57 protein-coding genes and 1 pseudogene (2 of these 58 only partly in view) are annotated in these 56,697 nt (G+C 52.6%); 27 read left to right on the top strand and 31 right to left on the bottom strand.

Annotated elements, in window-relative coordinates:
* Together AC3I0A_RS28075 and AC3I0A_RS28070 are read right to left on the bottom strand one after the other, a co-directional pair.
* Positions 1 to 990, bottom strand: the 5' portion of a protein-coding gene (locus AC3I0A_RS28075; protein WP_053160499.1) for an acyl-CoA dehydrogenase family protein. 165 nt of this gene lie to the left of the window's left edge; 990 of the gene's 1,155 nt are visible here — the first part of the coding sequence; it begins with the start codon at positions 988 to 990; its stop codon lies beyond the left edge, outside the window.
* Between the two features lie 58 nt (positions 991 to 1,048).
* Entirely contained in the window at positions 1,049 to 1,915 is an 867-nt protein-coding gene (locus AC3I0A_RS28070; RefSeq protein ID WP_053160497.1) for an IclR family transcriptional regulator, read from the bottom strand.
* Positions 1,916 to 2,156: 241 nt separating this feature from the next.
* Between AC3I0A_RS28070 and AC3I0A_RS28065 the strand changes: the two genes are divergently transcribed.
* The 7 genes from AC3I0A_RS28065 (at position 2,157) to AC3I0A_RS28035 (ending at position 9,690) form a co-directional block, all read left to right on the top strand.
* Positions 2,157 to 2,942, top strand: a complete 786-nt coding sequence (locus AC3I0A_RS28065) for an enoyl-CoA hydratase (RefSeq protein WP_053160495.1) — start codon at positions 2,157 to 2,159, stop codon at positions 2,940 to 2,942.
* A 5-nt stretch (positions 2,943 to 2,947) separates the two neighbouring features.
* Positions 2,948 to 4,477, top strand: coding sequence for a 3-hydroxyacyl-CoA dehydrogenase (locus tag AC3I0A_RS28060; protein ID WP_053160493.1), 1,530 nt, complete (start codon positions 2,948 to 2,950; stop codon positions 4,475 to 4,477).
* Between the two features lie 31 nt (positions 4,478 to 4,508).
* Complete coding sequence (locus AC3I0A_RS28055; protein ID WP_103463326.1) at positions 4,509 to 5,711, top strand: 3-oxoadipyl-CoA thiolase; 1,203 nt, start codon at positions 4,509 to 4,511, stop codon at positions 5,709 to 5,711.
* Positions 5,712 to 5,732: 21 nt separating this feature from the next.
* Entirely contained in the window at positions 5,733 to 6,971 is a 1,239-nt protein-coding gene (locus AC3I0A_RS28050; RefSeq protein ID WP_103463327.1) for a CaiB/BaiF CoA transferase family protein, read from the top strand.
* Positions 6,972 to 7,016: 45 nt separating this feature from the next.
* A complete protein-coding gene (locus AC3I0A_RS28045; RefSeq protein ID WP_103463328.1) occupies positions 7,017 to 7,766 on the top strand; it encodes an electron transfer flavoprotein subunit beta/FixA family protein in 750 nt (249 codons plus the stop codon).
* The gene (locus tag AC3I0A_RS28040; protein WP_103463329.1) at positions 7,767 to 8,696 is read left to right on the top strand and encodes an electron transfer flavoprotein subunit alpha/FixB family protein; all 930 of its coding nucleotides are present in this window, start codon (positions 7,767 to 7,769) and stop codon (positions 8,694 to 8,696) included.
* 361 nt (positions 8,697 to 9,057) lie between these two features.
* Positions 9,058 to 9,690, top strand: a complete 633-nt coding sequence (locus AC3I0A_RS28035) for a TetR/AcrR family transcriptional regulator (RefSeq protein ID WP_103463330.1) — start codon at positions 9,058 to 9,060, stop codon at positions 9,688 to 9,690.
* 219 nt (positions 9,691 to 9,909) lie between these two features.
* Here the strand turns inward: AC3I0A_RS28035 and AC3I0A_RS28030 are convergent, their stop codons facing one another.
* Entirely contained in the window at positions 9,910 to 10,791 is an 882-nt protein-coding gene (locus AC3I0A_RS28030) for a LysR family transcriptional regulator (RefSeq protein WP_053160480.1), read from the bottom strand.
* Positions 10,792 to 10,944: 153 nt separating this feature from the next.
* Between AC3I0A_RS28030 and AC3I0A_RS28025 the strand changes: the two genes are divergently transcribed.
* From AC3I0A_RS28025 to AC3I0A_RS27995, 7 genes and pseudogenes are all read left to right on the top strand, one after another.
* Positions 10,945 to 11,961: an LLM class oxidoreductase gene (locus AC3I0A_RS28025; RefSeq protein WP_258036629.1), complete on the top strand. Its 1,017-nt coding sequence runs from the start codon at positions 10,945 to 10,947 to the stop codon at positions 11,959 to 11,961.
* The gene (locus AC3I0A_RS28020; protein WP_103463333.1) at positions 11,958 to 12,758 is read left to right on the top strand and encodes a TIM barrel protein; all 801 of its coding nucleotides are present in this window, start codon (positions 11,958 to 11,960) and stop codon (positions 12,756 to 12,758) included. Before AC3I0A_RS28025 ends, AC3I0A_RS28020 begins: the two co-directional genes overlap by 4 nt.
* 17 nt (positions 12,759 to 12,775) lie before the next feature.
* Positions 12,776 to 13,582 carry a sugar phosphate isomerase/epimerase family protein gene (locus AC3I0A_RS28015; RefSeq protein WP_053160476.1) on the top strand — a complete coding sequence of 269 codons (807 nt, stop codon included), beginning with the start codon at positions 12,776 to 12,778 and terminating at the stop codon, positions 13,580 to 13,582.
* A 39-nt stretch (positions 13,583 to 13,621) separates the two neighbouring features.
* A complete protein-coding gene (locus AC3I0A_RS28010; protein WP_103463334.1) occupies positions 13,622 to 14,605 on the top strand; it encodes an LLM class flavin-dependent oxidoreductase in 984 nt (327 codons plus the stop codon).
* Between the two features lie 528 nt (positions 14,606 to 15,133).
* Positions 15,134 to 15,567, top strand: a pseudogene (locus AC3I0A_RS28005) (GlcG/HbpS family heme-binding protein).
* A gap of 652 nt (positions 15,568 to 16,219) precedes the next feature.
* A complete protein-coding gene (gene frmR / locus AC3I0A_RS28000) occupies positions 16,220 to 16,495 on the top strand; it encodes a formaldehyde-responsive transcriptional repressor FrmR (protein ID WP_103463337.1) in 276 nt (91 codons plus the stop codon).
* Between the two features lie 69 nt (positions 16,496 to 16,564).
* A complete protein-coding gene (locus AC3I0A_RS27995) occupies positions 16,565 to 17,674 on the top strand; it encodes an S-(hydroxymethyl)glutathione dehydrogenase/class III alcohol dehydrogenase (RefSeq protein ID WP_103463338.1) in 1,110 nt (369 codons plus the stop codon).
* A 91-nt stretch (positions 17,675 to 17,765) separates the two neighbouring features.
* Here AC3I0A_RS27995 and AC3I0A_RS27990 read toward each other — a convergent pair whose 3' ends face one another.
* The 3 genes from AC3I0A_RS27990 to AC3I0A_RS27980 form a co-directional block, all read right to left on the bottom strand.
* Entirely contained in the window at positions 17,766 to 18,401 is a 636-nt protein-coding gene (locus tag AC3I0A_RS27990) for an alpha-ketoglutarate-dependent dioxygenase AlkB family protein (protein WP_181005344.1), read from the bottom strand.
* Between the two features lie 131 nt (positions 18,402 to 18,532).
* Complete coding sequence (locus AC3I0A_RS27985; RefSeq protein WP_053160463.1) at positions 18,533 to 18,979, bottom strand: hypothetical protein; 447 nt, start codon at positions 18,977 to 18,979, stop codon at positions 18,533 to 18,535.
* Positions 18,980 to 19,058: 79 nt separating this feature from the next.
* The gene (locus tag AC3I0A_RS27980) at positions 19,059 to 19,940 is read right to left on the bottom strand and encodes a LysR family transcriptional regulator (RefSeq protein WP_256220680.1); all 882 of its coding nucleotides are present in this window, start codon (positions 19,938 to 19,940) and stop codon (positions 19,059 to 19,061) included.
* 96 nt (positions 19,941 to 20,036) lie between these two features.
* Between AC3I0A_RS27980 and AC3I0A_RS27975 the strand changes: the two genes are divergently transcribed.
* A complete protein-coding gene (locus AC3I0A_RS27975) occupies positions 20,037 to 21,416 on the top strand; it encodes an MFS transporter (RefSeq protein ID WP_172681830.1) in 1,380 nt (459 codons plus the stop codon).
* A gap of 513 nt (positions 21,417 to 21,929) precedes the next feature.
* On the opposite strand, the gene AC3I0A_RS27970 is transcribed toward AC3I0A_RS27975, so the two are convergent.
* A complete protein-coding gene (locus AC3I0A_RS27970; protein ID WP_258036631.1) occupies positions 21,930 to 22,433 on the bottom strand; it encodes a cupin domain-containing protein in 504 nt (167 codons plus the stop codon).
* 316 nt (positions 22,434 to 22,749) lie between these two features.
* Here AC3I0A_RS27970 and AC3I0A_RS27965 point away from each other — a divergent pair, with 316 nt between their 5' ends.
* The 9 genes from AC3I0A_RS27965 (at position 22,750) to AC3I0A_RS27925 (ending at position 35,568) form a co-directional block, all read left to right on the top strand.
* The gene (locus AC3I0A_RS27965) at positions 22,750 to 23,694 is read left to right on the top strand and encodes a LysR family transcriptional regulator (protein ID WP_103463340.1); all 945 of its coding nucleotides are present in this window, start codon (positions 22,750 to 22,752) and stop codon (positions 23,692 to 23,694) included.
* Positions 23,695 to 24,015: 321 nt separating this feature from the next.
* Positions 24,016 to 25,305 carry an MFS transporter gene (locus tag AC3I0A_RS27960; protein ID WP_103463341.1) on the top strand — a complete coding sequence of 430 codons (1,290 nt, stop codon included), beginning with the start codon at positions 24,016 to 24,018 and terminating at the stop codon, positions 25,303 to 25,305.
* A gap of 4 nt (positions 25,306 to 25,309) precedes the next feature.
* A complete protein-coding gene (locus AC3I0A_RS27955) occupies positions 25,310 to 26,482 on the top strand; it encodes a M20 aminoacylase family protein (protein WP_103463342.1) in 1,173 nt (390 codons plus the stop codon).
* A 1,128-nt stretch (positions 26,483 to 27,610) separates the two neighbouring features.
* The gene (locus AC3I0A_RS27950) at positions 27,611 to 29,011 is read left to right on the top strand and encodes a benzaldehyde dehydrogenase (protein WP_489378828.1); all 1,401 of its coding nucleotides are present in this window, start codon (positions 27,611 to 27,613) and stop codon (positions 29,009 to 29,011) included.
* 18 nt (positions 29,012 to 29,029) lie between these two features.
* A complete protein-coding gene (locus tag AC3I0A_RS27945; RefSeq protein ID WP_489378771.1) occupies positions 29,030 to 30,124 on the top strand; it encodes an NAD(P)-dependent alcohol dehydrogenase in 1,095 nt (364 codons plus the stop codon).
* A gap of 143 nt (positions 30,125 to 30,267) precedes the next feature.
* The gene (gene istA, locus AC3I0A_RS27940) at positions 30,268 to 31,782 is read left to right on the top strand and encodes an IS21-like element ISPre4 family transposase (RefSeq protein ID WP_041771204.1); all 1,515 of its coding nucleotides are present in this window, start codon (positions 30,268 to 30,270) and stop codon (positions 31,780 to 31,782) included.
* 20 nt (positions 31,783 to 31,802) lie between these two features.
* Positions 31,803 to 32,558 (top strand): IS21-like element ISPre4 family helper ATPase IstB, encoded by a 756-nt coding sequence (gene istB / locus AC3I0A_RS27935; RefSeq protein WP_011077977.1) that lies wholly within the window; start codon positions 31,803 to 31,805, stop codon positions 32,556 to 32,558.
* Positions 32,559 to 32,798: 240 nt separating this feature from the next.
* Positions 32,799 to 33,689 carry a transporter gene (locus tag AC3I0A_RS27930; protein WP_489378770.1) on the top strand — a complete coding sequence of 297 codons (891 nt, stop codon included), beginning with the start codon at positions 32,799 to 32,801 and terminating at the stop codon, positions 33,687 to 33,689.
* Positions 33,690 to 33,777: 88 nt separating this feature from the next.
* Positions 33,778 to 35,568: a sigma-54-dependent Fis family transcriptional regulator gene (locus AC3I0A_RS27925; RefSeq protein ID WP_053160454.1), complete on the top strand. Its 1,791-nt coding sequence runs from the start codon at positions 33,778 to 33,780 to the stop codon at positions 35,566 to 35,568.
* Between the two features lie 219 nt (positions 35,569 to 35,787).
* Here the strand turns inward: AC3I0A_RS27925 and AC3I0A_RS27920 are convergent, their stop codons facing one another.
* From AC3I0A_RS27920 to AC3I0A_RS27890, 7 genes are all read right to left on the bottom strand, one after another.
* Positions 35,788 to 36,156, bottom strand: coding sequence for a histone-like nucleoid-structuring protein, MvaT/MvaU family (locus tag AC3I0A_RS27920; protein ID WP_489378827.1), 369 nt, complete (start codon positions 36,154 to 36,156; stop codon positions 35,788 to 35,790).
* Between the two features lie 380 nt (positions 36,157 to 36,536).
* Positions 36,537 to 36,923 (bottom strand): nuclear transport factor 2 family protein, encoded by a 387-nt coding sequence (locus tag AC3I0A_RS27915; RefSeq protein WP_489378769.1) that lies wholly within the window; start codon positions 36,921 to 36,923, stop codon positions 36,537 to 36,539.
* A gap of 38 nt (positions 36,924 to 36,961) precedes the next feature.
* The gene (locus AC3I0A_RS27910) at positions 36,962 to 37,513 is read right to left on the bottom strand and encodes a cytochrome b (protein WP_489378768.1); all 552 of its coding nucleotides are present in this window, start codon (positions 37,511 to 37,513) and stop codon (positions 36,962 to 36,964) included.
* A gap of 587 nt (positions 37,514 to 38,100) precedes the next feature.
* Entirely contained in the window at positions 38,101 to 38,379 is a 279-nt protein-coding gene (locus tag AC3I0A_RS27905) for a hypothetical protein (protein ID WP_053160445.1), read from the bottom strand.
* Positions 38,380 to 38,440: 61 nt separating this feature from the next.
* The gene (locus AC3I0A_RS27900; RefSeq protein ID WP_489378767.1) at positions 38,441 to 38,821 is read right to left on the bottom strand and encodes a hypothetical protein; all 381 of its coding nucleotides are present in this window, start codon (positions 38,819 to 38,821) and stop codon (positions 38,441 to 38,443) included.
* 89 nt (positions 38,822 to 38,910) lie between these two features.
* A complete protein-coding gene (locus AC3I0A_RS27895) occupies positions 38,911 to 39,357 on the bottom strand; it encodes a hypothetical protein (RefSeq protein WP_489378766.1) in 447 nt (148 codons plus the stop codon).
* A gap of 54 nt (positions 39,358 to 39,411) precedes the next feature.
* The gene (locus AC3I0A_RS27890) at positions 39,412 to 39,837 is read right to left on the bottom strand and encodes a DUF6957 family protein (protein ID WP_489378765.1); all 426 of its coding nucleotides are present in this window, start codon (positions 39,835 to 39,837) and stop codon (positions 39,412 to 39,414) included.
* 156 nt (positions 39,838 to 39,993) lie between these two features.
* Here AC3I0A_RS27890 and AC3I0A_RS27885 point away from each other — a divergent pair, with 156 nt between their 5' ends.
* Positions 39,994 to 40,491: a helix-turn-helix domain-containing protein gene (locus AC3I0A_RS27885; protein ID WP_053160437.1), complete on the top strand. Its 498-nt coding sequence runs from the start codon at positions 39,994 to 39,996 to the stop codon at positions 40,489 to 40,491.
* A 223-nt stretch (positions 40,492 to 40,714) separates the two neighbouring features.
* Here AC3I0A_RS27885 and AC3I0A_RS27880 read toward each other — a convergent pair whose 3' ends face one another.
* Complete coding sequence (locus AC3I0A_RS27880) at positions 40,715 to 41,005, bottom strand: nucleotidyltransferase family protein (protein ID WP_489378826.1); 291 nt, start codon at positions 41,003 to 41,005, stop codon at positions 40,715 to 40,717.
* A 650-nt stretch (positions 41,006 to 41,655) separates the two neighbouring features.
* On the opposite strand from AC3I0A_RS27880, the gene AC3I0A_RS27875 reads away from it, so the two are divergent.
* Positions 41,656 to 41,973: a hypothetical protein gene (locus AC3I0A_RS27875; protein ID WP_489378764.1), complete on the top strand. Its 318-nt coding sequence runs from the start codon at positions 41,656 to 41,658 to the stop codon at positions 41,971 to 41,973.
* Between the two features lie 707 nt (positions 41,974 to 42,680).
* On the opposite strand, the gene AC3I0A_RS27870 is transcribed toward AC3I0A_RS27875, so the two are convergent.
* Genes AC3I0A_RS27870 through AC3I0A_RS27855 form a run of 4 tightly spaced genes read right to left on the bottom strand, consistent with a single transcriptional unit; the run spans position 42,681 to position 47,176 of the window.
* The gene (locus AC3I0A_RS27870) at positions 42,681 to 43,742 is read right to left on the bottom strand and encodes a TniQ family protein (protein WP_371259799.1); all 1,062 of its coding nucleotides are present in this window, start codon (positions 43,740 to 43,742) and stop codon (positions 42,681 to 42,683) included.
* 1 nt (position 43,743) lies between these two features.
* Complete coding sequence (locus AC3I0A_RS27865; RefSeq protein WP_053159483.1) at positions 43,744 to 44,475, bottom strand: P-loop NTPase family protein; 732 nt, start codon at positions 44,473 to 44,475, stop codon at positions 43,744 to 43,746.
* The gene (locus AC3I0A_RS27860) at positions 44,472 to 45,359 is read right to left on the bottom strand and encodes a TniB family NTP-binding protein (protein WP_256220648.1); all 888 of its coding nucleotides are present in this window, start codon (positions 45,357 to 45,359) and stop codon (positions 44,472 to 44,474) included. Before AC3I0A_RS27860 ends, AC3I0A_RS27865 begins: the two co-directional genes overlap by 4 nt.
* Complete coding sequence (locus AC3I0A_RS27855) at positions 45,347 to 47,176, bottom strand: Mu transposase C-terminal domain-containing protein (RefSeq protein WP_053159481.1); 1,830 nt, start codon at positions 47,174 to 47,176, stop codon at positions 45,347 to 45,349. Before AC3I0A_RS27855 ends, AC3I0A_RS27860 begins: the two co-directional genes overlap by 13 nt.
* 1,544 nt (positions 47,177 to 48,720) lie before the next feature.
* Here AC3I0A_RS27855 and AC3I0A_RS27850 point away from each other — a divergent pair.
* A complete protein-coding gene (locus AC3I0A_RS27850; RefSeq protein WP_050682290.1) occupies positions 48,721 to 49,509 on the top strand; it encodes a hypothetical protein in 789 nt (262 codons plus the stop codon).
* A gap of 27 nt (positions 49,510 to 49,536) precedes the next feature.
* Here AC3I0A_RS27850 and AC3I0A_RS27845 read toward each other — a convergent pair whose 3' ends face one another.
* The 12 genes from AC3I0A_RS27845 to AC3I0A_RS27790 all read right to left on the bottom strand — a co-directional run.
* Positions 49,537 to 49,941 carry a hypothetical protein gene (locus tag AC3I0A_RS27845; RefSeq protein WP_156320489.1) on the bottom strand — a complete coding sequence of 135 codons (405 nt, stop codon included), beginning with the start codon at positions 49,939 to 49,941 and terminating at the stop codon, positions 49,537 to 49,539.
* A gap of 22 nt (positions 49,942 to 49,963) precedes the next feature.
* On the bottom strand, positions 49,964 to 50,689 hold the full coding sequence (locus AC3I0A_RS27840) for a hypothetical protein (RefSeq protein WP_489378762.1): 726 nt from the start codon (positions 50,687 to 50,689) through the stop codon (positions 49,964 to 49,966).
* A gap of 114 nt (positions 50,690 to 50,803) precedes the next feature.
* Entirely contained in the window at positions 50,804 to 51,100 is a 297-nt protein-coding gene (locus AC3I0A_RS27835; RefSeq protein WP_050682293.1) for a hypothetical protein, read from the bottom strand.
* On the bottom strand, positions 51,100 to 52,227 hold the full coding sequence (locus AC3I0A_RS27830; RefSeq protein WP_050682294.1) for a DUF7146 domain-containing protein: 1,128 nt from the start codon (positions 52,225 to 52,227) through the stop codon (positions 51,100 to 51,102). Before AC3I0A_RS27830 ends, AC3I0A_RS27835 begins: the two co-directional genes overlap by 1 nt.
* Positions 52,228 to 52,364: 137 nt before the next feature.
* Positions 52,365 to 53,150, bottom strand: coding sequence for a hypothetical protein (locus AC3I0A_RS27825; protein WP_050682295.1), 786 nt, complete (start codon positions 53,148 to 53,150; stop codon positions 52,365 to 52,367).
* Between the two features lie 69 nt (positions 53,151 to 53,219).
* On the bottom strand, positions 53,220 to 53,558 hold the full coding sequence (locus AC3I0A_RS27820; protein ID WP_231669716.1) for a hypothetical protein: 339 nt from the start codon (positions 53,556 to 53,558) through the stop codon (positions 53,220 to 53,222).
* Complete coding sequence (locus AC3I0A_RS27815) at positions 53,555 to 53,713, bottom strand: hypothetical protein (RefSeq protein WP_156320490.1); 159 nt, start codon at positions 53,711 to 53,713, stop codon at positions 53,555 to 53,557. Before AC3I0A_RS27815 ends, AC3I0A_RS27820 begins: the two co-directional genes overlap by 4 nt.
* 597 nt (positions 53,714 to 54,310) lie before the next feature.
* Positions 54,311 to 54,682 carry a hypothetical protein gene (locus tag AC3I0A_RS27810; protein WP_050682297.1) on the bottom strand — a complete coding sequence of 124 codons (372 nt, stop codon included), beginning with the start codon at positions 54,680 to 54,682 and terminating at the stop codon, positions 54,311 to 54,313.
* A gap of 102 nt (positions 54,683 to 54,784) precedes the next feature.
* A complete protein-coding gene (locus AC3I0A_RS27805) occupies positions 54,785 to 55,102 on the bottom strand; it encodes a hypothetical protein (protein ID WP_050682298.1) in 318 nt (105 codons plus the stop codon).
* A gap of 242 nt (positions 55,103 to 55,344) precedes the next feature.
* A complete protein-coding gene (locus tag AC3I0A_RS27800) occupies positions 55,345 to 55,488 on the bottom strand; it encodes a hypothetical protein (protein WP_155943744.1) in 144 nt (47 codons plus the stop codon).
* A gap of 237 nt (positions 55,489 to 55,725) precedes the next feature.
* A complete protein-coding gene (locus AC3I0A_RS27795) occupies positions 55,726 to 56,016 on the bottom strand; it encodes a hypothetical protein (RefSeq protein WP_050682300.1) in 291 nt (96 codons plus the stop codon).
* A 206-nt stretch (positions 56,017 to 56,222) separates the two neighbouring features.
* Positions 56,223 to 56,697, bottom strand: partial view of a hypothetical protein gene (locus AC3I0A_RS27790; protein ID WP_489378760.1) — the 3' portion only. Its footprint extends 182 nt past the window's final position; 475 of the gene's 657 nt are visible here — the last part of the coding sequence; its start codon lies off the right edge, out of view; its stop codon occupies positions 56,223 to 56,225.

Raw genomic sequence — 56,697 nt, 5'->3', positions numbered from 1 at the left:
ACGACCACACATTTCCGTGGCGAACATTTTCGAGCACGACGCTTCGGTGCTGACATTCAAGCCCTGGTCGCGCTTACGCGCGGCATCCAGAACCATGCAACGGGCCGCATAGATCTCCGCCTTGCTGTCAGCCAGCATCGCCTGGATTAGCTGGAACTCGGCAATCGGTTTACCGAATTGCTTACGCTCTGTAGCGTAGCGCAGCGCATCATTCAACATACGTTCGGCAGCACCGACGCTCAGCGCGGCGATATGCAGGCGTCCTTTGTCCAAGACCTTCATTGCAGTCTTGAAGCCTACGCCCTCAACTCCACCAATCAACTGAGTCGCCGAGACACGGACATCGTCAAATATGACGTCACAGGTGTGAGCCCCCTTCTGACCCATCTTGTGATCCGGTTTTCCTAGGGTCAGTCCTGGAGTGCCACGCTCGACAATGAAAGCACTGATACCACCGGCGCCTTTGATGTCAGGATTGGTGCGAGCCATCACTGTGAAGATGCCGGCATGCGGTGCGTTGGTGATGAAGCGCTTGGTGCCATTGACAACGTAGGCATCACCATCCCTAACCGCGGTCGTTTTCAATGAAGCAGCATCAGAACCAGCGTCAGGTTCGGTCAAGCAAAACGAGCTGAGCAGCTCACCACTCGCCAGCTTCGGCAAAAAATGTGCTTTCTGCTCATCGGTGCCATCGATGAGAATACCGATGGAGCCGATACCGTTGTTCGTGCCGATGTAAGACCGGAAAGCAGGTGAAGTGCGACCAAGTTCGAAGGCAATATTGACCTCCTCCTCCATGGTCACCCCTAGACCGCCGAACTCCTCAGGGATGGTCAAACCAAAGAGGCCCATCTCTTTCATCTGCTGGACGATATCGCCAGGAATGGCGTCCGTCTCTGCTACTTCATTCTCGCGCGGTATCAGCTCGTGTTCGACGAACTGGCGGATCGAGTCCAACAGAATAGTGAGAGTTTCTGGGTCGCGAATCATATGCACTCCTCATTGCCCAACTGCGGGCTGACCAGGCGCACTGCCGCAACCCGCATCACTACGGAGCGGCGGCGCCGATGTTATTAACCATGTTGACCAGGCGGGGCCCGATGTCATCTTCAAGCTTTTCACGGGGGAGCTGGAAGCTAGGCCCGCCGCAGTTAAATGCCAGCAATCCGAACTGTGGGTGCATCAATGGAACCGCGACAGAATTCACGTCTCGATGCCATTCACCAATCGATAGGCAGTACCCGTAATCAGCGTAATCTCTAAAGGCTCGTTCCAAACCTTTGCGTAATGCCGGCCAGCTATCCGCTTCTCGCTGACGGATGTGCTCCAACAAAAATTCTCGCTCGTTCTCGGGCATCGCGGCTAAACAGGCGCGGCCAACAGAGCTTTGAGCCATTGGCAGATAACTGCCAATTTGACGACGCATCGTCATGTTTCCTTGTCCCTGAACTACGTCCAGGTAAACCATTTGTAGCCTGTCTCTTGCAGCCATGGCGACGGCCGCTTTCGCGTGGTTTGCCAACTGTTCCATCAGCGGATGTGCAACTGCCCGTATTGATAAATTCGAGAGCAGTCCATATCCAAATCCCAGTACACCCACGTCCAACTGATACTTCCCTGAGTGCATCTCTCGTTTGAGATAACCCAGGCGCATCAATGTATTGGTCAAGCGAGTGACCGTTGGCTTCGGCAGCCCAGTTTTCTTGGCAAGCTCCTGATTGCCGAGAATGTTTTCTTTCGGCGTGAAGCAGCGGAGAAGCTCTAGCCCACGTGCTAGAGCAGTAACGAACTGACCACTTGCCTCCTCATCCGAACTGGAAACTCCATGGGTCAGCACACCCTTTTCCAAAATAACCAAGTCGTTCTGGTGGACATCGATTCCACCCTCATCACCTTCCGTCACCTTGGGGTGCATGTTAGGACTCCTTTTTTCAAAAAATCAAGAAAATAAAATCGTGTTTCGTATAGTGAAACTATACCAGAAAGCAAACAACCCCATCAACAGATTGCCTGTTCATGCAGAAAAGCCCAGCTTTTACTAGAAATAACGATAATTCCAACAGACGGCTGTTTACACGATTAGCCAAGCAGCTCTATGATTTTAAGGAAAGTGGTATCGTATTTCGTATAGCGAAACACACGTATTAGGAGGTCGCATGAGTACACAGGTCACCGATGACGTCCAAGTTGAGATTCTGGATAACGGCGTTGCATCAGTGCGAATCAACCGCCCCGAAGCACGTAACGCTCTCAACACCTCAGTCCGGCAATCCCTCGCTGAACATTTCCAGGCGCTTGCTGTAGATGCTCGAGTGCGTGCGATCGTACTCACAGGTGGTGAGCAATGCTTCGTAGCCGGCGCAGACATCCGTGAGTTTGCAGAAGCTCGGCCTGTTGAGATGTACCTGCGACATACCGAACTGCTTTGGGGCGCAATCAGCAGCTGCCCAAAGCCGATCATCGCAGCTGTAAACGGCTTCGCCCTAGGCGGCGGCTGCGAGCTTGCTATGCACTGCGACATGATCATCGCCGGTGAGTCCGCTCGATTTGGTCAACCGGAAGTAAAACTCGGCCTCATGCCTGGTGCCGGCGGCACTCAACGACTCATCAGGGCTGTAGGAAAGTTCCAGGCCATGCGTATCGCGTTGACGGGGTGTCTGATCAAAGCTCCTGAGGCGCTAAGCATCGGCTTGGTCAGCGAAGTTGTCAGCGATGAGCAAACAATCGGTCGGGCCCACGAGCTGGCTGCCGAAATTGCAGCCCTTCCACCCCTGGCCGTCGCCCAGATCAAGGAAGTGATGCTTGCAGGGGCAGACCTTCCACTCGAAGCAGCACTTATTCTTGAGCGCAAAGCCTTCCAGCTGTTGTTCGATTCACACGATCAGAAGGAAGGCGCAGCTGCCTTCCTGGAAAAGCGCACCGCAGTGTTTAAAGGGGAGTGACAGAAATGACGCATGGCATTGAGCGAATGGGTGTTGTAGGTACCGGCGTGATGGGCGCAGGAATTGCGCAGATTGCGATTCAGGCAGGTATCGAGGTTCATCTGTTCGACGCGCGAGAAGGTGCTGCGCAGTCGGCCAGAGAAGGACTGACAAAGACACTCGGGAAGCTCGCTGAGAAAGGCAAGATCTCGGAGCAGGAGGCACGTACTGCGCTGGAACGTCTTCACGTCGCCGAGTCGCTCGGTTCCCTCCAAGACAGCCAACTGGTGGTCGAAGCCATTGTTGAGCGTCTCGATGCAAAGCAGGCCCTGCTTTCAGACCTCGAAAGCCTCGTCAGCGAGAGCTGCATTTTGGCATCAAACACGTCTTCACTGTCGATCACCAGTATTGCTCGCGGCTTGAAGCATCCGGAGCGAGTTGCGGGATTCCATTTCTTTAATCCCGTGCCACTCATGAAAGTGGTCGAAGTAATTGACGGCTTAGAGACTGATCCTCAAGTAGGTGATCGACTACAAGCACTCGCATTGAACATGGGGCATCTTGGAATCCGCGCCAAGGACACACCAGGTTTCATCATCAACCATGCTGGCCGGGCCTATAGCACCGAAGCGCTGCAAATCATGAAAGAAGCCGTCGCTGAGCCTGCGGACATCGACCGCGTTCTGCGAGATGGGATGGGCTTCAGAATGGGGCCGATGGAATTGTTCGACCTGACGGCTCTTGATGTTTCACATCCGGTGATTGAATCGATCTACAACCAGTTCTATCAAGATCCTCGGTACCGTCCATCCACACTGACCCGTCAGATGCTAGAGGCTGGCTTCGTGGGGAGAAAGGTAGGCCGCGGCTTCTATACCTACCAGGCCGGCCAGATGGTGAACCCTCCAACCGCTCAACCCGTTCCGACAGTGACATCTATGCCGTCGTTTTGGGTGGGTGCGGAAAACGAGGCAGATCGCTCGAAGCTGGTCATTTTACTTGAGCAGCTTGGGGCTGAGGTTGAACAGGCTGAAAGACCTTCTCAGACAGCACTGTGCCTGCTAGCACCCTATGGTCTTGATGCCACTGCCGCTTGCGCCCAATTCGGCACTGAACCAGCACGCTCTATTTGCATTGACTTGATTATTGACCTGCAGCGTCATCGCTGCCTGATGCAGTCACCAGCGACAGCGAAGGAAGTGCGCGAAGCCGCACATGCCCTCCTCACACGTGATGGTGTCGGGGTAACCGTGATCAATGACAGTGTTGGGTTCATTGCTCAACGCGTTCTGTCCATGGTCGTCAATCTCGGCAGCGATATTGTTCAGCAGCGCATCGCGTCTGTTGATGACCTGGATGAGGGTGTACGCCGTGGCCTTGGATACCCATTGGGCCCATTGGCTTGGGGGGACTCTCTGAAGCCTAAGCGCATTCTCACCATCCTCGAGCGAATCACCAAACTCACCGGCGATCCACGCTACCGCCCAAGCGGCTGGCTACGTCGTCGCGCGGATCTCGGCTTGTCCCTTCGCCACGCCGAACCTGCTTCGGTTTGATGCTCAAACTCATCTAGTTAGGAAATCAATCATGCTAAACGCATATCTGTATGGCGGTGTACGTACTCCATTCGGGCGCCACGGTGGCTCACTGGCAAAAGTTCGTCCTGACGACTTGGCTGCGCACGTTATTCGCGAACTGTTAAATCGACTAAACGTTCCGGGTGAGGCCATTGAAGATGTCATCCTCGGTAACACCAACCAAGCGGGTGAAGACAGTCGAAATATCGCTCGTCATGCGGCGCTACTTGCAGACCTGCCTGTCACCGTCCCAGGTCAGACCGTCAACCGACTGTGTGCCAGTGGCCTCGCCGCAGTCATCGACGCAGCTCGCGCTGTGAGCTGCGGCGAAGGTGACTTGATCATCGCTGGCGGCACTGAAAGCATGTCGCGCGCACCGTTCGTGATGGCAAAAGCGGAGGCTGCTTACACTCGTGATTTCACAGTTTTCGACAGCACCATCGGCGCCCGCTTCCCCAATCCGAAAATCATTGAAGCCTTCGGTAACGATACGATGCCGCAGACTGGCGACAACGTCGCTGCCGAATATGGAATCACTCGTGAGGAAGCCGATCGATTCGCCGCGGCATCCCAGGCACGGTATGAGGCCGCTCGCCAAGCCGGCTTTTTCGATGACGAGATCGTCGCGGTTTCGGTGCCGACTGGTCGTAAAACTCCTCCGCTGATTGTCGACCGTGACGAGCACCCTCGCCCATGCTCCGATATGGCAGCTCTGGCAAAACTCAATCCGCTAGCTCCAAACGGGGTAGTCACAGCTGGTAACGCCTCCGGCGTCAATGATGGTGCTGCCGCGCTACTTATTGGCTCAGCCGAAGCAGGTGAGCGCTACGGGCTCAGACCCATTGCTCGTCTCTTATCTGCAGCAGTAGTCGGTGTAGAACCGCGCATCATGGGCGTTGGCCCAGTTGAAGCGGTAAAGAGGGCGGTGCAGCGCGCCGGACTGACCTTGGATGAAATGGACATCATCGAGATCAACGAAGCCTTCGCCTCGCAGGTCTTGGGTTGCTTGAAAGGACTGGAAATCGCTTTCGATGACCCACGTGTAAACCCTAATGGTGGTGCCATCGCGGTAGGTCATCCGCTGGGCGCATCCGGTGCTCGTTTGGCGCTGACTGTAGCCAGAGAGCTGCAGCGTTCGAACAAGCGATATGCAGTCATCAGTCTGTGCATTGGTGTAGGCCAAGGCTTGGCTCTGGTCATTGAGCGTCTGTAATCAATTATGGAGGATCATGATATGGGTGCGTTGAAAGGTTACCGTGTACTCGACCTCAGTCGCGTACTGGCCGGCCCGTGGTGCGGCCAAATACTCGCTGACCTCGGAGCTGAGGTCATTAAGATCGAACGCCCAACCGTCGGTGACGATACCCGGGGTTGGGGGCCTCCATTCATGAAGAATGAAGATGGCTCCGACAGTGATGAAGCATCGTATTACCAATCTGCGAACCGCAACAAATACTCGGTCGCGGTCAACATCGCCACTAAAGAAGGTCAGGAGATCGTCCGGGCCCTCGCCACTGAGTGCGATGTGCTTATCGAGAACTACAAAGCGGGTTCATTGGAAAAATACGGACTCGACTACAAGAGCCTTTCGGAACTTAATCCCCAGCTCGTGTATTGCTCCATCACTGGATTTGGGCATACCGGCCCTCGTGCAGAGGAGCCAGGCTATGACTTCATCATCCAGGGCATGGGTGGATTGATGAGTATCACCGGCGAAAAGGATGGGGTGCCGGGTGCAGGCCCTCAAAAAGTCGGGGTCGCCGTGGCCGACGTCATGACTGGCCTCTATTCCACGATTGCTATCCAAGCTGCGCTGATCTCGCGCCAAAGCACGGGCCGCGGGCAACATTGCGATATGGCACTTCTGGATGTTCAGGTCGCCGCTCTGGGCAACCAGAGTCAGAACTACCTGAGCACTTCCAAATCTCCAGGCCGCCAAGGCAACGCCCATGTGAACATCGTGCCTTACCAGGTGTTCTCGGCCAAAGATATGGACTTCATTATCGCTTGTGGAAACGACAGCCAATTTGTCGCGCTCTGTAACGCTATTGGCAAGCCGGAATTGCTATCCGATTCGAGATTCACCAGGAACGCTGACCGGGTGCGTAACAGAGAAGCGATTGTTCAAATCCTTGCCGAGCACTTCCTCAACGACAGTGCCGACAATTGGGTATCGCGCATTCACTCTGTGAAGGTACCAGTTGGAGTGATCAACGATATTGGCCGGGCTCTCAGCGAACCCCAGGTACTGGCTCGCAACATGCTGGTCACCCTGCCCCACAAGCAAAATTCTGCATTCCAGATGGTGGGTAGCCCAATCAAACTTTCTCACACGCCAGTGCAACACGTACGACCAGCTCCTCGACTGGGCGAGCATACCAATCAGGTACTCAGAGCTGCACTGGGAATGGATGACGCACGCCTCAGTGCGCTGACTGCACAAGGCGTCATCGAACAGTTCGCCGAAGATTAATCAATTGGGTCGGAGCTTTTAATTCCGACTCCACTGGATAAGAAAATGAAGATCCTCGTAAGCATCAAACGCGTTGTGGATTACAACGTCAAAGTCCGTGTCAAGGTGGACAATTCCGGCGTCGATCTTGCCAATGTCAAGATGTCGATGAACCCGTTCTGCGAGATCGCCGTGGAAGAAGCCGTACGCCTGAAAGAGAAAGGTGTTGCGACTGAAATTGTCGTCGTCTCCGTCGGCCCGTCCACCGCTCAAGAGCAACTGCGCACTGCGCTGGCTCTGGGTGCCGACCGTGCCATCCTCGTAGAATCCGCTGAAGATCTGACTTCCCTGGCCGTTGCCAAGCTGTTGAAGGCCGTTGTCGACAAGGAACAGCCACAGCTGGTGATCCTGGGCAAGCAAGCTATCGACAGTGACAACAACCAGACTGGCCAGATGCTGGCGGCACTGAGCGGCTACGGTCAGGGCACCTTCGCCTCCAAAGTCGAAATCAGCGGCGACAGCGTAGCTGTTACCCGTGAAATCGACGGCGGCGCGCAGACGGTTTCCCTGAAACTGCCGGCCATCGTCACCACCGACCTGCGTTTGAACGAGCCGCGCTACGCGTCTCTGCCAAACATCATGAAAGCCAAGAAGAAGCCTCTCGAAGTAGTGACTGCGGACGCTTTGGGCGTTTCCACCGCCTCCACCAACACAACCTTGAAAGTCGAAGCGCCTGCTGCACGCAGCGCGGGTATCAAGGTCAAGTCGGTGGCTGAACTGGTCGAGAAACTGAAAAACGAAGCGAAGGTAATCTAAATGACTATCTTGGTTATTGCTGAACACGACAACAAAGCAGTGGCCCCGGCCACACTGAACACTGTTGCTGCCGCTGCCAAGATTGGCGGTGACATCCACGTGCTGGTTGCAGGTCAAGGCGCTGGCGCCGTGGCTGAAGCCGCGGCGAAAATCGCTGGCGTGGCTAAAGTGCTGCTGGCCGACAACGCTGCCTACGCGCATCAGCTGCCGGAAAACGTTGCGCCGCTGGTAGCAGAGCTGGGCAAGGGCTACAGCCACATCCTGGCTGCCGCCACTTCCAACGGCAAAAACATCCTGCCGCGCGTTGCCGCTGCACTGGACGTTGACCAGATCTCCGAGATCATCTCGGTAGAAAGCGCTGACACCTTCAAGCGTCCGATCTACGCCGGTAACGCCATCGCTACCGTTCAATCGAACGCTGCGGTCAAGGTGATCACCGTGCGTGCCACCGGTTTCGACCCGGTTGCTGCAGAAGGCGGTTCGGCTGCCGTTGAAGCCGTTGCTGCTGCTCACGACGCTGGTATCTCCAGCTTCGTCGGCGAAGAACTGGCCAAGTCCCATCGTCCGGAACTGACCGCTGCCAAAATCGTCGTTTCCGGCGGCCGCGGCATGCAGAACGGCGACAACTTCAAACACCTGTACGCCCTGGCCGACAAGCTGGGCGCTGCCGTCGGTGCTTCGCGCGCCGCGGTCGACGCAGGTTTCGTACCCAACGACATGCAGGTCGGTCAGACCGGCAAGATCGTTGCACCACAGCTGTACATCGCGGTCGGTATCTCCGGCGCGATCCAGCACCTGGCCGGCATGAAAGACTCCAAAGTGATAGTGGCGATCAACAAGGACGAAGAAGCGCCGATCTTCCAGGTGGCCGATTACGGCCTAGTCGCCGATCTATTCAACGCAATCCCCGAGCTAAGTGATGTCTTTTAGATACACGGTTTGTAGGGAGGAAAAATCCTAACGCTCATATGGACGAACTCCATATGGAACCGGATTATGCACGCCAATCAATAGTCCTACTCCCACCTAGCAGGTAATTTAATGCAAAAGACACCTATGACCTGCAAACCAAAAAACAGTCAAGTTCTGACGGGACTCGAAGGATTAGGAATGAACATGCAAATGTAGTTTTTTAGAGTGCCCAATCGGATGCGATGCGATGCGAGTCGCCTGCAGCAAAAGTTCGTAGCAAATTAGTAAGCCACACACCCCGTATGAGTATGATTTTTACGATGGAAATCGCCTCATGGCATTGCCCTTTTCAAAGCGATCCTGAACGGAACCATAATAGATGCGTGTTTTGAGCAAAGAACAAACCAACCAAAAGCTGTGCACTTTGAAAACGGCGGCGGCTGACCTGTTTTCCTCTATCGGCTATCACGCAGTTAGCTTGAGAGACCTTGCAAAAGAGATAAATCTTAGCCCTGGCGCAATCTACAACCATATCGACAGCAAGCAGGATCTGCTATTTACACTGACTGATGAAAGCTTTAATCAACGGATTCATTTACTCACGCAAGAAATCTCGCACTCAGTAAATAACGGATCATCAGCGCTGGATGCCATCACTCAAGGATTTATCACTCATTCCTCCAATGGCAAGCTCGGCATAGCCCTTGCCATGCGGGAGTTATCCAGCTTTAACCCGTCACAACGTTCTGAAATCCAAAGGCTTATTAACATAGAAAATAGCATTATCGCGCAAAGTCTAGCGACGGAGTTTAATATTGATCTGTCGGCCGAGCCCCTGCTAACTGAGGCCGCTAGAACTCTAACAGAGTTAATGGATGGGTATTTTTTTGCTCAACAACTAAATGTTTCAAAAAACCCCACGTTTCTCTTTTCAGCTATCCGTGCCAGTGCAACAACGCTACTGACCACTTTATTGAAAGAGAAAATCGCTTCCGCCATCACCAGCCATTAAGCGCCACTGTGGAAAAGATGCAGCAGTCCACGAAAGTGAAACATTAGAATCGATTTAAGTCTTACCTAATAAAACAGGCTTTTGAGCCATCCGTTAGGCCTCTTGAATCCGTTGTGTGAAATATGCCCAATGTGAAAGCGACGTGGAAGTTTGTCCTTGGGTTCTCTAATTTGTCGCAACAAGCGACACCATTTCATGCCAAATCAAGCGCAAATCTGTTCACGCAAGACGTGAAGTCATGAATTCCACAAACGCCTTGATTTTAGGTAGGGGTTGACGGCTTGACGGCCACAAGATGCAAAAGGTGCGATGGTCTTTAACATATCGTTCGAGCACTGGTACCAGCCGCCCATCAGCAATGAGATTTTCCACGTAGAAATCTGGAAGACAGGCAATGCCGCATCCCGCTTCCGCCATGGAAAGCAACGGATCGATAGCGTTAGCTGCGGCTGTATTAGGCAAGTCGACATTGAGCATTTGTCCTCGGGATACCAGCGGCCAAGGATCCAGCTTTCCGGTAGAGGGATATCGATAGCGTAGGCAAGAATGACTGCTGAGGTCGCTTGGTCGGGATGGAGTACCACGCAAGGCAAGATATTCTGGCGACGCCACCAAACGATGGCTATAACCGTGGAGTTTTCGCATCACCAAGCGAGAGTCCACTAGCTCACCGATGCGCATTACCGCGTCAAAGCCCTCTTCAATGACGTTCACCAAACGGTCGCTGAACTCGAGCTCCAATTCGACTTCTGGATAGGTCTGCTGAAAGGCGATCAGGTGAGGCATTAGCCTGGTGCCAAGCTGCGGCAGTCCTAGCCGCAATTTTCCCTGCGGCTTGCCTGAAGCTTGAGTGAGTTCACTCTTGGCAACCTCGAACTCGGAAAAAATTCGATTACATCGCTCAAGGAACGACTCTCCTTCCGCGGTGAGTGTTATTGCGCGGGTAGATCGATGAAACAGCCTCACGCCTAACTCTTCTTCTAGACGCGCGACTGCTTTGCCAACCGCGGAGGATGAAACGCCCAGCCTTCTCCCCGCCTCCGTGAAACTGCGAGTTTCTGCGGCTCGGACGAAAGCGCCAAGTGCGCCGAAGTGATCCATATCCCAACCTCCTATTTAAGCATTTAATTCCTAAATGTTCGGAATTCTATCCTATTTTTCATCTGATGGTTCCAGCTTATAGTCGGCGCCATCAGCACCTTTACACGGCCAAGCACAGATGCAACAAGCATCTCTCAATCGAGACTAAGCCAAATGACAGTCATGCCCTCACCTCCCGCATTGCCTGATGAGCTCATAAGTCACCCAGGCTATGCCCGTGTGTTCCAACCAGGCCACCTCACCTTTGGCTTCATCGCACCATTAGAAAGCTACCCTGATAGTCCCGGGCCCACTCTCGAAGACCATGTCGAGATGGCACAGAAGGTCGATGACGCGGGATTCTCCTCAATATGGCTGCGTGATGTTCCTTTCTATGACCCAAATTTCGGGGACGTAGGTCAAATTCTGGATCCGCTTGTGTACGCCGGATATCTAGCTGCCGTAACAGGGAGAATTACGATAGGAACGGCCGGCATCGTTCTTCCATTACGTGATCCGCTGATTGTTGCAAAACAGGCCGCCAGCATTGATCAGTTGCTAGGAGGTCGATTTATTCTTGGGCTTGCAACGGGTGACCGCCCTATTGAGTACCCGGCATTCGGCATAGATTTTGACACTCGTGCCGATCGATTCCGCGATTCGCTGGCCGTCATTCGCGCCGCAACGGAACAGCGTTGGGCCATGCATTGCTCGCTGTTTCATGGCCAACTGAACGGTGCACTGGATTTAGTTCCCAAGCCGGTCGGGGCACGCTTACCTACAGTTGTGATCGGACACTCGGGGCAGTCACTGGAGTGGATCGCCGCCAACACTGACGGCATTCTTTCGTATACCGCAAACCCCGCATCAATTCCCCAGATCATTCAGCGCTGGCGCGCCGCGTGTGGCACCAACGGCTACAAGCCCTACGGCTACGGCACTCTATTCGAGCTGGAACGCGATCCCAATTTTCCCATCCAGCCAGGACGAGTTCTTCGTGCAGGACGGAACACACTGATTGAGCTTTGGAAGCGACAACAGGAAGAAGGTGTTGGACACGTCGCCTTGCACTTCAAACCACAGCGCCGGCATGCCTCTGAAGTAATCGATGAGTTGGCTGAATACGTTTTGCCTCACTTCCCGAGCTTGTCGTTACCCATCACTAAAACATTGGCCGAGACGCAACGATGAAACACCCACTTCACCACATGGACTTCATTTTTCAGACGGCTATCGGTACATACCCGCTTGCGGCTCAGTGCGAGATGCTCGTAGAAACCGGATACCAGGGTCTGACTATGTCCGCTTGGAGTAAAGATCTGAAATCAATTCCGCTTATCAAACCGAAGTGGGGCCTGGATGTCGGTGCGGTCTACCTGATCTACAGGGAAGGTCTGGAGTCGTTCGTAACGAACATCTTCGAAACGATTGAAGGTTGTACGACTATAGAGTTGGCGTTGCATTCTGGCGATGAAGTTACAGATCTAGACCGAAGAATGCTGGAGCGCTTGCTCCCCATTTGTGAGCGCCGTGGGCTGGAGATCGCCCTATATCCGCACGCTCGGTACGGTATGCAAACTACTTCGCAGGCAGTGGCTTTGTGCGAGGAATTCAAGCACTCGCGACTAAACATTGTTTTTAACGGCTACCACTGGTACGCCAATCAGGAAAAAGCTCTCGAACAACGTCTTGACGCCGTTTGGCCATGGCTCAAACAGGTCAACATCGCGGGCTCAAGGCGCTCGCCGCTGGGCTGGGGCGGCTTGGCAACTATTGAACCCCTGGACGAAGGCGAAATGGATAATTTCGTGTTGATGGGTTCGCTCGAGAGGCGCGGTTTCGATGGCCGGGTTGGCGTTCTTGGCTGGGAAAGCATGGGGGGAGATGTATACGGCAATCTACGTCGTTCGATGAACGCTTTCCGCTCGATGGAGCAACGATTGGCTGCTCACCCCGAATGGGCTGTTTTGACTGAGCTGCCCTACTAAACGCGGAACGTAATTACATGACACACGCCATTCATGCGCTTGATTCCTTCTTTTACTCGTCAATGGGTATCTACGCATTTCAAACACAATGTGAAATGTTGGCTGAGCTGGGTTATGACGGAATCACCGTCGCGGCCTGGGGCGGTACCCCTTACACCGACTTGACTTTGCTGCCCAGCGTCAAAGCCAACCACGGCCTCAAAGTAGAGGCGCTGTATCTGGTTCTTCATGAAGGGCGCAATGATGATCTTGTGCGCCGGATCATGGAGTCAGTGGAGGGCGTAGAACTCATCGAGCTCGCCATACAGACCTCTGTTAATGGCGTACCTGCGATTCTGCGAGTCATCGAATCTTTATTGCCGATCGCAGAACGCAGAGGTCTCAAAGTCGCCCTCTACCCGCATCTACACCATGTCACGCAGACCACCACGCAAGTCGTGCAGATTTGCGAGCTGTTCAATCATTCGTGCCTAGGTGCTTCGTTCAACGGGTATCACTGGTACGCCAGTCAGGAAGGGAAGCTGGAAGAAACGTTGCAAGCGATGAAGCCCTGGTTGATGCAGGTGGTTACATCTGGCAGTGCCCTGTCGCAATTAGGTTGGGGTGGAGTCGCGACTATGGAACCCGTTGACAAGGGGGAGCTGGACAACTTTGCACTCATCGCAGCGCTCAATCGTGTTGGATATAGCGGAAGCATTGGCGTGCTTGGATGGGATTACGGCGGAGACATCTACCTAAAACTGGAGCGCTGCTTGACGACGCTACGCGATATTGACCAACGCCTCGAACGGCATCCGACATGGGCTGACTTTCCGTTGAAATAGCCCCTGCCCTACCGAAAGAATTTACTCAGGAATTTCTCCATGACAGCGCTCTCTGTCCTTGATCTGATGATGGTCGGTGAAGGCAAAACATTCGCGGACACTCTCAATGACGCGGCAACCTTGGCAAAACATGTCGAGCAACACGGATACAAACGCTACTGGATCGCCGAACACCATGACTTGCCCGGCATTGCATCGTCTGCGACCACACTGCTGATTCAACACTTGGCCGCGGCGACCAGCACGCTGCGCGTCGGTGCTGGCGGCATCATGATGCCGAACCACTCACCACTCGTTGTGGCAGAGCACTTCGGCACCCTGGATACCTTGTTTCCCAACCGAATAGACTTGGGCATCAAACGAGCACCAGGATCTGCAGGGCCCGCTATTAGGGCGTTACGCGGTGACGCCTCTGAGCGTGACTTCCAACGTGACATCAAGCAACTGACCGATTACCTAGCTGACAATGGGAACCAACCTGTACGAGCCATACCAGGTAATCACAGTCTCCCACTTTGGTTGCTTGGCTCCAGCCCGCACAGTGCTGACCTGGCGGCAAAGCTAGGCCTGCCCTACGCATTCGCCTCTCACTTTGCACCACGGTTTCTATTAGAGGCGGTGAATCACTACAGGGCAACCTTCCGCCCATCAGCAGTGCTGAAGGAGCCTTACGTCATTGCGGGCGCAAATGTGGTCGCTGCACCTACACGTGCCGAAGCTGAATACATCGCCAGTTCCCATCGTAAATGGGTTTGCAACCTTTACTCCGGAAGACCTGGGCCTCTGCCTGTTCCCGAAGAAGGCTTTGCAGAGAAGATGTCGCAGCGGGATCATCACACTTTGGCAGAGGCAATGGCCTGTTCTGCAGTGGGAGATAAGGATGACGTTGGCAGTTGGCTTCGGGAATTCATTTCAACCACAAAAGCAGATGAAGTGATCATCGATGCACGGATTTACGATCCGCAGGCACGGTGCCGCTCATATCAGATTGCTGCCGAGTCCATCGCAGATCTGCTTGATTGAAGCGCTGGGGGACGAGCCGACCTTCAACTCGAGTTGCGCACCGTCCTCCAACTCACGCCCCTGCCAAGGAGATCGATTTATGTCAGTACGATCGGCCGTCTCGGCTGGCAAATCAGCACTAAATACAATGGGACTCGACTCATCCATACGCGCAGTGGCTCATCCTGTAAGACGCAATATCCTGGAATGGTTGAAAAGCCCTCAGTTGAATTTTCCTGACCAAGAATATGGTCAGGAGCTTGGGGTCTGCTTAGGGCAAATAATTGAGCGATGTGAGCTGTCACCGTCGACTGTGTCCAAACATGTGGGTCTGCTGCGCAGCTCCGGTTTACTCGAGTTTCAAAAGGTAGGTAACGCTATTTTTGTCAGAAGAAGCGAAGCGTCAATACAACACTTCAAAATGCTCATGACGGCTCAAATTAGCGTTAATTGACCTTATTCATTGGGTTTCAAACCATCAGTTTTTTCGAAAATACTGTCCCAATTATTAACCAGCACCGTACCTGAAGCTCTGGAGAATGCAGGCAAATTAGCCGTTGGGGCTCAGCACTCCATGGAATTGAAATCTCTCCAAACAGTCGTCGCCCTATCAGGGTTTACTCGACCTTTTCTCTGGCAACACCCCCAAGCAAACCGATAATAACGCTAGAGGCAGCGCAATCTGCCATAGCATCCGTTGTACAGCCGTCCGATGCACAACATGCGCCTTACGTCATTAGCGTCGTCGACGGTGGAGGAAACTTGATCTACTTGGAACGCGCAGACGGCGCTCCCAGCGGCATGAGGCCTCCATCATGAAGGCTCGTTCTGCAGCTAGTTACGGAGTAACGACGAAAATACTGGAACAGCAGATTGTTCAAGGCCATCCAGGCTTTCAGACCCTACCGGGCACACTGCCAATGGAAGGCGGAGTACCTGTAAGAATTGCAGGTGTTTTGGTGGACGCTGTAGATGTGGCATGAGGTCAGTCTTCCGACGATGGTGCCATAGCGGAGAAAGCGGCAGCAGATCTAACGAGAGCCGATTAAATATCGCAACATCTTTGGCCTTCGGCGAAATGATCGACGGATACACGAGGACAGCCCTAATTTCGCTCGAGGGGCAAACGAAATGGCGTCAAGGAACTTGACATGGCGCCAATTCCAAGCCCCGGCCATACACGCGTTTAGCCAGGTCATTTCTACTTTCCCATCCTCGCCTCCTCATGGGTTGTGAAACCCGCGCATGCCGGAGATCCACATCTGCAGAGTCCCGTCACTTAGTCGTCCCCTATGTACGCAACTTTCTAGATCCAGTTGATTAGAAACAAAACAGCGCGAGCTTGAAAACAAAATGTGCATTGTTGTACTCCCACCTTCACGCCTACGCTCATTCCAGCTGGCGCTACGTTCTGAATCCGCCCACCGCCATCATCTCGTCCTAAGGAATCATAGGCACGGCATGACACCTCTTAAGTCAGGAATGAAATGACGAAGCGGCTCATAGGTGAAATCTCGTTGCGGAAAAATGAATATACTCCCTACCAGTATTTTCATATACTCCCCCCCAGTACATGGATATACCCCCCACCAGTACCCGTATACACTTTCGTGTAGCACATCACTGGAGAGAAAAATGCCCCATTCACCTGAAGAAAAGAAACGCGTTCTGGCACGTGTTCGACGAGTAAGAGGTCAACTGGACGCATTGGAAGCAGCGCTCGAACAAGGGGCTGAATGCGGGCCCGTTTTGCAGCAAATCGCTGCGATGCGTGGTGCAGTAAATGGATTGATGGCAGGAGTATTGGAAGGTCATCTTAGGGAAGAGTTTTCGAATCTAGTAGATACGACCGAGGCTCAGCGGTCTTCGATTGATGAGGTCATTACTCTGGTACGCACATACCTGAAGTAACCCTTTTCAACACCGACACCGCGAAGGCAACCCCGGATCTTTTGAGTAATATCCAACGGAGACAACCCTATGAAATCTCGTGCTGCAGTTGCATTCGAAGCAGGTAAACCCCTACAAATCGTTGAGATCGACGTAGAGCCGCCTCGCGCTGGCGAAGTGCTGATCAAAATCACGGATACGGGCGTATGCCACACGGATGCCTTTACCCTTTCTGGTGATGATCCTGAAGGCTTGTTTCCTGTTGTGCTCGGCCACGAAGGTGCCGGTATCGTCGTCGAAGTCGGCGAAGGTGTAACGAGCGTGAAGCCAGGCGATCACGTTATCCCGTTGTACACTGCAGAATGTGGCGAATGCTTGTTCTGCAAATCAGGCAAAACCAACCTGTGTACTGCCGTACGCGCTACTCAAGGTAAAGGTCTGATGCCAGATGGCACCACCCGATTCTCGTACAACGGACAGCCGCTGTATCACTACATGGGTTGCTCGACCTTCAGTGAATACACCGTAGTTGCGGAAGTATCCGTCGCCAAGATCAATCCGGACGCTAACCCTGAGCACGTTTGCCTGCTGGGCTGCGGAGTAACAACCGGTATCGGCGCCGTGCATAACACCGCCAAGGTTCAGCTGGGCGACACCGTGGCTGTATTCGGCCTGGGTGGCATCGGATTGGCCGCTATCCAAGGCGCGCGTCAAGCCAAAGCGGGTCGGATCATCGCCATCGACACCAACCCTGCAAAGTTTGAATTGGCTCGCCAGTTCGGCGCCACTGACTGCGTCAATCCAAAGGATCATGAGCAGCCAATTCAACAAGTCATCATTGAAATGACCGGCTGGGGCGTCGATCACTCTTTCGAGTGCATCGGTAACGTTCACGTGATGCGTGCCGCGCTCGAGTGTGCCCATCGCGGCTGGGGTCAATCGATCGTCATCGGTGTTGCCGGTGCTGGCCAGGAAATTTCTACCCGCCCTTTCCAGTTGGTCACTGGCCGCACTTGGAAAGGCTCCGCCTTCGGCGGCGTCAAAGGTCGTAGCCAACTGCCTAAGATGGTTGAGGACTCAATGAAAGGTGAGATCGAGCTGGCACCTTTCGTTACCCACACCATGCCGCTCGAGCGAATCAACGAAGCATTCGACCTGATGCACGAAGGCAAATCGATTCGCACTGTTATCAAATACTGACCGGCTGCCCAGGGCGAAAGCCCTGGAGAGCTGTTCGTATCCTCCAAGCAGCCTCGGAGTTAGATCGTGAGCGAAATGACAACGAAACTAGCTAGGCGCGCCATTGCTCAGGAAAGCATCGAAACGTCAGGCTGATTCGTGAGCCTACAGATTGCTTTGTCTTCAACAATGAATGCAGCCAGTGACGCTGGGTCTCGCCACGCATCACGATAACCTGACCATGCTCCAATGTGAGCTCACGGAGCTCCCCGGTCGCCTTATGCTTGAGCGCAAACTTACGTGCAGCCCCGAGACTGAGAGATGCAATGACGTCATTTGGCTCGGAAGCTTCAACGTCAGCGTGCCATCCTATTCCTTGAGATCCATTATGGTAGAGGTTGAGCAAACAAGAGTTGTAACGCTGACCGGTAAGCTCCTCCATTCTGCGTTTCAACTGCAGCAAACTGCTTCCTTGCCAGCGAATTGCTTGGCGCTCTATTCCTGAATGGACGTATCGAAACGGCCTGTCAGCATACCAAGCAACCTCCCGAGCCGTCCTGACCAACTCACCATTCAATAAAGCCGAGTCAGGCTGCCAGGCAGCAGCCATCATTAACTCGTTGAAATGGCTATCGGCCTCATCGACGGCCATTACTCGACCGTAATCATTGAGTACTCCGTCCTTTGGAAGCATGTTCAGAAGATGCGCCTGATCGCTGAACAGGTCAGTATTTGGTGAGAACCACATTTGATGTATCCGCCCGAGAAGAACAACTTGACTTCAGTTTTAACTAATATGCAGAGGAGACCATTTTAAGCGCTGTGGAAGCATTCCCGCCAATACGTCATCCTTATCGAACAAATGATTTTTGAGCGCAATCAACATATGTCCACCTCCCAACGCACCACAAGCCCAAGCCGTTCAGGTGTGAACATTTTTGCGAGGTGGTTGAGCTCGGGGTTTGGATCAACCAGCGGAGCCAACATGAAGATGCCCGCCACGAGTATTGGCTTGTCCGCCACCGTGCTCCAATACCATCCTGAAATCGGGAGCATGAGCAACGCAATGCCGTTAAGCAGAAGGTGACCTACTACAGCCCCACGCTTCATGAGAAGACTCATGCTTTCCGGTAACGCGGGTGGATTGTGAGCAAATCGCCAGGCGTTCCGAGCTACGATGAGAAAAAACAGGGTATTCGCGGCCGCCCAACCCTCGCCAATTGGCAGGCTCCACTGATAGGGGTTAATAACGGCTACTGACCATCGGCGTGTAGCTGCCATCGGAAGTTGCGCCTGAGCCTGTTTAGCGTCACTGTCACTAATCATTTGAATCAATCATGGCAGGCTGGGGAACGCGCTCAGGGCATGACAGGTCGAGCCGGGCTCAAGTCCGAATAGCCTAGTCTCACCTACTATTTGAGGCCAACCCCAGGCCAAACGGCTCAAGCAACTGAAAAATTGCATCTGCGGTCTTGCGCACCACCGTGTCGTTGCGACGGTCAGGGTGCATGGCGATCCAAATATCGAGATTGAGCATGGGAAGATTATTCTCGAGCTTTATCAACCGATCGTCACGATCACCAATAAAGCACGGAAGGCCTGCAACGCCGATTCCAGTGCACGCCGCTTCGTATTGGTGACTCAAATCAGTGACCTCGCAGGCAACCCGCTTCGAACCTATTATTTCGTATAGCCAACGCTTATGCGCAAAGTCGCCTTGCCGCTCGGTATAGCCTACAAATTCCCATCTTTCCTCATCCAGCGCATATGGATAGTCATTCTTCGCATAAAGCGAAAACTGCATCAGGCCGACCTTTTTGACAATATCCGTATCTTCAATAGGTGGCGAAAGACGCAACGCTAAGTCTGCCTCCATACGCGACAGGGATGCGAAGTGTGGTTCACTGAGAATTGAAAGCTGCACCATTGGAGACATTGTGGTCAGCGTAACCAAGTTTGGGGTTAGAAAGTGCCTAGCTAGAATGGGAGGCGCAGTGATCGTCACCTTCGACCTCACAGCAGCTTTGGACGATGAGCACTTGCGCTCTATGGCGAAAGCCTTTGCTTCAATGTCCAAAACGTCCTGCAATATCTGCTGGCCTATAGCAGTTAGGCGCGACTCACGCGTGAGTCGATCAACCAAACGTACATTTAGTTGAGCCTCCAACGCGGCCAGGCGACGGCTTACCGTGGCTTGATTGACATTAAGCGCACGAGCGGCCCCCGTGAGACTGCCTGTCGTTGCAACAGATAAAAAGAATCGCAGATCTTCCCAGTCCATAGCCATGCATTTACGCATTGAATGTATGCGTATTTTAATATTTACGCATGACTTGTCAACCGTTACCGTTTAGTCATCGATATAACACTGCGACCCCGAATTATGTCCAACAATGTGCCCAGAACTAAATCCTTAGCCGCGATCCAGACCGCGGCTTGCCTAGGTTTTCTAGTCGTTCAACTCGATGTCAGCGTTGTCAATGTCGGCTTAGGTGCTTTAAAAACCGCATTTGATACAAACCTGACCGGTCTGCAATGGGTCATCAATAGCTACGCACTAGCGTTCTCGGCACTGCTGATTCTTGGGGGCGCGTGGGGGGACAGATTCGGCGCCAAAACGGTGTTTGCATCGGGATTTGCGCTGTTTACCATTGCGTCCATAGGCTGCGGTTTTTCAAACAGCATGAGCATGCTTATCGGAATGCGCATTGTTCAAGGTGTGGGCGCTGCCCTTCTGGTGCCCACCTCCCTGACGTTGATAAGACTGTCGTTTGACGATCCTGCAAAACGGAGATCAGCTGTCGCAATGTGGGGGGCTTGTGGAGGTATCGCTTTAGCTGCGGGGCCAGTCATGGGCGGCTTGCTAATCGAGTCACTCGGTTGGCGGAGTGTTTTTCTACTCAATGTCCCAATCGGCATTCTCGCCATCGGGCTGATCATACATTACGCCCCGGCCTCTCCTCGTATCGACAAGAAAGTCGATATACCAGGGCTGATCAGTATAGGTATTTGCCTGGCCTTGTTGACATACGCCCTAACCGAATCAAGTTCCAAAGGCTGGGTGACTGACACCGTCTCGACCATGGCAATTGCCGTATTTTGTGCAATAGCGTTCGTATTGATTGAGCGCCGGGTGAAGAACCCCATGATCCCAAGTCGATTGGCACAAAACAAAACTTTGGCGACCACTGCATTGGCCGGCGCCGCCATCAACCTCACCTTCTACGGCACGGTATTCGTCTTTAGCATCTACTTCCAGTCGTTCCTGCATTACGACGCATTTAGAACCGGTCTGGCATTCATACCGCTCACTGCGGTGCTGACGATCTCTACCATGATCTCGTCTAGGATTGCCAAGCACGTCAGTGCACAACGTATTATCACTATCGGTTTTTTGATTCAGGCAGTTGGCTTTCTCGCATTGGCTCGTGTCACACCCGAGACGTCGCTCTGGTACCTGAATATCGCCTTGATGGTAGTAGGTATCGGTAGTGCGTCGTCAGTGCCCTCGATCACCAACTCTATGCTGTCGTCGGTTTCTTCGAATGACGCCGGCATGGCGTCGGGACTGATGGCATCAGCCAGACAATTGGGAGGCGTGATTGGTGTTGCTGTGTTTGGGGCCATGATTACCAGCACCGAACCTGTTACTTTTTCCCAAGGGTTATCGACTGCAATGATCGTCTCGGCAGTAATTTTGGTGTTCTGCATCGCGGTGAACCATTGGGTAAGCCGCACTTCCCAACTGCCAGTCAGCACCTAATTCCGATGAACCTTTCAACCATTAACTTGAGTTTACAGCGCAGCCTTTTGGCCAACCCAACCGGTGCAAACGAAAAAATCAGATTTAAGGTCGATAGCTATTATCCCGATGTTACAAATTTGCCCAATGGAGTGCGGGAAAATTTCGAGAAGCACCAACTAATGACTCCTTCGGCTGGCAGTTTTATGAAATATGTACGCCCTCACAGTAACCTCAGCCCGATTTGCTTTTCAATCTCGCTCAGCAGCACTTCTCTCTTCAGGCTGAAGCATTGCACCGCGGCTGACGAATATCGATATCTTCACCTTATATAGGACTTAGGAACGCGTATCGATCCATGAGAGTATTGGAGAAGATGGGTTATAAAATTAACCGCTTAGATGATCGCTTATTAACCGCGGCGTATAGTTACTTGATCGAAGGATTGAAGCATACCAACCCTCCGCTGCTCCAGACGTTACGAGCTAAATACTGCGGCAGTAGTAATTAGATCGTAACGTAGATCACTAGCACCTATTCAAGATGTTCAAATTCTGCCTTTTCGTTTTTGTCTGGCACGGATAATGGTACGCCATCAATGCCGGCATAAGCTACGATTACAACTACTTCTTGTTCTCCAGTTACACCGCGATGGCTTGCTCCGACCGACTCAGGAAATGCCTCTCCAGACTTTACTTTGAGCGTCTTTTTACTCAGTCTGTCTTCGATAGTAAGCTCCCCCGAGATGACATAGGCAATGTTTGCAACAGGGTGATGATGCCAAGGGAGCGCGGTGTGCGGGGGAATGGTGATCTTTAGTAATGTGAGTTTTGGCTGGCCTGAAGGGTAAGGTTCGTATTTAACGCCTTCCCAAGAGACAGTGCTGTCTACTACAACCTTGGCCCTCGGCGCTGATTGTTCACCTGCCATGGCACTGTTGGTCGCGGCTATTACTAATGTCGCGACTGCTGTAGTCGATTTGAGCGCGGTTACGACTGAACTCCAAACGACGGGATTGAAACTTCGCATTTTTTTCATGGGCTGACTGCCTTTTTTTATTGTGAGCGGCTATCTTGCACCGACGTAAAAGCGATGTATTGAACGAAATTACCTATGCATAGAATGAAATTGCGCCAACGGTGCTCTTCACGCAGATTACCGCAAGCGTTGAAAGCGTCATCAAATGGATGGGTGAACACGGACTGACTCTCCAATAGGTAGACAAACGCTACCCAAGTCCAATGTTACGGTCATTGCCTCTCTTGGCAATTCCACTCAAAATGTTCTGCGCGCGCACCACGTCGCCCCATCGAAATGGGCGCCTTCTCTCACCTGCGTAAGGATTTGACTGCACGTGAAATTTCACCAGATCAGGGCATTAGTCGCTGTCCATCAAACAGGCAGCATTAGTGAGGCGTCCCAAACCCTTCACGTCACCCAACCTGCACTCAGTCGATCTATCAAGGAACTTGAGAGTGAGCTTGGCCTCTCTCTCATGCGGCGTTCTCACAAAGGCATGACCCTTACAGATGAAGGTAAACGTCTTATTCGCCACGCTCAGTCAACAATGGAGAGCTTGAGACGCCTTCAATTGGAAGCTGAAAACATCAAGGATATACAGGTAGGAGAAGTAACTATCGGCGTTACATCCTTGACTGCCGTATTAAAAGGCTTGGGCGCCAGTATTGCCGTTTTTCAGTCACGCAGCCCTCGCGTGAAGATAAGGCTTATAGAGCTCCGCCCTCATCAAATCATCCAACAAGTGCGCGATGGAACACTTGACTTTGCAATCACCTCGCAGCAACACACCCAAAGGCTCAACCTTGACTGGGAAGCGCTAAGTCGAATGCCGGGCTTAGTAGTTTGCCGAAAAAATCATCCTCAGAGAAATGCCCGATCACTCCGCCACTTGCTGCATACAAGCTGGGTGAGCCTCGATGCTATCGATGATCACTCTTCACAGTTCTATCAAATGTTTGAAGACAATCAGATACATCCACCGCAACGAATTACTGAATGCTCGTCAGTATTGCTAGCTCTTCACTTGCTGCATCACTCTGATGCTTTTATGACGCTTAGCGAGGCGGGAATGAATAGCGTCCTTACCCAGGGCCTGAGTGAAAACCTGGTGAAAGTTGAGATAGAAGAAACTATACCAGAATACCCTATTTATCAGGTTTGCACAGACCGTCACTCGCTGACTACCTCGGCTCGCGATCTTTACTATGAAATTCGGGCAGCTTTGAGCACAAGCGAACCTCTGCATTTCATCGCTTCACAAAACACCATCGATCCATGAATTCTCCGAAGACGGAACATATACAATAATCGCAAGCCCTTGCAGATTCGTTAACCCTCATGCTTTCTTGCGGAAACAAGGGGGGAACGAGCCTTGAGACACTTTGCCCAACCTGTGCTTTTCCAAAATCAACGACTTTGTGTGCTCGAAAGCCAAGCATTCGTTCGGTAATCGCACATCCTAGTCCCGTACGGGTGCAAGCTTAGCCCTCAATATTTCCACAACTTAACTATTCGTTATGTCGTGCAAAAAAGCGCAAGTGCCATGCCCAGAAAATTGCCTGATAGTCAGTGGACATCATAACAATACGAGACCTAGCTGATGTCGACTCTACAAGCGCAATCCATAACCAGCACCGCCAGCAAGGCGAGGCCTCAGGCAAGGCAAGCCACTATCGCATGTGCTCTAGGCAACGCACTTGAGATGTACGATTTCACCATTTACAGTTTTTTCGCCGTTGTAATCGCTCGAAACTTCTTCCCAGCGCAATCAGAAGTCGCATCGCTTCTCTTATCCCTTACCACCTTCGGCGTCGGTTTCCTTATGCGCCCAGTGGGTGCAGTCATAATTGGGCGTTTCGCTGACCGTCATGGCCGTAAATCAGCGTTAAGCCTCACAATCGGACTGATGACTTTGGGTACAGCGATGATTGCATTCGCTCCCACTTATCACCAGATTGGATTCTTCGGAACTTTAATTTTGATCACTGGCCGTCTTGTCCAAGGATTCTCAGCGGGCGGTGAAATTGGCACAGCATCAGTATTCTTGATGGAGTCCAGCACCACATCTAACCGCTGTCACAATGTGAGCTGGCAAGCAGCAAGCCAGGGTTATGCCGCCCTCGTAGGCGCAGGAATTGGTCTGCTGCTGAGCACTGTTTTGACCGCAGATGATCTCAATCAATGGGGCTGGCGCATCCCTTTCATACTTGGACTTGTAATCGGGCCAGTGGGTTGGTACATCCGACGTTGCTTACCCGAAACTCATGACGCCCAATCATCAACAGGCGCTGATCATTGGCGCACCCACTTCGACCTACGCCACACCCTACTCGCCATAGGCCTAATGGCAAGTGCGACCATCAGCATTTATTTGTTCATTTTCTACATGCCGGCTTATCTGACGGCCTCGTTGGGCTACCCGCAACGCAGTGCCCTAGCTATCGCTTGTGTCGCCAGTGCCTGTCTCGCTGTGATCACACCTATTGCAGGACGTTTCGCAGATCGACACGTCCTTCGAAAAAAACTTCTCGTTTGGACTATTACGTTGCCGGTAGTGCTAGCTGGCCCTGGATTGTACCTACTGAGCTTGAGCACTAATTTGGCCCTGGCGATGTGCGTGATTGCCGTTTTGGTTTTGCCAGGGTGCATAGGCTCGGGGGCTTTTTTTGCGCTGATCATGGAGGCTTTCCCCAAGCGATCACGTGCGTTGGGTACCGCGGTCAGTTACAGCTTCGGCGTGACGTTGTTTGGTGGCTTCTCACCTCTGATTGCCACATGGCTGACCAGTGTGCTGAACAACCCACTAGCCCCCGCGCTATACCTTTTCGCCGGTGGTGTTATCAGTCTTTTTTGCCTGGCGCTGTATCCTGAAAACGCTGGACGGGAGTAACCCAATGAATACCTTTGCATCAGTCACCTTGAAAGCAGATCTTGAAGACTTTGTGCGTTTGCGTCATGACATTCATATGACGCCAGAGCTGGGTAGCGACACACCAATTACCGCGGAATTGGTAGCAAGCCGGCTGGAAACCTGGGGCTATGAAGTACATCGAGGCATCGGAGGCCATGGCGTGGTCGCTGTACTACGCAGAGGGGATGGCCCACGCCGAATTGGCTTACGTGCTGACATGGACGCGCTTCCTATGCAGGAGGGAAATCGTTTCAACCATGCCAGTCGAATTGAAGGGAGGATGCACGCTTGTGGTCATGACGGACACACCGCCATTTTACTCGCCGCTGCCTGGCGGATTGCGCATTCGCTTGATTTCAACGGCACGCTCAATCTGATTTTTCAGCCGGATGAAGAGGGATTGTGCGGCGCAAAGTCGATGATGGAAGACGGATTGTTTACTCGCTTTCCATGCGATGCAATCTTCGCACTACACAATCTTCCAGGCATCCCTGTGGGTACAGCGGTAGTTCAAAGCGGGCCCACAATGGCAGCGTCACAACAGGTAAGCCTGCATATCAAAGGGCGCGGTGGTCATGGCGCGATGCCGGAACGTACTGTGGATCCCCTACCCGTTGTAGCTAGCCTGATCAACGTCATCCAAACGATCAAATCTCGTAATCTTGCTGTCGATGAACATGCAGTCATCAGTATCGGCATGATTCAAGCTGGTACTGTTTACAACATCATTCCTGACACCGCTTCAATGCTACTAAGCATCCGCACTGACACTCACGAAACGGAACTTAAAATCAATCGACGCCTTGAAGAGATTATCCGCGGGCATGAGCATCTATTTGGTGTCGAGATAGATCTTGAAACTGTGCAACTCGCCCCTCCTCTGGTTAATAGCGAGCAAGAATCCGAACGGGTGCGGCAAGTTCTGCACCCGCTCTTTGAGCCGGGCACCCTTCTTTCTCACGGCAAGAAAATTATGGCGACGGAAGATTTTGCTTGGATGCTCACTGAGGTACCTGGTTGCTACTTCTTCCTCGGGAATGGCGAAGGAGAATTCCACGGCTGCTCAGTTCACAATCCTCACTATGACTTCAACGATGAGCTGATTAAGCTGGGCTCAGATTGCTGGTTCAAAATTGTTGAGGGTTATCTGAGCTGAGCTCATTCAACCCGCTTGGCAAATCGGCAATCCTGATTGGCCCACGAAAAAAGCGTTCATTTGTAGAGCTTTTCGACAGCGTTAAATCAAACTATGCAGTTCGATCATCCATCTGACTCTCGTCGGAACGTATGACTGAGAAATCTGCGCGGTGCCCAATAGGATGCTCCGTATCGACGAAACGGAGCATCTTTCGTTTTAACTTACATCCAAGGATTGTCCCGCCTGGGCGCCCAATACACCGTCGGTTCCCATTCCTATGTTGTCGCCCACCAGTCAACCGTCACTTTGAGGGTTAGCTGCGCAGAAGTTGGGGACGCAACGACATTATCCAAACGCGCCTCCTCATCTGTCTTTGATGAATGATCTCTCCCGCACCAGCTGTGCTATCGCGTCCTTCAACTAGGCTGTCGAGGATAGACGAGCTAGCGTAGGGATCAGCGGGTGACCAGGAAATACCACCTAAAACGAAATACTAGGGCTGTCCCAATCGGGAAGCACTCTTTCCAATCTGATCCGTTCCCAAGTACGGCTGGGCGTAGTGTGTAGCAATGCACGTTATCCCGGCTCTACAGAAGCGGCTCTGGTCGGCAGTAGTCCATCCCAGACCTTAGCTTTGCCGGAAATGTGCCACGGTTCTAACTCCGATCCTCAACTCTCCACTTCAGGAGTGGAGCGCTGCATGAAACCATCAGGATGAAGTACTTTCCCGTGCTCCTGTGGGCGATAAATCCGCACGAAGGTCGGATCCGAGCCGCGAGCCTAGGTTGACGCTGAAGCTCATCCTCAGACAAACGCCAGACTCTATCTTCTGTCGCGCTGATTCACATCCTGCCAAACCTCGCTCATGCCAGCCGGATACTAACCGCAGCAGCTTGCATCATCTCATCGGACAACGTCCAAGTCCTGTGCTCATGACTTGTTCAAAATCTGGACAGCGCCACACACCTTATATGTCCAGAATATGAACACTTTGGCATCTACAATCGCGGATTTAGTGCCCCGCGAGCCTTGGCATGCCCCCTGCAATCAGTATTCGTGAACACCAACAAAAATAGGATATAGAAAGTGAAAACTTTGCTACCCAATGACGTTTGGAATGAGCGACTGTTCACGGGAAGCTGGGAAATGGGTGAACTCCCTATAACGCCAGTGAACTCTCCAAGCAATGGGCAACATCTGGGGGCCTTGGCAAACGCAGGCGCTGACCAGGTAGAACGAAGCGCGTTAAAGGCTGCAATAGCCCAGCGTGATTGGTACGCCCTTCCCTACGATGATCGAGCCAAGGTGATGAGAAAGGCTGCGGCCATTGCCGAGCAGTATCAAGAGGAGATTGCCGAATGGATCGTAAAAGAAAGCGGCTCTACTCATCCCAAGGCGAGCTTTGAAACGTCAATCTCGATTAAATCCCTTCACGAAGCGTGCGCACTTCCCTCCCGTAGCCAGGGCGAGGTTCTGCCCTCTGTAGCAGGGCGTCTGAGCATCGCGCGGCGCCGCCCACTAGGCGTAATTGGTGTTATCTCCCCATTCAACTTCCCGCTGTATCTGGCTATGCGCGCCGTGGCTCCAGCGTTAGCTACAGGTAATGCTGTGGTGCTCAAGCCAGATCCACGCACTGCTGTGTGCGGTGGTTATGTCATTGCGCGAATTTTCGAGCTGGCTGGGCTCCCGGCAGGCGTGCTCCATGTCCTACCAGGTGGAGCAGACGCCGGAGTAGCACTCACCTCTTCACCCAACGTAGCGATGATCCAATTTACAGGTTCCACTGCTGCGGGCCGTAAAGTCGGGGAAGCTGCCGGGCGCCACCTGAAGAAGGTGTCTCTCGAGCTCGGCGGCAAAAACTCACTGATCATTCTGGACGATGCGGATTTAGATCTTGCGATCGCGAATGCAACGTGGGGGGTTTATCTGCATCAAGGACAAATATGCATGTCAACCGGCCGCGTTTTGGTTCAGCGCGGTATTTACGACGCTTTTCTAAAACGGTTGGTTGCCAAAGCTCAAAGCTTAACTGTAGGTGATCCGACAACGGCTCAAGTACACCTTGGCCCACTCATCAATGCTGCCCAGCGCGACAATGCGCTGCGTATCGTCGAAGCCTCACGCGCTGCGGGGGCAAAGGTAGAAACGGGTGGATCGGCAGAAGGACTGTTTTTTCAGCCGACAGTGATCAGCGGTGTGTTGCGTGGCAACCCTGCATTCAACGAAGAGATCTTCGCGCCCGTCGCCGTGGTTGTTCCCTTTGATACTGACGAAGAAGCCGTCCAGCTTGCTAACGATACGGAATACGGCCTAAGCGCCGCAGTGCTATCCCGAGACACTGGACGAGCGTTGCGCCTCGGCGAGCAACTGCGCACCGGTCTCCTGCACATCAACGATCAGACAGTTAACGATGAAGTCATCAACCCATTCGGCGGCGTGGGCGCGTCGGGTAATGGCACCAGTATTGGTGGTGCCGCTAACTGGGAAGAGTTTACTCAATGGCAGTGGCTAACCCTTAAGGGCGAAGCACCGGCGTACCCGCTTTAATCTCGGAGAACAATAACAATGACAACTACAATCTTTCGCCCTATTCAAGCTGCCGTCACACGTGGCAAAGGTGCACCTTTCGTACTGGAGCAGGCTCGTATTCGCGCACCTGAAGGTGACGAGGTACTGGTACGCATCATTGCTACGGGCATGTGCCACACCGACATGATCGTGCGAGACCAATACTACCCGGTTCCCCTGCCAGCGGTACTTGGGCACGAAGGTTCGGGGGTTATCGAGGCCGTTGGCCCACTTGTGCAGAATCTGGAAGTTGGCGACCACGTCGTGATGACATATGGATATTGCGGCCACTGTTTAGCATGTGACTCCGGCCATGCAGCCTACTGCAAAGACTTCTTTGGACGTAATTTTAGCGGAGCAGGCCCGGATGGCCGAAATGCTCTATTGGACGAGAAAGGCGAAGCGTTGCACGATCATTTTTTTGCGCAATCATCTTTCGCGACGTACGCGTTGGGGCGTGAAAATAACACCATCCGGGTACCGAAAGAGGCACCAATCGAACTACTCGGCCCGCTCGGCTGTGGCATTCAAACCGGTGCAGGGGCGGTAATTAACTCGCTGAAAGTCACTCCTGGAAGTGCCTTTGCAGCGTTTGGAGGTGGTGCTGTGGGTCTTTCGGCAGTGCTGGCTGCGCAGGTAGCCGGAGCCTCAACCATCATAGTTGTCGATGTAGTGCCTTCACGACTGGAACTCGCTCTGGAACTCGGTGCAACTCATGTTGTGAATAGCCGGGAGTCAGATCCAGTGGCTGCGATTCGGGAGATTACCGGAGGTGGGGTGCAGTTCGCGCTTGAGTCCACTGGCCGACCCGAAGTATTGCGTCAGGCGGTCGATGCGCTCGGTAGCCGTGGGGCCCTCGGCGTAGTCGGCGCTCCACCGCTGGGTACAAATGCCAACTTCGACGTAAATGATTTGCTGCTGGGTGGAAAGACCATACGTGGCATCGTCGAAGGCGACAGCGTGCCGAAGAAGTTCATTCCAGAACTGGTGCATCTGTACATGCAGGGGAAGTTCGCTTTCGACAAACTGGTGAAGTTCTATGACTTCGACCAGATTGCGGATTCCACGGCCATCCGGCCACCTATTCCATAAACATCCGGCCACTGATTCCACGATGATCCGGCCACCCATTCCACGCTCATCCGGCCACCCTTAAGGCAGGCAGCAACGCAGGATTATTCACTACCATCGACCTCTTTTATCGAAGCAGAGAGGTCGTCGTGGAGCGTTTATCCATGCGTAAAATTCGAGAAGTGCTACGTCTCAAATTCGAGGTCGGCCTATCTGCCCGCCAGGTCGCTGGCAGCTTGCAAGTAGGCCGAGCCAGCGTCGGTGAGTACCTCAATCGCTTTGCTGCCAGCGGCCTGACCTGGCCCTCTGCGCTGACTGACGCCGAGTTACAACGGCATCTTTTTCCGCCGCCGCCCACCGTTCCCAGCGATCAAAGGCCGGTGCCAGACTGGGCTCATGTACACGGGGAGTTACGCCGCCCCGGCGTAACTCTGGCCCTGCTTTGGCAGGAATACCGACTCGCCCACCCGCAAGGCTTCCAATACAGCTGGTTCTGCGAGCACTACCGCCTCTGGGCCGCCAAGGTCGACGTGGTCATGCGCCAGGAGCACCGTGCCGGCGAAAAGCTGTTCGTCGATTACGCCGGCCAGACCGTACCGGTCATTGATCGGCGAACCGGCGAGATCCGCCAAACGCAGATCTTCGTCGCCGTTCTCGGCGCGTCCAGCTACACCTTTGCCGAGGCCACCTGGTCGCAGAAGCTGCCTGACTGGCTGGGCTCGCACGCCCGCTGTTTTGCTTTTTTCGGTGGCACATCGCAGATCCTGGTGCCCGATAATCTGCGCAGCGGCGTCACCAAGGCGCATCGCTACGAGCCCGACATCAACCCCAGTTACCGCGATCTCGCCGAGCATTACGGCATCGCCGTATTACCTGCTCGCTCGCGCAAACCCAAGGACAAAGCCAAGGTCGAAGTCGGCGTGCAAGTCGTCGAGCGCTGGATCCTCGCCGCGCTGCGCAACCGCCAGTTCTTCTCGCTGGGCGAACTCAACACGGCAATCAGCCTGCTGCTCGAACGCCTCAATCAAAAGCCCTTCAAGAAGCTGCCCGGCTCACGCCGCTCGGCCTTTGAGACCATCGACCAACCCGCACTGCAACCGCTACCAGAACATCCGTACATCTACGCCGAATGGAAAAAGGTGCGGGTGCACATCGACTACCACGTCGAGGTCGAGGGCCATTACTACTCGGTGCCGTACCAGTTGGTGAAGCACCAACTCGAAGTGCGGCTAACCGCTAAGACCGTCGAGTGCTTCCACGCCAACCAGCGGGTGGCCAGTCACCTGCGCTCGCTGCACAAAGGCCGCCACACCACCCAAACCGAGCACATGCCCAAGAGCCACCGGGAGCACGCCGAATGGACACCGCAACGGCTGATCCGCTGGGCCGAGCAGACCGGGCCTAACACCGCTGGCGTTATCGCCTACATCCTTGAGCGCCGAATCCATCCTCAGCACGGCTTCCGCGCCTGCCTGGGCATCCTGCGCCTGAGCAAGCAGCACGGCGAAGAGCGGCTGGAAGCCGCTTGCCAGCGAGCGCTGGCACTGGGCGCGTGCAGCTACAAAAGCCTTGAATCGATCCTGCGCCAAGGGCTGGAAAAGCTACCGCTGTCCCAGCAAAACCTGCCGCTACTGCCCGACGAACACATCAACCTGCGCGGCCCTGGCTACTACCACTGACCTGAAAAAGGAGCACCAAAATGCTGCCCAATCCGACACTCGACAAGCTGCAAACCCTGCGCCTGCACGGCATGATCAAGGCGCTGAGCGAGCAACACGCCACGCCCGATATCAATGATCTGAGCTTCGACGAACGCCTCGGCCTGATGATCGACCGCGAGCTGACCGAACGTGAAAACACGCGTCTGAGCAGCCGGCTGAAACTGGCACGACTGCGCCACAACGCTTGCCTGGAAGACATCGATTACCGCAGCCCACGCGGCCTGGACAAGTCCCTGATCCTGCAACTGGGCAGCGGCCAATGGCTGCGCGATGGCTTGAACCTGATCATCGGCGGCCCGACCGGTGTAGGCAAAACCTGGCTCGCCTGCGCGCTGGCCCACAAGGCCTGCCGTGACGGCTACAGCGTGCGCTACTTGCGTCTGCCGCGCCTGATGGAGGAACTGGGCCTGGCCCACGGAGACGGTCGATTCGCGAAACTGATGGCGGGCTATGCCAAGACCGACTTGCTGATCCTGGACGACTGGGGCCTGGCGCCGTTTACCGCACCGCAACGGCGCGACATGCTTGAGCTATTGGACGACCGCTACGGCAACCGCTCGACGCTGGTCACCAGCCAGATGCCCGTGGACAAATGGCATGCACTGATCGGCGATCCGACCTTGGGCGACGCGATCCTCGACCGGCTGGTGCACAACGCTTATCGGATCGAACTGAAGGGCGAATCGATGCGCAGACGCGCAACGAAATTGACGACGACAGGGACTTCAGACTAACAATGCAAACCTGCGTCGCTGCGCTCCGACTGCCTGGCCGGATGAGCGTGGAACGGGTGGCCGGATGTTGGTGGACTGGGTGGCCGGATGGCGTGGAATGCGCAACCAGATCAATCAGGCGGCTCAAGACAGTGAAAAAGGTGTGACGCTCAAGCCAATCATTCGAATCCAGAAGTAAGCCTCGCAGCAGGGGCCGCCGCCGGCCCCTGCTCTACAACAAGAACAAAAGGAATACCTCTCGTGACCAAGATCTTCAGCCTCGCTTGGGGCTTAATGCTGTGCGCGCTAATGTCGGGTAACGCCCGAGCGGTAGATGTAAACGCTGGTGATTACACCGCTTTGCCTCCTGGCACAAATGTAGCCGCCTGGTATCAACAATTCGGGCGAGCAGACCGATTCAACGGTGATGGTTCGCCCGACTTTAAAGAAGCTACAAGCCTTCGATCTAACATCAGCGTACTGCGACTGATCCACTTCACTGAGCTGGGCGGAATCACCATTGACCCGCAGATTCTCCTGCCATTTGGCCATGTCTATAACGTGAAGATCGGAGGACAATCCCTGGGCAGCAATAGTGGTGTTGCAGACCCAATCATCGGTGCTACGTTTTGGCTAGTAAATCAACCAAGCGCGGGAGTTAGCGGTAGATACTTCGGTATCACCCCGCTCATTTACCTCCCTTTAGGTCAATACGACCGACGTGAAGGTGTCAATTTGGGTGAAAATCGCTGGAAAGGGGATTTACAACTGGGCTGGGTGGAGCCGTTATCGGGCCGCTGGTCGATAGAGTTGTACGCTGATGCAGTGGTGTATGGCCCTAACGACGATGCCGGCGGCGGTAGCCAAACACTACGCCAGGATCCGACCTATCAGATACAAACCAACCTTCGCTATGACTTCAACTCAGCCCAACGCTTGGCCCTAGGATTCTCCGCCTCAGAGGGTGGTAAGCAATACCTCTCGGGGGATTACAACGGGCAAAAAACCGAAGTGCAGCAAGCTCGATTGGAGTTTCAACAGATGGTCGGAAAGACAGTGCAACTAAGCGCCCAACTAACTCACGACACCCATGTGGTGGGCGGGTTTCAGGAAGACACAGGTGTGAACCTGCGAGCCCTCCTATTGTTTTGAGCCGCCGAGCAACCTTGACGTGTTGCTAGCCACGGGGCACCGTGAACTGGCAACACGACATCGATAGCAACAATAACAAGGTGTATTCATGGATCGCCTACAGCTCGAATTGCACACCGCGCGTCGAAATTTTGCCGAGGGTGTTCCGTTACCTATTGGCTTGTTACCCGAGCCCATCGAGCGTTCGTGGGAACGCTCTAGAGCTGCAGGCCTGACCCCTTGGCAACCTCGCCTGGCGCGAGGTCACCTCGACATTCTCTCCTTGACCGATGCCGACGCCCATCTGGCTGAATGCGTACAACCAGAGCTTGAGCGATTGTGGGATCTGATCGGTGATTCACACTGGATGCTGTTTTGCGTCAATCCTGAGAATCGAATAGTACAAACCCGAAAGCCTGCAGGAATGGATAGTCCGTTGTCAGCCCTGCATGCAGGGCGGCGCATAGGTGAAGCGGATATTGGTACAACTGCCCCCGCATGCACCTTGGTTGACGGTATGCCCGCTATAGTCGCAGGCAACCAACACTACCTTCATGAGTTTTCGCAATTCTTTTGCGTAAGCGTCCCGCTGCGTGGCGTTAACGGTGAATTGCTGGGAGCTCTCGATCTCACTGGAATTGGTACACGAAACGCCGGCACAATGCTGGAGCGGTTGAAGCATGCAGCACTAGCCACTGAAAACAATTTTTTTCTGGCCTTGCCCGACTGCCAGATCCTGGAGCTCCAGCATGACCCAAGGCTTTTGGGTTCGCCACTTCAAGCATTGCTCGCTGTTCGTGAGGATGGGACGGTATGTGGTGCCAATCGTGCAGCTCAGCAATTGCTCGGAGTCAGCAGTTACCGCCCTCTTGACCTGAACCTTGAGCACCTGTTTGACCGCTCTAACCACAGCCTGCTCGATTTCTCATCCAAATTACTAACGCTTGCAGACGGCTCACGACTTTATGGACGGTTGCTGAGCCATCAGCCAACAAAGAGTCAGCCGCTACGGGCGGCGCAGTCTGCGCTAGGAAGTGATCGCAGAATCAACGCGCGATTTGAGGATGCCAAGAAGGCGGTTGCGGCCAATCTGCCGGTACTAATTACCGGCCCTACCGGTTGTGGCAAGGAAGTATTTGCCAAAGCGTTACACCAGCACTGCTTTCCTAGCTCACCTTTCGTAGCTATCAATTGCGCTTCGTTGCCAGAAAGCCTCATAGAATCCGAACTGTTCGGGCATACGGAGGGAAGCTTCACAGGCGCCCGTAAGGGAGGCTCGATGGGGCTTCTTGAAGCGGCTCAAGACGGTGTCCTGCTGCTGGACGAAATTGGTGATATGCCATTAGCCCTTCAGAGCAGGTTGCTTCGCGCTTTACAAGAGAGGCAAGTCACACGAGTTGGTAGCACAAATTCCATTCCTTTTAGGGCGCACATCATTGCTGCCACCCACCGATCTCTCCCAGCGTTAGTGGCGACCGGCGACTTCCGTGAAGACCTTTTTTACCGTCTAGACGGCCTACGGGTTGCATTACCGTCACTTGATCAACGACTCGACAAGGAGCAGCTAATTGATGCTTTTTTTCAGCGTCCCGGGTGCCCGAGACTAAATGCCGAGGCGCGGGCAACGCTCCTTGCTTATAACTGGCCAGGGAACCTGCGGCAGTTAGAGAACGTAGCAGGCCTCGCGTCGGTACTTGCCGACGGCGCTCCATACATTACTGTGAATCACCTCCCAGAAGAGATCTTAGGCAGTACCAACGCACCGACCAGGAGTCTCTCGGATGCTACGCGGGATGTAATCGAGCGAGTATTGCTGTCTCATCAGGGCAACGTTTCAGCGGCTGCCAAAGAGCTCGGTATTTCGCGAACGACCCTGTACAAGCGACTAACCATACGATAGCGCTCACTTGCAGAAAATCTTGTTGCTCGAAAAGGCGAGTCAACCGAAACAGCTTGAGCAAGAGATTTACATAGTAGGAGCCTGCCACTCAACGCTGATAATGGATGAGAACCCTCTGTACAAAAACGAACGCCCCGAACAACTCGGGGCGTCATTGGCCGCGTTCCCTAGTGCGTTTTCACACTGCCTGGTGAAGCGCCGCTTTGTATTTCAACTAAGTTACTTGGCCAACCAGGACTCCACGGTCGCTGAACCGTACTCAGCTTTCCACTCTTTCAAAGTCCGGTGATTGCCGCCTTTGGTTTCGACCATCTCACCCGTATGCGGGTTTTTATAAACCTTCACTTGGCGAGGCTTGCGGCTACTCACTTTAGGCTCGTTGGGTGGAGAGCGACGACGGGCAGCTTGTGGATCAAGCAAATTGATCACGTTCGGCAAGCTGTAGCCATACTCTGCCAATAGAGCACGTAGCTTCGTTTCGAATTCGATTTCCCGCTTGAGGCCAGCATCGCCTTTGAGCGCTTCCAGTGCCTCGAGCTGTTCAGCGAGGTGTTTTTCGAGTTGGCGAAATTCAGCGAGCTTAGAAATGGGAACTCCAATGAGGTTATTTACACACGGTACACCAAATACGAAAAATTAGAATCAGGTGTCGTCATGTAGAAAGCAGATGTCTGTCACTCTAATGGAGGGCAAGAATACGATCATCCCTGGAGAAACAGTTGAGCATTTGGAACCTAGCTCCAACATCAGCGCTGGAATCATGCGAGGGACATTCATGGTGTCGCAGGCGCTAATCGGTATCAGCCTACGGTTACGCCTGTCGCTTGATTACCTATAGTTGAGATCACAGCGCGGATGGGTGCCTTCGCGTCATGCAGCGGTAACCTGCCGTATCAGTTGGCACCGTGGCATTTCACACACCAAGCGACGCAGTCCCAATGACGCAAGCACGCCGCAAAACCTACTCATTAGCGGATTGGCGTAGCTTGGTACGCAGTAAATTTCCAACGACCTTCAGCCATCGTCCAGATGGCCAGACTTTTGTTCTTCAGAAAGCGTTGCTCTCCATTGATGATCAAGTCCGCATTCATCCCGCCGATTACCAAAACCGTATCGCCGTACTGTCGGATCTCATCGATCGGGTGGTCGATGGATTGATACACGTAGTAGCCACTACGGCACTTTTCGAGATATTGCGCCAATGAGTCTACGACACCGCTGGAATGGACATAGACGAGATCAGGATGTGCCAACGAGACGAACTGATCAAAGTCCCGCTGGACAATCGCTTCGAACCGTTGCTCTTCAAGCTTGCGAATCAGTTGCTCGACCGTTTCATTTGAATTTTCGTACATGGTGCCTTGCCTTCAAACTGGTTTTTTGAAATTTAGTGCTAGCGAACGTTCTGACCTGGAAGCATGCCTGTGAGCACATCGTCTCTCTCGATGAAATGGTGCTTCAGTGCAACCAGAACATGCCCGCCCACCAGCGCACCACAAAGCCACGCCGTATACGTATGAATCCACTTGGCCAAGTCATACAGATCCTTGTCGGGAGCCACCAACGGCGGCAAAGTGAATAGACCTGCAACGATGATTGGCTTATCGGCAACTGAACTCCAGTACCAACCGGAAACTGGCAAGCCGACTAAGGCGACGACATAAAGCAGAATGTGCCCGACCAATGCCCCGCGTTTCATGAAAGGACTCATTGTTTCCGGGAGCGCCGGCGCAGGATGAGACAGGCGCCAAGCAATTCTTGCGACGACTAGAAACAGAAGCGTACTGGCCATGGCCTTGTGCAAAAAAGTTAGCTCATGGTGAGCGTTGAGTTCGTCGCGCCAATGGGTTGCAAGTATCCCAATGCACCAGGCCCCAATCCAAAGAAGCGCCATGCCCCAATGAAGCAACTTTGCAGTGCTGGTATAGCTACCCGCCTTCGCCATCACGATTACCCTTCAAACAGATCGTTGTGCGCAAAGTATGCTCAGTAGCGACCATCAAAAAAAATCGCGATTATTTGGTAAAAATCATCTACCAATTCGATGCGTAACGCACGATCACCTTTTGGGTCAATACCAGAAATCGGTATTAGAGGGATTTCCCTTGTCCGATTCGAGAGACAGCCGCGAATCGATTGCGGCACGTTCGATGACCAAGGCGATGCACACCAGAAGGTTTAGGCTCACAGTTCCGTCTTTCGCCGAACACGTTGCTGATGAAAAATCTGCGCACGCAAAAACAGGGTGCGGACAAGCCAGTCACCCTGTTTGAATGTCGCAGCCTTGGTCATGAGCCTGACGTCGTTGGTTGTATATGTGGTGAACTACATCGCCCTTCGCGAAACGCAAGCGGAGCGCGCAGGCCATAGGCCAAAGGCGTGCGGATGGAAGCCCGCAAGTGCCGAGACCCGGAACGGGGCTTGGTTCACGACAGCCAGCCCGCAGGGCACGCCAATAAACGCTGATGAAAGAAAAACCCGACCCGAGAGAACCACGAGCACGAGGGGCGACCGCTCAAAGAGGAAGTGTTTTCAAGTGCCGTACTCCTCTACCCTACTTCCGATTTCGCCCATAGATCCGAGGTAGCTCCTACGACAAGGCAGCTCGGCGATAAAATCTAACTTGATGAGCATTTCAGGGATGCCATCAAGTAGGTCAGTCACCTCCAACCTCTTCATGCTAGCAAAGGCCCTCTCGGCAACGAATCCCTCAAGATCGAAATTCTGGAGGGCAACAAACCACCCTTCACGGCTGTACGAATCAAAGATTCCAGAGGCCAAAGTAATACCCCCTCCTTTCTTGAGGATCATGACCAGCCCCGAGAATTAGGTTGTACAGGGAAAGCGCCGTTGATGATGCCCCTCCCGAAAATCACTGCAGTATCGGAGGTGTCTGATGAACTGTTTGAGAAAGACGAAGGTAGTCGCGCAAGCTGGCACGTCCATTTTTCCGCTGGAAAGTAGCGAGCACATACCGCGAATTCACGGTTGTCATCACCCAAAATCTTCCCTCGCGCTCGACCTTCAGCACATCAGAAGTCCGGATCAGATGGCCGTCGCCAAACCGACCGTACTGGTCTTTACGCTTGTGGCCGAAAACTACCCCAATGCCTGCGCGTGCTTTAATGGAAACCCCGCAAAGGTAAGCGGTCACCGGCAAATCGAAGCCTTGAGCTTCGGCTTTTATGATGCGGATGAGATCAAAGTCTGTATGGCGTTTTCCATGGAAATTTACATCTAAGGTGTCCAGCATAATTGCGCTCCATTGGGCAGTGCGTATGGCGTTATCAGGAATTGCGCACGGAACCAAGGGCGCAGATACGTGCAGGATATTTGTTAATCTCAATTCCCCTGGATCATGCTCGAGAGAAAGATGAGCGTCAGATTAGTCAGCGCTTCGACTTTGAAATCCGAGTGATGCGAGGTGTGGTAAACCGCCCCCTCAACCACTTCCAGTAGGCAAACCTCGGAGCCAGTCTTGTCCTCGCCTACTGTTACTCTGGTTAACCTCTCCATTTGCCAACCTGCAGTCTTATTCATCCAAGAAGGCGTTACAGCCATTATCTCGGTGATCGCTAAATCAGCTCCCTGACTCACCAACATCTCTTGAAGCTTGCGCGTGTCATCAACCATCAACGCACACTCGGTGAATCGCCCCTCGTTTTCGACCCTCAGGGTGAGGTGATACCAAGGCGTTCTGAGCAGCCTCGACACTCCACGCCAATGGGACACGCCCTCGCCGAACATTCCAGGGATGCCTATCAGATCGTCATCTATGGTTCTGAACATCTATCGCCTCAAGCTGTTGGAGCACATGAACTATCCAGCAGAAACTGGTTGGTATCAGAAGATGGAAAATATCGCTTCGATGGACGAAGACTTACGATGGCCCGGCCCGAGCAAAACGTAGACGGAATTCCGCGTAGCAAACAGAAAACCTTCTTTGAAGGTCGTGCCCATGCTTGAACGCACCCAGTGGCCGGATTCGAAACGGAGCTGCTCGTCGTGTACAACTTTGTGGGCAAACAGGAACATTGGCTGGCAGCCAGCGGCGATTACTTTGGCTCGCTCGGCGTCGGTGACAATGGCGTCAAGGATTATCCAATCCTCGACAGCGCAGAGAGGGAGGTGTTTGTAGTGCCTTCTGGCCGCCATCAGAGCGTCATCGAGCCTCAGCTCAGCACCAATTAGGCTGACACCGGGATCGCCCAACAGGCCATCTTGAATGGGACTACCCACGTCCACCTCCCCGCTTACTGTTTTTTTCATAAATTGTCAGGCCTTTCTCGCTGCCAGCTCACCCTATATGGAGGCTTTGAGCCTAGGAAGCAGGAGTGAAGTTGTCGTGATATATACAATAATACCTCATATTGATGTTTATCGGAAACCCTGTGGTATGGCTATATCCTGACTTTTGGCCAACCCATGCACCTCAAAATTGCCCTTGCTGGCGCCCTAAGAGCTCTTCGGCTGAATCGCCGCTTTCGGTATGAAAAGCTTTCTGACGCCAGCGCGAGGTCGAAAATCAGCGCTCTCGAGCGTGGCGAAACGAGCATTACGCTCGAAAAATTCGAAAGCTTGGCTGAGGCACTCGAGATAGATCCGCTTGCCCTGATGGCCTTGTGCATGTCTGCACGCCTTGGAACGCCCTACCCTCGTCTTATAGAAGATGCACAAGAGCAGCTTCGAGCGTTTGAAGCTGAAGGAGGCATAAAGCTTTTGGCAGAGCAATTCGCGGATGGCGCGCTGATTCAGCGTACGCGTGGAAAACCTCAGAAAATTGAAAACCTCGAGGCCGTCAGGAAACTCAAGTCGGAAGGGATGTCGCAGGCCCAGATCGCTCAGGCGTTGGGTTTCTCCCCTAGCGTTGTCAATCGTCACTGGAAGCGGATTTTGAGCCAGGAGCAGCAGGTCAATCCATAGGCTTTAAGAACCGTCGCATTTTCGCTCACCTCCAGGTAGCCACTACCAATCAAACGCGCCCGTTGATGGCTTTACTGGCTGAGCGACTCCTTGCGCATTCTCTACCACTACATGTCAATCGATTGCATCCAGGAAGTCGAGCAAATGCTCATTATCAGGATTCAGGGATGTGGCGTGAGACGAGTTAACGACACGCTTTAGGCGGTTCGGCGTAAGCGTCCGGTTAAGTCACCTTGACGGGGGGGCTGGGAGAGAGCCCGAAAGCGTGAGCATTGGCCAAACCTTCAACCAGCTTTTGGACTTGACGCGCTCTTGATAGATAGCATTTTTCCGTGGCGAACCTCCCTGCTGGACGGATAATCGAGTTGAAAAGATCATGATGCCCCAGCGGCGCAGCGATTTCGCATGTGCCGTCCTCTCGCAGTCTTAACGCTACCGCTGTGGCGGTTACTGGCCAGTAACGCATTGCATCGGTCGCCGACTGATAGGGCTCATCGCCGTTCTGAACATACATTCTCGCTTGGTTTTTCACAGATAGCAGGTCGACGGATCGTCAGAGTCTCAGATAAGAAGAGCATGAGATCAGCGTGTCTATGCAAAGTGACGCTTCGCTCAATGTGGCCTGAGCTACTATCAAATGATAATGATGCTGATCGAGATCTAAGAAATTGCCTGAGTATGCCGAGGCAAGAGTGGATGGATAGCCCACTGAATTTAGATCGATCCCTGCCGCCCGAAAAGGAACTAGAGGACTCCGAGCGTACAAATGCGACCGACTGATCGCAGTTAATCAACCTCAGATCATTGGACAGCTTCAAATCACACCACGTAAACCCGCTCAACACGCTCAGTGTTAGTCGAATTTGGGCTTCGTTCGAAGATCGCGCTCGTTTCAGTCGTCGTACTTTGTCAGCTCGACAATCGTGACCACCGAGATTGCATCATCATGTTCTGGAAGCCAGAAGCCGCCCTGAATGCTCTAGGCTTCTAAAAGCCCAATCTCAGGTGTTTCATCAGGAAAGCTTTCCAAGTCATTGTTCTAGCGTAAGTGACTGAAAAACACATAAACCACTGATAATTATCATAATATTTGCATAACTTTGAATCTGTGCTTGGCTTAGACATGTACCAAATGTCGACTCCATTCTGAGGGAGCTGCACCTGATGAAAAAACCACCACTGCGTCAAGGTATGGTCAACGGGCTGGTGTTCGAGGTGGTTCAAACCTTGGAGGCCGTGAAGGCACATGCCGAAATCATTGCCGACGTTACGCAAAGCGATCGAGCCAAGGCATACGAAGCAGCTTTCCAAATTGCTATTCAAGGCGGCGGAGCAGAAGACCACATCCGCAGCCGCTATGAGGGCCTGAACTGTGCGGAAATTGCAGAAACATTGGCCAACCAACCTCCTCAGCCAGCAACGCCCGCCCCCGCAGTCCCACCGAGCGCGCCTAAACTGACTTTGGCAGGGGAAAAGTCTTAGGAATCCATTGAGATGGGCTTATTGCCTTACTCCTATCTCATCGCACAAGCCAGGCTGCTCGATTGAAATCGGGTAGTCTGGCTTTTTGATTGCCCCCATTAGGGTAAGCATGAGGAAATGCCTTGTGCGGGTAATGCAGGCATCCACTGATGCGCTCAGCACCTGCTGCAAGTGGAGCGCGCAGGCCGGTACGGCCGAAGGCGTGAAGGATGGAAGCCCGAAGGGCCGAGACTCGGCGGTACGCCGAAGCTCGGTTCACGACAGCCTGCCCGCGCTCAGCGGCTCGCCATCCCAGTTAAATCAGTCAGCTCCTACGGCTTGATTCTGTACTGCCACCGTTGTGGGTCGAACGCAGCGTGCTAACCCACTGCCCTCCGACAAGGCTGCCAGAAGACCCGCACCTCTCACAAGTTTCCAGAGGAAGCCTCTCTGCCAAATCAACCGCTCCACGACAGTACGAATCATCACCGTCGTAAAAGAAATGGAGCTCGCCAAATTTAGATTTGATCTGCTCAATAGTCACCGGCGCAACATCACCTCGCCCCAAGGTGTCACCGGTATACGTGAACCTTGCGGGTCGCTCTAGTCGTAACTCTCTAGCTGGTGAGGTTCTTAGATCTAGATCTTCCAGATCTTGATTGAGACAATCTTGGTCTTGAAGACCTCACACCCTGCGATACGATTTCGCCCATTGACGCGTGGACGATTTAACGCTTTGGCCGGCTTGAACGAAGGGAGCGGGATGTGGCTTCATCCAAACCTTCCAAAAAACTCGACATCATGGTGGATGATATCGCCCCCAGCTTGACCAGACTCTCTCGAACAACCATCACGTCCACTGGACTTAGGGCCAAACTTACCAAGCGTCCGAATTGCTGCGGTGAGGGAGGCAACGTTCTGCGAACGCAATAGTCATGGCGCCCCAAGTAAACGATTTCTGCTTGTGAAACCATACCGCTCACCCATCCGATCAACAGCAAAGCCCCCATCCGCTGATACGGATCACTGTCATTCAATCCGAACACGATGCGCTCATGCAGATTCAGGTTCACTTTGCACAGAGGTTGTTGAGTGCGTGAAAACCCGGCTGATGCTATCCCACCGGGTGCAAACACCGTTCGCTTCGCAAGCAGCAGTCCGTACAGAGTTTCCACCCCTTCGTTGAGGGCCTGCCCTACCACCAGAGACTCAATCCATTGCTGTACGCGTATTGTGATTCCCGCCATCCGCCGATCAAACAAAGAGTGCTTTACTGGCCGCTCCTCTCTGGAATAGAGATAAGCGTCCCAGATTCGTCTTTCGGGGGTAAACGTATCTCGAGGCCTCACCAACACGCGTTGGTGCTCAACGCAGTATGCGCTGGTCGTGTAACACCAAGATTGGCGCCAAATGGGAAACCCTGTTCTCCGCATGCTTTCTTTTAGACATGTGGAGCAGTAGGCGTGCCGGTAATGGATGTGAAGTAAACGAGACTGCCGGGAGGCAAATAGCTGCTGCAACAAAACCCCATCGGTACCATAGGTACCACGCATGACTTTGAAAAGTTCAGTGGCACAATCAAACTCAATGTCCTCGAATTCAGGGAAAGGCCACGACTCCACTATGCCGGGAACAACCCGTTTGGGGATAGAAAGGCCTCGATTAATTGCCTCCCGAAACAAGTGAGGGTTCCGGAGCCTATTGTGGGCAAGCCCCCGCATCACCCAGGAAAGCAGCGTTTCTCCTAGAACGAAGCGAGGCGCTGCCCCTGATGAGAACTCGTCGAGCACGTCAGAAATCCCACATGTTACGCAGACATTCAACTGGCAAAGATGCACAATCGTTGTAGCTGGGGTTTCGCGCTAGTGTCTGGAGGATCTGAATGAGAGCGCCACTGGCGCCATGAGATCTATCTAGAAGACCCTTGATAAAATCGTCATTGAGCAACTGAGATCGTTTGAATCCACATGCCACCCCAACCCTTGTAATGAAGATTCGGAACTGTTGGTCATCCTGCCACAAGCCGATGTCTACATAGCGAGCCTCCTTAGCAACGACCTTTTTCAGATCCCCGTCTAAAATATTGGGCCCAGACACAGCCAATATCTTAAGATTTTGAAATCGCCGTAGCAGGGCCCCGACTAAATCAATAGAATTATTTCGTTGCTCCGCACCGCCGCCAAAGTGAACACGTGCATCGTCGAACACTAGGCGAAACTCTCGACCACCGATCAGATCCTCAAGTGCATATTCGACATTCCGAAAAGCCATAAAATGACTGCTCAAGGGAAGACCCAAAGCTGCCGCGAATGCCGAGTAGACGTTGCCATATGCCTTAGTAAACCTTCCAGGCACATAAGCAGTATAGACTCGTGCCGAGTCGGCATTTTTAAGTAGCCTCAAGGCAACTGTAGTCTTTCCTGTACGGGCCTCTCCGCCCAAAATAGTGAATACGTTATCAGAAAAGCCTCGCATGATACCCTGCTGTGCTTGATACTGCTTCGGACACAGTAGATACTTCATTCGTCAACTTCTGATGGGAGTACGCGGGTATTCCATTTCGACCGATTAGCGGCCTGCAAGCACTTAAGAGTAATCTTTTCATCCCCCCATATTACTGCCAAACAGGCCGCAGCTCGAAGTAGAGAGCATATATTTCCAATTATGCCCGATGTGACCCCATAAATATAATCGGCGATTGGCTTAGAGGAAAGATGCGATTTCTTAGCGAGGGGGACGATTTCTTCCCAAGTATCCAAGAAATTAAGATACTCTGCATCTGTTTTAGACCACGGAGTAAGTTCGTAAAGCTCAAATCGGCGTACATACTGGGCGTCAATTGCGAGCGCATTGAGAGCCTCATCGATACCGAAAACGAAAAAACTGAGATAAGCAGGGGCCCCGCATAACCCTCGCAAAAGGGAGAGAAATGTATCCTGCTCACCCTTAGAAAGCCCCTTGATAGAGTCATGGAACTCATCCATAAATACACCGCGAATATCGTTAGCGATGCAGTATTCGGCTACCATACTAATAGGAACTCCACCTTTCCCAGGATCCACACCCAATGCCGACAAGAGCTTCGCCATAGGCTTAGTTTTTTCAGTGTCCTTGACAAAGGTGACATATCTAACTTTATGGCGCCATGAGGCATCCATCCCCCTAACCGCATTGCAAATTGTCGTTTTCCCATGATTAGAACCGGCGGACACCACTAAGCATGGAGCCTCCATACTGCCACGTACGATGCTAAGCATATTATGAACGATGTTTGAAACGGTGAGTAAATGCTCTGTGTCGACCTTGATGTCTTGCCGGATGATCTGGCAGCGCTCCTCATCTGACAAGGCCAATGCATAACGCTGACTCTCATGCAAATGTTCTCCAACCAAAATCAATTCTCCCACTTCAATTTTTTACGAGTTTGATCAGCACTAAGTTCTTTGGTTTTCCCCTGAAGCAAATGCCCTTCCCCGCCATAGGAAAGAAAAGACATAGTTTCAGCTGCCGCAACTTTCTTGGCGACGTTTTGCCGAAGTCGTTTAGTAGTGGCCTTTGAATTTTCCACTAACTCATAGTTCTCCAAACGAACTTGGTGCAACGCCTCGTCCACAAGTGTTCCTGGACGACGGTCGCGAGGTCGTGAAAACGCCCAGTATTCGCTATATGAGACTGGTGTTTTCGTCAAATCAGAATAAGGAATTTCATGATACCGGCCATCTTGGCGCAACCATATTTTCGAAAGGTTCAACGGGTTATACTTAAACGAAAGTCGTGACCCAACGAACCTTCTGAGTATTGCCGAAGAGTAGAATGACCTACTAAACTCGACACCCTTTGGTTGCACCGTTCGTATCACACTTGGAAAGAAGTCAAGAGCAAATGTTTGAAAGTTACCCGGCATAGGAGGTACGTAACCTGGCCCCTTCTTGGCCATCTCCGCATCCCAAACCTCGAACGGAGCAAGTCTATTCAACCCTTCATGAGCACGCCCATGATAAATGGCCACTTCATTTGCGAACCACTCACAAAATGCTGAAAAGGTCATGGCCGAATGCTTGGCAGAGTCGTAGTCTGCTTTCTTCAGCACGTTAGAGTAGGTAGTACCTGGCAGAAGATGCACCTTCCCCATCAGCGTACCAATGATCCTTTCAACGTGCCCTCCATAATGCTTTTTACCAACAGGCCGCAGCAAAATGAGGATTTTGTAGAATTGAAGGGTGGCTTCGAGTTCTGGGCTAGTGAATTCCGCGGCGTTATCCATACCTAATGCAAGAGGCAATCCCCAAAACCTATGGCGAGTGTTCTGACCACCACCAAGTGCGATCGGAAAGTCTTGCTTGGGAAAACAGGCAGACAGCATCGCCATGGCAACGCTAAGTGAGCTAGGCGGATGGAGGGCAAGATAGTAACCAAGAATAATGCGACTCTTGAGGTCGATAACTACCGTCAGCCAAGGCCGCATGAGTGGTCGTCCATTCTCGTCGCAGATAATTACATCCACCCGTGTATGGTCGATTTGAACCATGCTAAGTATGGTATCTACATTAATCATCCCTGGCTTCAGATCAAACTTTTGAAGCATCGGCTCTCTGCCGTGCAAAAGAGAGTAAACGGTTTTCGGCCCGAACGATTCAAGCCTTCGCCTTAGAGCATTAAGACTCGGAGTTGTAACCCCCATGGTATGACATAGAGAGTCGACATATTCCCAAAGCGAAGAAAACGCCTCTAATTTTTTTGTTTTATCATTAAGTCGTTTCGATATTGCTTTCTCCATGATTTTCTCTTGAATATCAGAAAGCAATCGTGAATTTTTTTTACGCCCCCTGACACTTCTAACAAGCGAAACAGCACCAAGTTCTGGGTCATATCTCCGCAATAAACGTCGAATCGTTGTTTCTGATGAGCCGAGCTTCTCGATAAGCTCTGCCCGCGTAACTTTACCCTGAAGGTAGTCATTAATATTTCTCGCTCGATCCGAAGCAATAGCCAACTCTTTGGGATTGACTTCAGTTTGTTCCAGCCAGATCAAACGGCGATCGTTGTATAACTCGTGTTTTTCTTGATCGACCTCAACCAGCTTTACCTGAGTAAAGAGCACATCAAAGGATTGCTCACTTTCCAGGCTTTTTAGGGTGATGTTGCCGTCAGTTCCACGAGCTATTACTCGATATACATTTTCCTCAAAACTAACTAAGTTTCCTTCGACGATGGGTTGCAACATAAAGGCTCGGCACCGACTGGTTGAAATTCTGGGTGCGCAAGCATAGCTCTATGACCACGAAGCTTGTCAACGGTCATATAATTGACGTTAGGTATCAACTAATTTTGTTTTAGGCGTTGACTTATATTACGTTTATTGACGAAGGGCTTGAGCTAATATTGGGTAAATTGACACTAAGTTTAAAAATATCGCATAAATTGACAAGCTCACTCTTAGCAACAAATGAGCCAAGCACCTGTAAGCACCGAATTCACGACTCATGGACTATTATTTTATATTGCTTTCCACTCCTCCCATGAAGTGTCAATATATTCAATATCTACAGCTAAACTGAATAAAATTTAACCCTGGACTCTTTAGATATGAACCGCGTTCACGTTGGAGAGGAGAATTCTTGAAGCAGTCCCGAGTCAATTGTCAGCCTTGTAAGAGTTTCTTGGGTTTTGCGACCCGAAATAACCGACAAGATAATGACACTATTCCATAAACTGGAGTCTGATATGAGGCTCCGGCGGCAAAAAGTTTGGATTTTTGAATCAGAAAAGCTGCTTTTATTTTTCAAAAGCGAGCCAAGTCAGTCTATCAGAGCGCTTGCAATCTCAGCCCGTGAGCCACACTCCGCCTTCAATGGCATAGCAAGGGGGTAACTAGCCCCTTCCTCCTTTCGTAGCCAACTGAGGTTAAACGTCGACGTAACGTGTCCTCCAATGCCCTATGGGGATTACAGAGAGCTTTGCCGGGCGCTGACCATCGTTTACGAGGCATGTATCCAATTTGTTGCCGTTTACAAGGCTGTAGCTGAGGAGTCGCTGCCGATTGGAGTCCTCTGTGATACCCCGTGTTAGTAAACGCTCCTTTAGCAACAGCTTCGCGAGGGGAAACAGGAAGCGATCGTTCTGAACTTTTAGAACTGGTATATTTCTATAGGCGTAACGGGCTTAAACTTTTAAAAAAAATCACTACAAATCAATAAGTTGGATGTCATTACCGGATCCCGGACGAAGCGATTATTTGAGCTACCCCTGCATATAGGGGCTATGACTGCACTCCTTTTAAAATGATCAAATGCACTATTGCATATCGGCTTTCAGGCATTTTTAAAAGTCAGAATCACTAGAAGCCACGGCTTCTATGGGCTTGAGCGTTTAACCACTTTTAAAGGAGGGACACAATCTCCATGTTCTCGGTCCGTGAATTATTCCAGCAGCAGCTTGGTGCCAACAGATTTAGCGCTTTCATCGATTACATTTGTTGTTTACCACTGGACGCGCCTAAAGCAACCGTCTTCGATTCGCCAGCAGTCAGTTGAACGCCAACATTTAAAAGTTAGACTGGATCGCGAGTCGACATCTAAAAATTATAGTGGGCTACAGATCGCATGGCAGCTCTAGCACGTACTTTCAGAAATCAGCGTCCATGCTGCGCCATTCGAAAATCATTGACGTTAAAAGTCAGAATCACTCAGATTTTTGAGAAATTTGGGAGATCTTGCAAAGCATCCTCTAATCTCAATACCTAACCCGACTAATCTCTGCGAGCTCATTATGATCATTCTCACGCCCAACCCGACTGACCCGGGATCAGATGTCCTTGCAGATTCGGTTTCCCCACAGCAGCACATCGTTGGTTTGAAAAATCACTTCAAGTCGAGCCCTCGTGTCACGGTGAAGCTTGATCTCAAGGATTTGCTAATTGAACAGGTATTGCTGGATTTAATGAAAAAAGAGATGGGTAATCAATCGTTTCGCATGGACAACCAGGGATCATTCAACGGAAAAGTCGTAGACGTTTTGAGACTATTCAAGGAGTTTCCTGCTGGCGGCGCCAAAATCACGTTTCCACAATATCAATACTGCGAAGAGTCGTGCAGAGTAACCCTAGTTGTAGATCCCTATGACAGTGGCATTGTCATGGAACGGATTATAGGCCACTACAAAGAATGCAACTTGGGAACACCTATCTCGCTGAATCACCTTGCAGCAAACCTAGAGTTCTCGAAAAAAGACACGCAGTATTTTCCCAGAGCATCACCCTATCAATTCTTCAGGCGAGACACTATTACACTGACATGGCCATGGGACGTCACGGCAAAACATCCCGGAGAACTGATTTGTAACGTTCTGCTATACAAGGCCGGTCAAGACAATTCATTGCACCAGAGAGAAACCGCTTGGCCTACATTCAAACCGCCATCAATCAGAATGGACGTCCGCCCAAAGCGATTGAGCGTTTTGGAACACTTTTCGGCTCTGATCATGCACCCCTATGCCCTAGGGATTTTTACGGCCGTTGTAGGTGGTCTGATTCTTCATTTTGGGTTTGGTATTGGTTGAGTTGCTATGAGCTTAAATGCTGAATTTTTAAAGCTCTAACAAATCTAAAATTTCAGATCCGAGGATTTGAAGCCCGGTTTCCATGCTGGTGAACTCATCGATCCTGCCGATAACTCTGGCATGAGCGTTATCGAGTCCATTTTTGACGCCGATCAGTCCAACCGTCAGCGGCAAACCACGTTCGTCGAAGGACACCTGGCACCGAATCAGCCGGTAAACCTCGCCGTCGCGCGCGCATTGAAGGTAAGCCCCTTCCCCGAACCCGGCCTCTCCCAAGATCTGGTATGAGATTCCTTGCATGATATGGGGTCTTGAGACCAGGAAGCTAACGACGTCATCCCGGGAAAGATTCTTTGCTTGCTCCCACCCTTCTGGATCTACTGATCTCAACAGCGCCAGAAGCTCAGCTCTCAACCGCTCCACGTACGCCATTACCCTCTCCATCTCGAACTCATTACTCGACTCGCTGAAAAACCGTCATAGCAATAAGGCCCTTCCCGTCAGCGGTCGGTCGAGTGGTTATATGCCAGCCCGACGCCGTGCCAAGATTTCTCACACCCTTTTGCTGCTCACCATACCGGCGAACCTTGTCTTTCTCCTGCTTCGCAGTCAGCACTTTTACCCTATCCGCCTCCCGAACAATCCGTGTCAGCCTCGAAAAAACGTTGTCGAGCTTACACTCGCCTTTCGTTTCATCCAGGTACTCGATAACGGCATGGTACGTGAGGTAGATGCGGCCAAAGGTAGGATTATCGACGAAAGGTTGTGGCGGTGGCTCCCCGTCCCATCTCACGCAGATACCTGGATGCTCCTCCAACACCCACGCCTCCCCTTTCTCGACAGAGATGTTGTCCAAGCCGAGGAGTTGTGTCCGGAGAGCGTACGCGTATTGGTAGAGCTCTTCTTTTGAGCTGGTCACAAGCAGGAGACGCTTTACAGCGCCACGGGAAACCACGAGCTTCAAATTACGTGAGGTTCGATTTGACCCAGCGAGCTCCAGCCAGATCAGGCAGCACCAGGCGCTGTACAGTTCTACAAAGTCCAGGGCATTTGGCCCGAGGTCTTTTGAGACATGGACATCCACAGTGCGGAAAAAACGATCGTCGCCATTGAACTTGACCTGGTACAGGCCTGGCGTATCGGTTGTTGAGGTGCTGAGCTTGACCACTTTGAATGTCATTGTTCGGATCTCGATTGCGATGCTTGAAGACTCGCACGTCTTACTGGAATGCAAGCGGACGATTCTACCCGACTCCTGATCGATCTCATGGCCATAAAAAAAGGGCCAGCTAAATTAGCCGGCCCTTTTGGTTTCTTGCACGCGGTCGCTAGCGACAATCTTTTCGAGAATGTCGGCAGCCTCCATTATGTATGGCCCTTCAAAGATGACGTTGAGTCCATCTTGAAGGGCCTTTGCATGGGCCATGATGTACCGACGCGACGCCGGTACCCGGTACCGGCTTACCAACAGCAATCGGTAATCCCCTGCGCTCCCACTAAAACCGCTGGGCGGTGAGAATGGATCGAGGGCATTAGCGCCTGGCGAGGTGACAACACGCACTGGGTCATATAGATAAGAGGTGACGCTCATCAAGCCGCCCTCCTCATCTGTGGAAACCCCATGCATCCAAGCTGCACCAGCACATCATTCCAGTCGACCGACTTTTCGCCTTCCAGCAGCGGCAATGACGGAGTCAGTATCTGAGCTTGGATACCCTTCTCCCAGAGACGCTTTTTCAGGTTCATGCCCGCCTCTTCGCCGCGGCCGGAACGGTCTTTGTCGATCCAGATCCTGACGCGTTTAGTGCGAGGGCCAGGCTCGAAACCCTCCAACAGCGTTGCATTCACCAGCGAGTGAACCTGCACTGCGAAGTTGGTACCGGTTTCTATAGCCCAAGCTGTTTCCAGCCCCTCACAAACATCAATTTCCTCCTTGTCCCAGGCCCCAACGAAAATGCCACCGCCAGTAACCAGCCTGTCGGTAGGATACATGCACATTTTCTTGGCACTTTGGACGGGAGCTTTCAGCCCCTTCGGGGTTAGAAAGTACCGGTGGAGCGTGATGGGAAGCCCTGCCTTTGTAACTTTCGCGACAATGCCGGGAAAATCACCTTCGAACTCACCATCCTCGTTGTAGCTCGAGAGGCTCGGATGAAACCGAACCACCCTTTCGACGCCCTCACGATCCCAACAGAGAATCTTGCGGCTGGCCAAGTACAGACGGGCCGGCTCAGCATCTGGGTGCGTAAGTGGAAGGCTGCCCTTCCATAGCTCATTGAGTTTCTTGCTGTGATAGAGGTTTGAAGCAGCCTCTTTTTCCTCAAGCTCTTTGCGACGAGCTGCGAGCGCCTGCTCGTTGGCCCGGTTTACCTTCTCCTGCTGATTCTCATCTTCAGTCGAGCGGATCCCCAGAAAGTCACCAACGTCGGCCACAGCATCTGCAAATCCGTAGTTCTTCACCCACATCAGCAAGCTGAATCCATCGGGGTATGTTCCACAGGTGTTGCACATGCCGCCGCCGGAGTCTTGAAAGTCCTTACGGAAGAACTTGAATCCATCGCCGCCACGACCAGCCACCCCATGGACAGGGCACTTCGTGTGTCGACCTGGCTTATCAAACGCTCTGGAATCGATCTCAGGGCACAAGTCCCTCAAAATCACATCCCAGCCTTTAAGCTTCGCCGCATTTCGTACAACTTCGGCTTTCAAATTTCTCATAGTGCACCTCCAGGTAAGCCCAACTCGGGACTTCCCCAAGCCACCGAAACGGGAGCTTGGGGAAGCCCCGAGCCGGGGGAATAGGACACCTGAAGGAACTCCACCCCTTGAAGGGGGCAAAGCCCCCCAGGGGATGGTTAAGCTGCTAACCGCAACCGCGGTTTCATCAGCTTCAAATAGGTATCGCGCGCTTCGGCAATCGCCTCGCGCACAACATCACGTGTGTCTGTACAGAGCCCCTTGATCGAGGGATTACGACTGACCCCGTAGATATCAAGCTCAGCCAGTTCAGCGATATCGTCGCCATCATCATCAAGCATGGTGACAGTGACTTTGAGGCTGAAACATTCGATCTCCCCATCCATGATTTGCTGGATAGTTTGGTCGAGGTATACGAGCTCCTCCTCCGTTTCAAAGACATCGAAGTCATCCGAGCACTTAAAAACATCAACCCGGAAGTTGGCAGTTTGAAAGGTCCGCAGCTTTGTCTTCTCTGAGACGTACGCATCGAGGAGCTTGTACCCTCGGTGCGCAAGTTCCGCGCCGGTGGCGACAACATCATCGGCAAGCGCAGAAACCAGTCGATGAAGAGCAACTTTTTGAGCGGGTCCACCTAGTTCATCAGCCGGAGTGAGCTCGACGTAAACTGGATCGATGCTCAGGGAGGTCGATCGCTCATGTACGTAGCGCATTCCAGAGTCCCGGGTAATCTCCAGCTTTTCGGGTAGCACCAGGCCATCCCAAACAGTCGAAGAAACATCCGGCACAAGACGCGAAGCAAGACGCTTCACATCCAACTCACCAGTGAAGCTGGCACCATCGCCCTGACAACAGCTCAGCGAAAAATGGACGTCTTCAGCTGGGTAGCCGTTTAACACCAAGTGGCGCTGCATCAGGGTTGTGATTGCACGGTTAGTAGACATATATGGACTCCAGTAATTGGAGCCCACCGCCCCTAACGGGGCATGTAGGCCCCGATAGGGTTAGGTGAATCAGTGGGGTTGCTTCGTTCGAATTCGAGTGAGAAAGACATCCCAGGCCAGATGGCCGTGGGAAACCACCTTCCCATCATCCACCAGCACACGGCGCTTGCCGGTGAAGCCGGTGTCGATGGCGAAAGCAGTCTTGTCTTGAGCTTTCGGGTATCGAGCGAGCAGTACACGCAGCGCTGCATAGTGTCGAAGTGCAAAGGCACGGCGAACAACGTTCGCGATACCTCCACAGCGCGACACGGCTTCAGCTTCGACGCCACGTGTCAATGCTTCAGCCTCACCGGTAGTGAGGGTCATCGTTTCACGGAGTAGCGCGACCAGACGGGGGTAGGACTTCATTTCTTGGTCCCATCCTTCTGTTTGATCGGCAAGCCGCAAATGTTGCTCATCATGCTGACAAAGCTTTCATCACTGAGAGCCTCTTGATAATGAGCAACCCGATTTTGGGCGTGGGGCTTTGCAGGTGTTGGAACGGGCTTCTGTGCATTACTCATACACGTTGCTCCATCTTCACAACCAGGTCACCCCGCGTCACATACGACCAGCTACAGCCGAAGGATGATGACGCTCCAATCAGCTTTGCAGGCGAAAAAATCATAGATGTACCTCCAGAATGGAGGTGAGATGCCAACCCCGAGTGGGGAAGGACCCCACCAGAAAGGTTGGAACAACGGTGTTAAGACAGGCTTAGACCCAATGTCCGGCGAGAGCCAAGCACAGGGCCGTGTGAATCAAATTACGTCAAACACGAAGTCGACGATGATGATCACGAGATTCAGTAAGTCAGACATGTTGCACCTCAATTTTAGTTTTAGTGCAAGGTCTCCCCTACAGGGAGAAATCCCTGCAGGGAGTGAAAGCCAGAGTGGCCAAGTTGATGCTGCTTTAGGGACGCGCAGCTAACGCCATCTCCGATCGCAACAGAGCGATTGGAAGAATCTTTGCTTGGGAAAACTGGAGCTTTCCGAAACAACCCTTGAGGTCGGTCGGTGGCCTGGTGGCCGAGAGGATGCTGATAACAGCTGGTTGAAATATAGCACCCGGAATTTTGAGATGGAAGCAGGGAGGTGTCCCCCCCCTGCTCCAATCACCTACGCACGTTTCTGAACCATCTCGTCCCTCATCGCCCGGAGCAAGTCCAGGTGATAGGAGCGAAGCTCTGAAGCAGCAATCGTTGAGCATGCCGCCGAGATTTCGTGAACCAGTTGAATGAATTCACGAAGATGCGCCGTGGTGGTGATCCCGCGCTCACAGTAGCTGGCTTCTATCTCTTGCTGAGTAACGTCAACTTGAGACGCCAGGTAGAGAGGACGGTCCCTCCTATCCAGTAGCAGAACTTCCGTAACCCCATCATGGCCACCTTTAGGAAAGAGAGCCGCTTTTCTGCGTTCGATGATCTCGTTGAAATGCGAGAGCACCAGCGCTGGGTTACTGGAAATATGAGAAACCGGAAAATTGTTCATGAAGCCTCCAACACGAAAGTCGAGGCCTCTCCCCTATCGGGAAAAGGACCCGACGGGGTTTGCTGCTTACGCAGCGTTACGCCACAGATGTGGCATGTAGGATCACCAGGATGCTTCGACTGCGTCCATCATGATTTGCAGTCGCACCAGCGGCAGCTTCATCAGCCACGCCCTGGATTCAGTAGTGTAATTCGCCAGCAAATTCACCAGTCGACCATGCTCCTCGAGCTCAGCGTACGTGGCGACCTTTGCCAGACGCATCCTGCATTTAATTGAACGGAACTCGTCGCGCTCAATCGTCGTCAATAACGTCACCTCATCACATTCAATACCGTTTGAGCGCATGCGCTCCATACGCAAAGGAAGTGACTGAGCGACCTTATCGAACCCAGCTGCTACGAGCTGTTGGGAAATGTTCATGTTGCCTCCGATGATTAGAGACAACATTCCCGATCGGGAGCGATTGTCCCAATGGGTTGAATGGCGAGTGCCAAGTTGATGCTGCATAGAGTTGCAGCTGACTATCGTCCTGGAAACGCATTGTTCACAGGTGGATTCGGTTGAGAGACTCGCCTCGTTAGAGGAGGTTCTCCAAACCGAACACTCTCCCCAGACCGGGAGAGATTCGGAAGTGCCCCTCTTGCGAGGGGCGAGGACAGCAGTTAAAGACCTTTATTCGCTTGGTTCCTGACTTCCTTAATCGCTCCAACGAGAGGAGCGAAAAAGATCGCCGGCGCAGCTTTCGCGGCAACAACGAACTCAGCTTTGAAACCTTTGATGAAACCTACAAGGTGTTTGCGAATCATGGTCAGCTCCTCGCGTTACATGAATTCAGCATATACCTTGATCGGTCTCTGTTCAAAGCGAATTAGGCCGCTTTTGGGGTCCCACCATCAGAGTCACGAGACTGCAGCTTTCGCCACTGACCGATGACTCCAGAAATCGCCCCACGAACAGGAGCAAAATAGATGGCGGGGGCCTGCTGAGCTGCCTTCACAAACTCAGATAAGCAGTGCTCAACCAGTGTGCTTTTATTACCGCTATTAATGGCCATTTTGTCTCATCTCCTTGACTGCAGCCCAGGACGTAAAGCCCAGGAACGACAGAAAGGTAAGCGCATCGACCACCAGGATCGCGTGCTCAAGGAACGTAAGAACGCTAAGCGTGAACTCAGCGACGTGATACTCACGAAGCTTGTGGACTAGCCATCCCAAAAAAACGGAAGGCGTGGCAATTATTATGAAAATGCCGGAACCCACAACCGTGTGAGCCAAGAAATGCACCAACGGTGCATACCAGGGTTTTTGATGCGGAGAGCTTTTTTGGTTCTCCATGAGGGACACTCCTTTTGTGTGCGGGAGGCCCTACCCCGCAGGGATAGAAGCTCCCCGCGGTTGCTGGATTGCTGAAATTAAGGGATCAGCTGCACCTTTACTCCATAGTCCTAAATGGACTCAACGCGAACACGAATCCCATTACGGTCATCGTGAACAAACACTTCTTCGAACACCCTGCAGGCGTCAGCCAACGGAGATGATTGTTAAGCCATCTGGACAGTTTTCAGTTGTGCGTCCAGAAGCTTGCCATTGTGTTCGAGCCAGTTGCGAATTGCTTCGCACTGGTCGAGATCAAAGCCAGAGTTTTCCCCCATTCGAACAAGGTTAAGAATGATCTCTGAGGTGTAGTTCTCTTCAACAATTCCGGCGAACACGAACCTTGTTTTGGGGATGGTCTCAGGAGCCCTGCCGGAAAGCGATTCGAGCTCATCACCGTGATTGGTAAACAAGTCTTCGAGCATCGCAACCTTGGCGTGTAGGACAGGGCAACTCTGTGAGAACTCAGGTTCAAATTTGGTGTGAAAGTGTCGCACCAGCCCATCGATCAACTCGACAATGTCGGGCAACCCAGCCTGATAGTCCCGGATAAAGACACGAGCCTCTACAAAGGCTCCATACTCGCAGCGGCTAATGACGACTCTCTCGCCGATCTCGATGTTGTTGTCACTCCCCTCTGCA

Source organism: Pseudomonas sp. KH_024_B2 (assembly GCF_057839965.1).
Note: the sequence above shows the minus strand (reverse complement) of the source record. Positions and strands in the feature narration are given on the sequence as shown.

Bases quoted from the DNA above. Each gene is read 5' to 3' on its own strand.
- AC3I0A_RS27880 (WP_489378826.1), bottom strand. From the start codon at position 41,005: ATGTATGTTCAGAACGGCGATGAGCCCTATCAGTCGGCGACCGATGCA.
- istA (WP_041771204.1), top strand. From the start codon at position 30,268: ATGCGTAAAATTCGAGAAGTGCTACGTCTCAAATTCGAGGTCGGCCTA.
- AC3I0A_RS28060 (WP_053160493.1), top strand. From the start codon at position 2,948: ATGACGCATGGCATTGAGCGAATGGGTGTTGTAGGTACCGGCGTGATG.
- AC3I0A_RS27850 (WP_050682290.1), top strand. From the start codon at position 48,721: ATGATCATTCTCACGCCCAACCCGACTGACCCGGGATCAGATGTCCTT.
- AC3I0A_RS27865 (WP_053159483.1), bottom strand. From the start codon at position 44,475: ATGAAGTATCTACTGTGTCCGAAGCAGTATCAAGCACAGCAGGGTATC.
- AC3I0A_RS27795 (WP_050682300.1), bottom strand. From the start codon at position 56,016: ATGGAGAACCAAAAAAGCTCTCCGCATCAAAAACCCTGGTATGCACCG.
- AC3I0A_RS27955 (WP_103463342.1), top strand. From the start codon at position 25,310: ATGAATACCTTTGCATCAGTCACCTTGAAAGCAGATCTTGAAGACTTT.
- AC3I0A_RS27980 (WP_256220680.1), bottom strand. From the start codon at position 19,940: ATGGCTATGGACTGGGAAGATCTGCGATTCTTTTTATCTGTTGCAACG.
- AC3I0A_RS27885 (WP_053160437.1), top strand. From the start codon at position 39,994: ATGCACCTCAAAATTGCCCTTGCTGGCGCCCTAAGAGCTCTTCGGCTG.
- AC3I0A_RS27805 (WP_050682298.1), bottom strand. From the start codon at position 55,102: ATGAACATTTCCCAACAGCTCGTAGCAGCTGGGTTCGATAAGGTCGCT.
- AC3I0A_RS27815 (WP_156320490.1), bottom strand. From the start codon at position 53,713: ATGAGTAATGCACAGAAGCCCGTTCCAACACCTGCAAAGCCCCACGCC.
- AC3I0A_RS28030 (WP_053160480.1), bottom strand. From the start codon at position 10,791: ATGGATCACTTCGGCGCACTTGGCGCTTTCGTCCGAGCCGCAGAAACT.
- AC3I0A_RS27950 (WP_489378828.1), top strand. From the start codon at position 27,611: ATGGGTGAACTCCCTATAACGCCAGTGAACTCTCCAAGCAATGGGCAA.
- AC3I0A_RS28040 (WP_103463329.1), top strand. From the start codon at position 7,767: ATGACTATCTTGGTTATTGCTGAACACGACAACAAAGCAGTGGCCCCG.
- AC3I0A_RS28065 (WP_053160495.1), top strand. From the start codon at position 2,157: ATGAGTACACAGGTCACCGATGACGTCCAAGTTGAGATTCTGGATAAC.
- AC3I0A_RS27960 (WP_103463341.1), top strand. From the start codon at position 24,016: ATGTCGACTCTACAAGCGCAATCCATAACCAGCACCGCCAGCAAGGCG.
- istB (WP_011077977.1), top strand. From the start codon at position 31,803: ATGCTGCCCAATCCGACACTCGACAAGCTGCAAACCCTGCGCCTGCAC.
- AC3I0A_RS28035 (WP_103463330.1), top strand. From the start codon at position 9,058: ATGCGTGTTTTGAGCAAAGAACAAACCAACCAAAAGCTGTGCACTTTG.
- AC3I0A_RS27825 (WP_050682295.1), bottom strand. From the start codon at position 53,150: ATGTCTACTAACCGTGCAATCACAACCCTGATGCAGCGCCACTTGGTG.
- AC3I0A_RS27985 (WP_053160463.1), bottom strand. From the start codon at position 18,979: ATGATTAGTGACAGTGACGCTAAACAGGCTCAGGCGCAACTTCCGATG.
- AC3I0A_RS28015 (WP_053160476.1), top strand. From the start codon at position 12,776: ATGACACACGCCATTCATGCGCTTGATTCCTTCTTTTACTCGTCAATG.
- AC3I0A_RS27990 (WP_181005344.1), bottom strand. From the start codon at position 18,401: ATGTGGTTCTCACCAAATACTGACCTGTTCAGCGATCAGGCGCATCTT.
- AC3I0A_RS27890 (WP_489378765.1), bottom strand. From the start codon at position 39,837: ATGAAAAAAACAGTAAGCGGGGAGGTGGACGTGGGTAGTCCCATTCAA.
- AC3I0A_RS27910 (WP_489378768.1), bottom strand. From the start codon at position 37,513: ATGGCGAAGGCGGGTAGCTATACCAGCACTGCAAAGTTGCTTCATTGG.
- AC3I0A_RS27925 (WP_053160454.1), top strand. From the start codon at position 33,778: ATGGATCGCCTACAGCTCGAATTGCACACCGCGCGTCGAAATTTTGCC.
- AC3I0A_RS27835 (WP_050682293.1), bottom strand. From the start codon at position 51,100: ATGAGCGTCACCTCTTATCTATATGACCCAGTGCGTGTTGTCACCTCG.
- AC3I0A_RS27840 (WP_489378762.1), bottom strand. From the start codon at position 50,689: ATGACATTCAAAGTGGTCAAGCTCAGCACCTCAACAACCGATACGCCA.
- AC3I0A_RS27830 (WP_050682294.1), bottom strand. From the start codon at position 52,227: ATGAGAAATTTGAAAGCCGAAGTTGTACGAAATGCGGCGAAGCTTAAA.
- AC3I0A_RS28070 (WP_053160497.1), bottom strand. From the start codon at position 1,915: ATGCACCCCAAGGTGACGGAAGGTGATGAGGGTGGAATCGATGTCCAC.
- AC3I0A_RS27855 (WP_053159481.1), bottom strand. From the start codon at position 47,176: ATGTTGCAACCCATCGTCGAAGGAAACTTAGTTAGTTTTGAGGAAAAT.
- AC3I0A_RS27905 (WP_053160445.1), bottom strand. From the start codon at position 38,379: ATGATCCTCAAGAAAGGAGGGGGTATTACTTTGGCCTCTGGAATCTTT.
- AC3I0A_RS27810 (WP_050682297.1), bottom strand. From the start codon at position 54,682: ATGAACAATTTTCCGGTTTCTCATATTTCCAGTAACCCAGCGCTGGTG.
- AC3I0A_RS27970 (WP_258036631.1), bottom strand. From the start codon at position 22,433: ATGAAAAAAATGCGAAGTTTCAATCCCGTCGTTTGGAGTTCAGTCGTA.
- AC3I0A_RS28055 (WP_103463326.1), top strand. From the start codon at position 4,509: ATGCTAAACGCATATCTGTATGGCGGTGTACGTACTCCATTCGGGCGC.
- AC3I0A_RS28020 (WP_103463333.1), top strand. From the start codon at position 11,958: ATGAAACACCCACTTCACCACATGGACTTCATTTTTCAGACGGCTATC.
- AC3I0A_RS27915 (WP_489378769.1), bottom strand. From the start codon at position 36,923: ATGTACGAAAATTCAAATGAAACGGTCGAGCAACTGATTCGCAAGCTT.
- AC3I0A_RS27820 (WP_231669716.1), bottom strand. From the start codon at position 53,558: ATGAAGTCCTACCCCCGTCTGGTCGCGCTACTCCGTGAAACGATGACC.
- AC3I0A_RS27995 (WP_103463338.1), top strand. From the start codon at position 16,565: ATGAAATCTCGTGCTGCAGTTGCATTCGAAGCAGGTAAACCCCTACAA.
- AC3I0A_RS27895 (WP_489378766.1), bottom strand. From the start codon at position 39,357: ATGTTCAGAACCATAGATGACGATCTGATAGGCATCCCTGGAATGTTC.
- AC3I0A_RS27975 (WP_172681830.1), top strand. From the start codon at position 20,037: ATGTCCAACAATGTGCCCAGAACTAAATCCTTAGCCGCGATCCAGACC.
- AC3I0A_RS27875 (WP_489378764.1), top strand. From the start codon at position 41,656: ATGAAAAAACCACCACTGCGTCAAGGTATGGTCAACGGGCTGGTGTTC.
- AC3I0A_RS27945 (WP_489378771.1), top strand. From the start codon at position 29,030: ATGACAACTACAATCTTTCGCCCTATTCAAGCTGCCGTCACACGTGGC.
- AC3I0A_RS27800 (WP_155943744.1), bottom strand. From the start codon at position 55,488: ATGATTCGCAAACACCTTGTAGGTTTCATCAAAGGTTTCAAAGCTGAG.
- AC3I0A_RS27900 (WP_489378767.1), bottom strand. From the start codon at position 38,821: ATGCTGGACACCTTAGATGTAAATTTCCATGGAAAACGCCATACAGAC.
- AC3I0A_RS28010 (WP_103463334.1), top strand. From the start codon at position 13,622: ATGACAGCGCTCTCTGTCCTTGATCTGATGATGGTCGGTGAAGGCAAA.
- AC3I0A_RS27845 (WP_156320489.1), bottom strand. From the start codon at position 49,941: ATGGCGTACGTGGAGCGGTTGAGAGCTGAGCTTCTGGCGCTGTTGAGA.
- AC3I0A_RS28045 (WP_103463328.1), top strand. From the start codon at position 7,017: ATGAAGATCCTCGTAAGCATCAAACGCGTTGTGGATTACAACGTCAAA.
- AC3I0A_RS28050 (WP_103463327.1), top strand. From the start codon at position 5,733: ATGGGTGCGTTGAAAGGTTACCGTGTACTCGACCTCAGTCGCGTACTG.
- AC3I0A_RS28025 (WP_258036629.1), top strand. From the start codon at position 10,945: ATGACAGTCATGCCCTCACCTCCCGCATTGCCTGATGAGCTCATAAGT.
- frmR (WP_103463337.1), top strand. From the start codon at position 16,220: ATGCCCCATTCACCTGAAGAAAAGAAACGCGTTCTGGCACGTGTTCGA.